This is a genomic window from Aquirufa aurantiipilula (assembly GCF_019923745.1).
Lineage (GTDB): Bacteria > Bacteroidota > Bacteroidia > Cytophagales > Spirosomataceae > Aquirufa > Aquirufa aurantiipilula.
Genome location: NZ_JAANOG010000007.1, coordinates 1 through 57,671, shown reverse-complemented (window position 1 = coordinate 57,671; position 57,671 = coordinate 1). Strand labels below are relative to the sequence as shown.

59 protein-coding genes and 1 tRNA gene (1 of these 60 running past the window's edge) are annotated in these 57,671 nt (G+C 36.8%); 26 read left to right on the top strand and 34 right to left on the bottom strand.

All coding sequences use genetic code 11. The annotated features are described in order from the left end of the window. The 3 genes in view from G9H60_RS09150 to G9H60_RS09140 are tightly spaced (at most 16 nt apart) and all read right to left on the bottom strand, a layout consistent with a single transcriptional unit that may run on beyond the window. Nucleotides 1–667 carry the 5' portion of a superoxide dismutase gene (locus G9H60_RS09150; protein WP_394369778.1) on the bottom strand. 41 nt of this gene lie to the left of the window's left edge, so the window shows 667 of its 708 coding nt (coding positions 1–667); it begins with the start codon at nucleotides 665–667; its stop codon lies off the left edge, out of view. Between the two features lie 16 nt (nucleotides 668–683). Next, the gene (gene recR, locus G9H60_RS09145) at nucleotides 684–1,289 is read right to left on the bottom strand and encodes a recombination mediator RecR (protein ID WP_223143755.1); all 606 of its coding nucleotides are present in this window, start codon (nucleotides 1,287–1,289) and stop codon (nucleotides 684–686) included. Between the two features lie 9 nt (nucleotides 1,290–1,298). Beyond that, nucleotides 1,299–1,631 (bottom strand): ATP-dependent Clp protease adaptor ClpS, encoded by a 333-nt coding sequence (locus G9H60_RS09140; RefSeq protein WP_223143754.1) that lies wholly within the window; start codon nucleotides 1,629–1,631, stop codon nucleotides 1,299–1,301. A gap of 64 nt (nucleotides 1,632–1,695) precedes the next feature. On the opposite strand from G9H60_RS09140, the gene G9H60_RS09135 reads away from it, so the two are divergent. Next, nucleotides 1,696–3,132, top strand: a complete 1,437-nt coding sequence (locus G9H60_RS09135; protein WP_223143753.1) for a sodium:solute symporter — start codon at nucleotides 1,696–1,698, stop codon at nucleotides 3,130–3,132. 55 nt (nucleotides 3,133–3,187) lie between these two features. Here the strand turns inward: G9H60_RS09135 and G9H60_RS09130 are convergent, their stop codons facing one another. Further along, the gene (locus tag G9H60_RS09130) at nucleotides 3,188–3,751 is read right to left on the bottom strand and encodes a YceI family protein (RefSeq protein WP_223143752.1); all 564 of its coding nucleotides are present in this window, start codon (nucleotides 3,749–3,751) and stop codon (nucleotides 3,188–3,190) included. 134 nt (nucleotides 3,752–3,885) lie between these two features. After that, a complete protein-coding gene (locus G9H60_RS09125; protein ID WP_223143751.1) occupies nucleotides 3,886–6,597 on the bottom strand; it encodes a bifunctional YncE family protein/alkaline phosphatase family protein in 2,712 nt (903 codons plus the stop codon). 659 nt (nucleotides 6,598–7,256) lie between these two features. Here G9H60_RS09125 and G9H60_RS09120 point away from each other — a divergent pair. Beyond that, entirely contained in the window at nucleotides 7,257–7,556 is a 300-nt protein-coding gene (locus G9H60_RS09120; RefSeq protein WP_223143750.1) for a type II toxin-antitoxin system RelE/ParE family toxin, read from the top strand. A gap of 3 nt (nucleotides 7,557–7,559) precedes the next feature. After that, entirely contained in the window at nucleotides 7,560–7,844 is a 285-nt protein-coding gene (locus tag G9H60_RS09115) for an addiction module antidote protein (RefSeq protein WP_223143749.1), read from the top strand. Nucleotides 7,845–7,944: 100 nt separating this feature from the next. On the opposite strand, the gene G9H60_RS09110 is transcribed toward G9H60_RS09115, so the two are convergent. Next, complete coding sequence (locus G9H60_RS09110; RefSeq protein WP_223143748.1) at nucleotides 7,945–9,318, bottom strand: alginate export family protein; 1,374 nt, start codon at nucleotides 9,316–9,318, stop codon at nucleotides 7,945–7,947. Between the two features lie 239 nt (nucleotides 9,319–9,557). Here G9H60_RS09110 and G9H60_RS09105 point away from each other — a divergent pair, with 239 nt between their 5' ends. Next, nucleotides 9,558–10,991 carry a Gfo/Idh/MocA family protein gene (locus G9H60_RS09105; RefSeq protein WP_223143747.1) on the top strand — a complete coding sequence of 478 codons (1,434 nt, stop codon included), beginning with the start codon at nucleotides 9,558–9,560 and terminating at the stop codon, nucleotides 10,989–10,991. Nucleotides 10,992–11,052: 61 nt separating this feature from the next. Here the strand turns inward: G9H60_RS09105 and G9H60_RS09100 are convergent, their stop codons facing one another. The 5 genes from G9H60_RS09100 to G9H60_RS09080 form a co-directional block, all read right to left on the bottom strand. Next, complete coding sequence (locus G9H60_RS09100) at nucleotides 11,053–11,433, bottom strand: PH domain-containing protein (protein ID WP_223143746.1); 381 nt, start codon at nucleotides 11,431–11,433, stop codon at nucleotides 11,053–11,055. Between the two features lie 24 nt (nucleotides 11,434–11,457). Further along, nucleotides 11,458–12,642 carry a helix-turn-helix transcriptional regulator gene (locus G9H60_RS09095; RefSeq protein ID WP_223143745.1) on the bottom strand — a complete coding sequence of 395 codons (1,185 nt, stop codon included), beginning with the start codon at nucleotides 12,640–12,642 and terminating at the stop codon, nucleotides 11,458–11,460. An 82-nt stretch (nucleotides 12,643–12,724) separates the two neighbouring features. Further along, nucleotides 12,725–13,921 (bottom strand): helix-turn-helix domain-containing protein, encoded by a 1,197-nt coding sequence (locus G9H60_RS09090; RefSeq protein ID WP_223143744.1) that lies wholly within the window; start codon nucleotides 13,919–13,921, stop codon nucleotides 12,725–12,727. 351 nt (nucleotides 13,922–14,272) lie between these two features. Further along, entirely contained in the window at nucleotides 14,273–15,925 is a 1,653-nt protein-coding gene (locus tag G9H60_RS09085; RefSeq protein ID WP_223143743.1) for a tetratricopeptide repeat protein, read from the bottom strand. Between the two features lie 621 nt (nucleotides 15,926–16,546). Continuing rightward, nucleotides 16,547–16,618, bottom strand: a tRNA-Glu gene (locus G9H60_RS09080). Between the two features lie 127 nt (nucleotides 16,619–16,745). On the opposite strand from G9H60_RS09080, the gene glgB reads away from it, so the two are divergent. Beyond that, on the top strand, nucleotides 16,746–18,644 hold the full coding sequence (gene glgB, locus G9H60_RS09075; RefSeq protein ID WP_223143742.1) for a 1,4-alpha-glucan branching protein GlgB: 1,899 nt from the start codon (nucleotides 16,746–16,748) through the stop codon (nucleotides 18,642–18,644). Nucleotides 18,645–18,844: 200 nt separating this feature from the next. Here glgB and G9H60_RS09070 read toward each other — a convergent pair whose 3' ends face one another. Together G9H60_RS09070 and pyrF are read right to left on the bottom strand one after the other, a co-directional pair. Next, nucleotides 18,845–19,252, bottom strand: coding sequence for a DUF2721 domain-containing protein (locus tag G9H60_RS09070; RefSeq protein WP_223143741.1), 408 nt, complete (start codon nucleotides 19,250–19,252; stop codon nucleotides 18,845–18,847). Between the two features lie 387 nt (nucleotides 19,253–19,639). Further along, nucleotides 19,640–20,464 (bottom strand): orotidine-5'-phosphate decarboxylase, encoded by an 825-nt coding sequence (gene pyrF / locus G9H60_RS09065; RefSeq protein WP_223143740.1) that lies wholly within the window; start codon nucleotides 20,462–20,464, stop codon nucleotides 19,640–19,642. 113 nt (nucleotides 20,465–20,577) lie between these two features. Between pyrF and rfbC the strand changes: the two genes are divergently transcribed. From rfbC to G9H60_RS09050, 3 genes are read left to right on the top strand one after another with little or no spacing between them, the layout of a single operon-like run. After that, nucleotides 20,578–21,117 (top strand): dTDP-4-dehydrorhamnose 3,5-epimerase, encoded by a 540-nt coding sequence (rfbC, locus tag G9H60_RS09060; protein WP_223143739.1) that lies wholly within the window; start codon nucleotides 20,578–20,580, stop codon nucleotides 21,115–21,117. Nucleotides 21,118–21,151: 34 nt separating this feature from the next. Continuing rightward, complete coding sequence (gene pyrR, locus G9H60_RS09055; protein ID WP_223143738.1) at nucleotides 21,152–21,691, top strand: bifunctional pyr operon transcriptional regulator/uracil phosphoribosyltransferase PyrR; 540 nt, start codon at nucleotides 21,152–21,154, stop codon at nucleotides 21,689–21,691. Nucleotides 21,692–21,701: 10 nt separating this feature from the next. Beyond that, the gene (locus tag G9H60_RS09050; RefSeq protein ID WP_223143737.1) at nucleotides 21,702–22,619 is read left to right on the top strand and encodes an aspartate carbamoyltransferase catalytic subunit; all 918 of its coding nucleotides are present in this window, start codon (nucleotides 21,702–21,704) and stop codon (nucleotides 22,617–22,619) included. Here the strand turns inward: G9H60_RS09050 and G9H60_RS09045 are convergent. Further along, a complete protein-coding gene (locus tag G9H60_RS09045) occupies nucleotides 22,602–23,621 on the bottom strand; it encodes a glycosyltransferase family 9 protein (RefSeq protein ID WP_223143736.1) in 1,020 nt (339 codons plus the stop codon). The two genes, G9H60_RS09050 and G9H60_RS09045, sit on opposite strands and share 18 nt — an antisense overlap. 65 nt (nucleotides 23,622–23,686) lie before the next feature. Here G9H60_RS09045 and G9H60_RS09040 point away from each other — a divergent pair, with 65 nt between their 5' ends. Genes G9H60_RS09040 through mtgA form a run of 3 tightly spaced genes read left to right on the top strand, consistent with a single transcriptional unit; the run spans nucleotide 23,687 to nucleotide 26,899 of the window. Then, complete coding sequence (locus G9H60_RS09040; protein WP_223143735.1) at nucleotides 23,687–24,916, top strand: M16 family metallopeptidase; 1,230 nt, start codon at nucleotides 23,687–23,689, stop codon at nucleotides 24,914–24,916. A gap of 8 nt (nucleotides 24,917–24,924) precedes the next feature. Beyond that, entirely contained in the window at nucleotides 24,925–26,049 is a 1,125-nt protein-coding gene (gene hemW / locus G9H60_RS09035) for a radical SAM family heme chaperone HemW (protein ID WP_223143734.1), read from the top strand. 55 nt (nucleotides 26,050–26,104) lie between these two features. Then, nucleotides 26,105–26,899 (top strand): monofunctional biosynthetic peptidoglycan transglycosylase, encoded by a 795-nt coding sequence (gene mtgA, locus G9H60_RS09030; protein WP_223143733.1) that lies wholly within the window; start codon nucleotides 26,105–26,107, stop codon nucleotides 26,897–26,899. Between the two features lie 20 nt (nucleotides 26,900–26,919). On the opposite strand, the gene G9H60_RS09025 is transcribed toward mtgA, so the two are convergent. Together G9H60_RS09025 and G9H60_RS09020 are read right to left on the bottom strand one after the other, a co-directional pair. Beyond that, a complete protein-coding gene (locus tag G9H60_RS09025; protein ID WP_223143732.1) occupies nucleotides 26,920–27,246 on the bottom strand; it encodes an MGMT family protein in 327 nt (108 codons plus the stop codon). Nucleotides 27,247–27,292: 46 nt separating this feature from the next. Continuing rightward, nucleotides 27,293–27,865 (bottom strand): DUF3109 family protein, encoded by a 573-nt coding sequence (locus G9H60_RS09020; protein ID WP_223143731.1) that lies wholly within the window; start codon nucleotides 27,863–27,865, stop codon nucleotides 27,293–27,295. 158 nt (nucleotides 27,866–28,023) lie between these two features. Here G9H60_RS09020 and G9H60_RS09015 point away from each other — a divergent pair, with 158 nt between their 5' ends. Continuing rightward, the gene (locus G9H60_RS09015) at nucleotides 28,024–29,625 is read left to right on the top strand and encodes a LysM peptidoglycan-binding domain-containing protein (RefSeq protein ID WP_223143730.1); all 1,602 of its coding nucleotides are present in this window, start codon (nucleotides 28,024–28,026) and stop codon (nucleotides 29,623–29,625) included. Here the strand turns inward: G9H60_RS09015 and G9H60_RS09010 are convergent. Both G9H60_RS09010 and G9H60_RS09005 read right to left on the bottom strand, forming a co-directional pair. After that, nucleotides 29,622–30,263, bottom strand: a complete 642-nt coding sequence (locus G9H60_RS09010; protein WP_223143729.1) for an O-methyltransferase — start codon at nucleotides 30,261–30,263, stop codon at nucleotides 29,622–29,624. The two genes, G9H60_RS09015 and G9H60_RS09010, sit on opposite strands and share 4 nt — an antisense overlap. 4 nt (nucleotides 30,264–30,267) lie before the next feature. Next, the gene (locus G9H60_RS09005) at nucleotides 30,268–31,038 is read right to left on the bottom strand and encodes a class I SAM-dependent methyltransferase (RefSeq protein WP_223143728.1); all 771 of its coding nucleotides are present in this window, start codon (nucleotides 31,036–31,038) and stop codon (nucleotides 30,268–30,270) included. Between the two features lie 111 nt (nucleotides 31,039–31,149). Here G9H60_RS09005 and G9H60_RS09000 point away from each other — a divergent pair, with 111 nt between their 5' ends. The 4 genes from G9H60_RS09000 (at nucleotide 31,150) to rlmB (ending at nucleotide 33,549) form a co-directional block, all read left to right on the top strand. Next, nucleotides 31,150–31,710, top strand: coding sequence for a hypothetical protein (locus G9H60_RS09000; protein WP_223143727.1), 561 nt, complete (start codon nucleotides 31,150–31,152; stop codon nucleotides 31,708–31,710). After that, on the top strand, nucleotides 31,703–32,002 hold the full coding sequence (locus G9H60_RS08995) for a winged helix-turn-helix domain-containing protein (RefSeq protein ID WP_223143726.1): 300 nt from the start codon (nucleotides 31,703–31,705) through the stop codon (nucleotides 32,000–32,002). Before G9H60_RS09000 ends, G9H60_RS08995 begins: the two co-directional genes overlap by 8 nt. Before the next feature lie 94 nt (nucleotides 32,003–32,096). Then, the gene (locus tag G9H60_RS08990; protein ID WP_223143725.1) at nucleotides 32,097–32,690 is read left to right on the top strand and encodes an alpha-ketoglutarate-dependent dioxygenase AlkB family protein; all 594 of its coding nucleotides are present in this window, start codon (nucleotides 32,097–32,099) and stop codon (nucleotides 32,688–32,690) included. A 70-nt stretch (nucleotides 32,691–32,760) separates the two neighbouring features. Continuing rightward, nucleotides 32,761–33,549, top strand: coding sequence for a 23S rRNA (guanosine(2251)-2'-O)-methyltransferase RlmB (gene rlmB, locus G9H60_RS08985; RefSeq protein ID WP_223143724.1), 789 nt, complete (start codon nucleotides 32,761–32,763; stop codon nucleotides 33,547–33,549). A gap of 5 nt (nucleotides 33,550–33,554) precedes the next feature. On the opposite strand, the gene G9H60_RS08980 is transcribed toward rlmB, so the two are convergent. Continuing rightward, nucleotides 33,555–34,304, bottom strand: coding sequence for an SDR family NAD(P)-dependent oxidoreductase (locus G9H60_RS08980; protein WP_223143856.1), 750 nt, complete (start codon nucleotides 34,302–34,304; stop codon nucleotides 33,555–33,557). A 76-nt stretch (nucleotides 34,305–34,380) separates the two neighbouring features. Here G9H60_RS08980 and pth point away from each other — a divergent pair, with 76 nt between their 5' ends. After that, complete coding sequence (pth, locus tag G9H60_RS08975; RefSeq protein WP_223143723.1) at nucleotides 34,381–34,941, top strand: aminoacyl-tRNA hydrolase; 561 nt, start codon at nucleotides 34,381–34,383, stop codon at nucleotides 34,939–34,941. Nucleotides 34,942–35,190: 249 nt separating this feature from the next. Further along, a complete protein-coding gene (locus tag G9H60_RS08970; RefSeq protein WP_223143722.1) occupies nucleotides 35,191–35,667 on the top strand; it encodes a hypothetical protein in 477 nt (158 codons plus the stop codon). 238 nt (nucleotides 35,668–35,905) lie between these two features. On the opposite strand, the gene metG is transcribed toward G9H60_RS08970, so the two are convergent. Then, nucleotides 35,906–37,936 carry a methionine--tRNA ligase gene (metG, locus tag G9H60_RS08965; RefSeq protein WP_223143721.1) on the bottom strand — a complete coding sequence of 677 codons (2,031 nt, stop codon included), beginning with the start codon at nucleotides 37,934–37,936 and terminating at the stop codon, nucleotides 35,906–35,908. A 141-nt stretch (nucleotides 37,937–38,077) separates the two neighbouring features. Here metG and rpsU point away from each other — a divergent pair, with 141 nt between their 5' ends. Both rpsU and G9H60_RS08955 read left to right on the top strand, forming a co-directional pair. After that, the gene (rpsU, locus tag G9H60_RS08960; RefSeq protein ID WP_109323208.1) at nucleotides 38,078–38,272 is read left to right on the top strand and encodes a 30S ribosomal protein S21; all 195 of its coding nucleotides are present in this window, start codon (nucleotides 38,078–38,080) and stop codon (nucleotides 38,270–38,272) included. Nucleotides 38,273–38,308: 36 nt separating this feature from the next. Next, nucleotides 38,309–39,187, top strand: a complete 879-nt coding sequence (locus tag G9H60_RS08955; RefSeq protein WP_223143720.1) for a tyrosine-type recombinase/integrase — start codon at nucleotides 38,309–38,311, stop codon at nucleotides 39,185–39,187. Here the strand turns inward: G9H60_RS08955 and G9H60_RS08950 are convergent. From G9H60_RS08950 to G9H60_RS08925, 6 genes are all read right to left on the bottom strand, one after another. Next, nucleotides 39,184–40,119: a homoserine kinase gene (locus G9H60_RS08950; RefSeq protein ID WP_223143719.1), complete on the bottom strand. Its 936-nt coding sequence runs from the start codon at nucleotides 40,117–40,119 to the stop codon at nucleotides 39,184–39,186. The genes G9H60_RS08955 and G9H60_RS08950 overlap by 4 nt on opposite strands. Before the next feature lies 1 nt (nucleotide 40,120). Then, complete coding sequence (thrA, locus tag G9H60_RS08945; protein ID WP_223143855.1) at nucleotides 40,121–42,583, bottom strand: bifunctional aspartate kinase/homoserine dehydrogenase I; 2,463 nt, start codon at nucleotides 42,581–42,583, stop codon at nucleotides 40,121–40,123. A 64-nt stretch (nucleotides 42,584–42,647) separates the two neighbouring features. Then, nucleotides 42,648–43,160, bottom strand: a complete 513-nt coding sequence (locus tag G9H60_RS08940) for a DUF421 domain-containing protein (RefSeq protein ID WP_223143718.1) — start codon at nucleotides 43,158–43,160, stop codon at nucleotides 42,648–42,650. Between the two features lies 1 nt (nucleotide 43,161). Continuing rightward, entirely contained in the window at nucleotides 43,162–43,563 is a 402-nt protein-coding gene (locus G9H60_RS08935) for an ExbD/TolR family protein (protein WP_223143717.1), read from the bottom strand. Between the two features lie 5 nt (nucleotides 43,564–43,568). Then, entirely contained in the window at nucleotides 43,569–44,315 is a 747-nt protein-coding gene (locus G9H60_RS08930) for a MotA/TolQ/ExbB proton channel family protein (protein ID WP_109323214.1), read from the bottom strand. 70 nt (nucleotides 44,316–44,385) lie between these two features. Beyond that, nucleotides 44,386–45,336 carry a Ppx/GppA phosphatase family protein gene (locus G9H60_RS08925; protein ID WP_223143716.1) on the bottom strand — a complete coding sequence of 317 codons (951 nt, stop codon included), beginning with the start codon at nucleotides 45,334–45,336 and terminating at the stop codon, nucleotides 44,386–44,388. A gap of 104 nt (nucleotides 45,337–45,440) precedes the next feature. On the opposite strand from G9H60_RS08925, the gene G9H60_RS08920 reads away from it, so the two are divergent. Beyond that, the gene (locus tag G9H60_RS08920) at nucleotides 45,441–46,844 is read left to right on the top strand and encodes a tetratricopeptide repeat protein (protein ID WP_223143715.1); all 1,404 of its coding nucleotides are present in this window, start codon (nucleotides 45,441–45,443) and stop codon (nucleotides 46,842–46,844) included. A gap of 99 nt (nucleotides 46,845–46,943) precedes the next feature. Further along, entirely contained in the window at nucleotides 46,944–49,799 is a 2,856-nt protein-coding gene (locus tag G9H60_RS08915) for a M16 family metallopeptidase (protein ID WP_223143714.1), read from the top strand. A gap of 244 nt (nucleotides 49,800–50,043) precedes the next feature. Here the strand turns inward: G9H60_RS08915 and G9H60_RS08910 are convergent, their stop codons facing one another. Genes G9H60_RS08910 through sufC form a run of 6 tightly spaced genes read right to left on the bottom strand, consistent with a single transcriptional unit; the run spans nucleotide 50,044 to nucleotide 54,515 of the window. Then, entirely contained in the window at nucleotides 50,044–50,457 is a 414-nt protein-coding gene (locus G9H60_RS08910) for a BrxA/BrxB family bacilliredoxin (protein WP_223143713.1), read from the bottom strand. 33 nt (nucleotides 50,458–50,490) lie between these two features. After that, nucleotides 50,491–50,829, bottom strand: a complete 339-nt coding sequence (locus G9H60_RS08905; protein WP_109323219.1) for an iron-sulfur cluster assembly protein — start codon at nucleotides 50,827–50,829, stop codon at nucleotides 50,491–50,493. Between the two features lie 3 nt (nucleotides 50,830–50,832). Then, complete coding sequence (locus G9H60_RS08900) at nucleotides 50,833–51,252, bottom strand: SufE family protein (protein ID WP_223143854.1); 420 nt, start codon at nucleotides 51,250–51,252, stop codon at nucleotides 50,833–50,835. A gap of 7 nt (nucleotides 51,253–51,259) precedes the next feature. Then, nucleotides 51,260–52,480: an aminotransferase class V-fold PLP-dependent enzyme gene (locus tag G9H60_RS08895; RefSeq protein ID WP_223143712.1), complete on the bottom strand. Its 1,221-nt coding sequence runs from the start codon at nucleotides 52,478–52,480 to the stop codon at nucleotides 51,260–51,262. 4 nt (nucleotides 52,481–52,484) lie between these two features. Beyond that, nucleotides 52,485–53,759 (bottom strand): Fe-S cluster assembly protein SufD, encoded by a 1,275-nt coding sequence (sufD, locus tag G9H60_RS08890; protein ID WP_223143711.1) that lies wholly within the window; start codon nucleotides 53,757–53,759, stop codon nucleotides 52,485–52,487. A gap of 3 nt (nucleotides 53,760–53,762) precedes the next feature. Continuing rightward, a complete protein-coding gene (gene sufC, locus G9H60_RS08885) occupies nucleotides 53,763–54,515 on the bottom strand; it encodes a Fe-S cluster assembly ATPase SufC (protein ID WP_223143710.1) in 753 nt (250 codons plus the stop codon). Nucleotides 54,516–54,660: 145 nt separating this feature from the next. On the opposite strand from sufC, the gene G9H60_RS08880 reads away from it, so the two are divergent. Continuing rightward, on the top strand, nucleotides 54,661–54,987 hold the full coding sequence (locus G9H60_RS08880; RefSeq protein WP_109323223.1) for a HesB/IscA family protein: 327 nt from the start codon (nucleotides 54,661–54,663) through the stop codon (nucleotides 54,985–54,987). A 7-nt stretch (nucleotides 54,988–54,994) separates the two neighbouring features. Here the strand turns inward: G9H60_RS08880 and G9H60_RS08875 are convergent, their stop codons facing one another. Beyond that, complete coding sequence (locus G9H60_RS08875; RefSeq protein WP_223143709.1) at nucleotides 54,995–55,606, bottom strand: Maf family protein; 612 nt, start codon at nucleotides 55,604–55,606, stop codon at nucleotides 54,995–54,997. Nucleotides 55,607–55,719: 113 nt separating this feature from the next. On the opposite strand from G9H60_RS08875, the gene G9H60_RS08870 reads away from it, so the two are divergent. The 3 genes from G9H60_RS08870 to G9H60_RS08860 all read left to right on the top strand — a co-directional run bounded on the left by G9H60_RS08870 (nucleotide 55,720) and on the right by G9H60_RS08860 (nucleotide 57,514). Beyond that, entirely contained in the window at nucleotides 55,720–56,169 is a 450-nt protein-coding gene (locus tag G9H60_RS08870; protein ID WP_223143708.1) for a MarR family winged helix-turn-helix transcriptional regulator, read from the top strand. Nucleotides 56,170–56,239: 70 nt separating this feature from the next. Then, the gene (locus tag G9H60_RS08865; RefSeq protein WP_223143707.1) at nucleotides 56,240–56,815 is read left to right on the top strand and encodes a YceI family protein; all 576 of its coding nucleotides are present in this window, start codon (nucleotides 56,240–56,242) and stop codon (nucleotides 56,813–56,815) included. A 66-nt stretch (nucleotides 56,816–56,881) separates the two neighbouring features. Further along, on the top strand, nucleotides 56,882–57,514 hold the full coding sequence (locus G9H60_RS08860; RefSeq protein WP_223143706.1) for an NAD(P)H-dependent oxidoreductase: 633 nt from the start codon (nucleotides 56,882–56,884) through the stop codon (nucleotides 57,512–57,514). A 61-nt stretch (nucleotides 57,515–57,575) separates the two neighbouring features. Here the strand turns inward: G9H60_RS08860 and G9H60_RS08855 are convergent. Beyond that, nucleotides 57,576–57,671 (bottom strand): IS3 family transposase (locus tag G9H60_RS08855; RefSeq protein ID WP_223143853.1); only part of this gene is annotated, 96 nt, incomplete at its 5' end.

Here is a 57,671-nt window from a genome sequence, read left to right as displayed (position 1 = left end):
AATTAACGACATTCCAAAATGCAGTGATGTAATCTGCTCGCTTATTTTGGTATTTCAAGTAATAAGCATGCTCCCAAACGTCTAAAGCTAAAATAGGTGTACCTTTTACCTCCGCTACATCCATTAATGGATTATCTTGATTGGGCGTTGAACTAATCACTAATTTTCCTTCCTTCCAAATCAACCAAGCCCAACCTGAACCAAAACGCCCCGTTGCCGCTTTCGCAAATTCAGTTTTAAAGGTATCTAATCCTCCTAAATCCTTTTGAATTTGTGCCAACAATTCGGTGCTTGGTTTAGAAGCAGTGGTAGGACCAATCAATTTCCAAAAGAAACTATGATTCCAATGTCCACCTCCATTATTGCGAATAGCTACTGGTAATTGACTCATTTGACCCATCATGGCTTCTAATGACAATGATGCAGCAGATGTACCCGTAACTGCTTTATTTAAATTATCTACATAGGCCTTATGATGACGGTCATGATGAATTTCCATCGTTAATTTATCAATATGAGGCTCTAAAGCATCAAATGAGTAATTCAGCGCAGGCAAAGTAAATAGTGCTGATTCCAAACGGTTTTTTGCTTCAGAAGCAAAAGAGGGCAAAACCATCGTCGCGCCTAAAAGGCCAACTGTTTTCTGCAAAAAATGTGATCTTTTCATGAGCGTAGATATAAGATTATTCATAGACTACTCGGCCGACTATACTTCGCCCAAGGGTAATTTCATCCGTATATTCCAAATCACCGCCAATAGGGATACCACGGGCAATGGTGGAAATTTTAATTGGAAATTCTTTTAATTTTTTGGTCAAATAAAAAGCCGTGGTATCTCCTTCCATGGTTGGGCTCAGTCCTAAAATCACTTCCGTAATTTTACCCGAACTTACCCTTTGAATCAGTGATTCTATTTGCAAATCACTGGGAGAAATACCCGCTAATGGGGAAATGATTCCACCTAAAACATGGTATAAACCTATAAACTGTCCTGTATTTTCAATCGCCAAGACATCTCGCATATCTTCCACGACACAAATCAGACTTTCTTCTCGCTTATGACTATTGCAAATACCACACAAACCTCCATCGGAGATCATGTGACATTGTGGACAAAATTGGGTTTCTGTTCGCAATTGAACTAAAGCATGTGCTAATTGCAAGGATTGTGATTCTGGTCGCTTCAATAAATGAAGCGCTAAGCGCAAAGCTGACTTTTTCCCTATACCCGGCAACTTCGATATTTCCTCTACCGCCTGTTCTATAATCCGAGAAGGGTAATTATTCATGGCCATACGCTATTGATAAGACTCTATTTCAGCAGAAATGCCACGACGACAAATTTCATTTCGCATGCTCACTAATTCATCAAAATCTCCAGATTTAACACCACATCTACCTCTAAAATGAATTTGTAAGGTACATTGTTCCGCTTGTTCTGGGCTATGCTCGCATACTTCCATCAAGGTTACAATGACATAATCAAAGGAATTAACCTCGTCATTGTATACGACCAACTGGTGGGAAGGAATGACTTCTTCATCAAAGGCCACCTCGACATCTTCTTGATGCTTTTCTTGGTTTTGAAAAGAAATACGAAAACGAGAAATGTTATCTTCCGAGAATTCCATATTTTTGATACGATTTATAAAAACGACCTCTTAGCAAATTTAAAAAAAATCCTTTGAAACACCTATGTCTGTAACTTTAGCCGGAGGAATTCTTGCCATCTATTTTGGCCTACTTTTAATCATTTCCTACATTACTTCTAAAGGTGCTGATACTCATGCATTCTTTACGGCCAATAGGCAATCTCCGTGGTGGTTAGTCGCCTTCGGGATGATAGGTACTTCCATTTCAGGATTAACGTTTATTTCCGTGCCTGGGGCAGTTGGAAAAACTTCTTTTACCTATTATCAATTAATCTTAGGGCATTCACTGGGTTATTTAACCATTGCTCTCGTATTAATGCCCTTGTATTATCGTTTGAACCTGATATCCATTTATGGCTACTTGGAAAGTAGATTTGGATTCTGGTCCTATAAAACGGGTTCAGCCTTTTTCTTATTATCCCGAACTATTGGTTCTGCAGCTCGTTTATATTTAGCTGTCAATGTCCTACAAATTGCCATTTTCGCCCCTATTGGTGTTCCTTTTGGCTTAACCGTATTCATTTCCATCTTATTGATTTGGCTATATACGCACCGAGGAGGTGTAAAAACCATCATCTGGACGGATACATTACAGACCTTATTCCTATTGATTGCCTTGTTTATTACCATTTTTTTGGTAGGTCAACAAATGAACATGGGATTCATGGATATGGTTCATACTATTTCTGATAGCAAATATTCGCACATGTTTGAGTGGGATTGGAAAAACACCCACTTCTTCGGTAAAGACTTCCTAGCAGGGGTATTTATCGCCATCGTGATGACAGGTCTTGACCAAGATTTGATGCAAAAAAACCTGACCTGCAAGTCCATTGGAGAAGCTCAGAAAAACATGTTTTGGTTTTATTGGGTGCTTCTATTAATCAACCTTTTATTCCTTTCTTTGGGAGCCTTATTATACATCTACGCACAAAGCAAAAACATAGCTATTCCTGCACAGACCGATAATTTATATCCCATGCTTGCCTTAAATGGGCACTTTGGCACCTTAGCTGCTGTTACCTTTTTATTAGGAATCATTGCAGCATCCTACGCTAGTTCAGATTCTGCCTTAACGGCTCTTACTACTTCTTTTTGTATTGATTTCTTACGTATTGAGAAGTTTCAAGAACAAAAAAGACATAAAATCAAACATTATGTCCACTTAGGCTTCTCCGCTTTATTCTTCGTGGTTATTGGTTTGTTTCATATTTTCAACAATCAGGAATTAATCTCTGCTGTATTTAACCTAGCTGGTTATACCTATGGCCCCTTGTTAGGTTTATTTTCCTTTGGATTATTCACCAAAACTCAGGTAAAAGACAAATGGGTTCCTATTATTTGCGTAGCCTCCCCTATCATTACCTTTTTATTGGAATGGCAGTCTCAAGCTTTATTTGGTGGATTTGGCTTCGCGAAATTGATTCTCAATGGGGCTATCTGTTTTGCGCTACTTTGGGCCATCCGCATAAAAAAATAATGACAATAAAAAAGGCGACCTAGGGTCGCCTTTCCATTAGAACGAGGAATAATAATTACTCTTGAATAAACTCGCCGCTAGCGCGTAATTCAATATCTTCTCCTACCATAGCTGCAGGCATAGTACCTACACCCCAAGCAGTACGATTAATAGCTCCTGATGCTTTAAAACCAGCTACCTTTTTACCTTGACGGTTTGTAGTAGTTCCGTTTAATACCAAATCCAAAGTAACTGGCTTAGTTACTCCGTGCATAGTTAAATCACCAGCCAATTTATATTTACGATCAGCTACTTTGCTGATTGACTTGCTAGCAAATGTCAATGTTGGGAATTTAGCCGCATCAAAGAAATCTGGGCTTTTTAAGTGTGTATCACGACGCTCATTGTCTGTGAAAACTGTATTTACGTCGGCAACAATATTAAATTTTGCATCTGTAAAATCATCTTTAGCTGAAGTCATAGTCGCTTCAGTAATTTTAAATGCGCCCTCTACATCTGAAATAGATAAGTGAACAACACTAAATCCTAATTTTGAGTGGGATTTGTCTACATTCCATTTCTGAGCTTGGGCAGATAATCCACATGACAATAAAGCAATAGCTAAAAGTAATTTTTTCATAATAATATTTTTTAATGGGTTAATTATAGAACCCGAAACTACCATTTAATAACACAAAAGCAATTAACAAATCAAAAAATCCTCAAGGAAGTGGAAATATTTGCGACAAAAATCCAAAATCCTGCGAAAAAAGTCTACTTATCTTCTAGGCTTTTATAATGTTCTTTGCGCATTTCCTCTACATTATCCATCTCTACACGCTTTTTAATTTTTTTCCAATCAATAGTCTTATTGTATTTTTTCATAGTTACCTCTGGTTGGAATATTCGACGATCAGGGAATACAAAATCCACTGGACTAAAGTCCGGTTTTTCTGTAAAGAAATCATCCAATAAGGTTGCTGTTTGGTCATAATGATTCACACTGGGCACTCCAAAATTGGTATAAATCAAACGCAATAAGGATCCAAAATTGGCATGTTTATGGGAAACATAATTTCGCTTCACATATGGTCCAGCCATCATTAACACACTTCTGTGAGCATCTACGTGGTCAACCCCACCTTGTGGGTCATCTTCGGTCACTATGACCAACATATTTTTCCAATATGGCGTCGTGGACAAGAAGTTAATCATTCTAGCTAATGCCAAATCATTATCTGCCATAAAGGAGTGATTGCTTACGTATCCATCTTCTGGTCTAGGATCAGAACCATGGTCATTGGGCAATTGAATGGTCACAACGGAAGGCATTTTTTTCTTGCCTTTTAACCACATCTTGGTAAATTCTGACTCAAACTGCTCCGCTCGGAACATGTCTGGAATATCCATGTTAAATCCTGCATAGTTATGGCTTGTATTCTTCCAAAGTGCTTTTTGCATAGGAACCATCACTACATGGCCAGCACCTGTTAACGTATCAAACCATTCTTCTCTTGTATGTGCTGTTTCATTAGCCTCTCCAAAATTGTAAAAGGAAATATTTTTGCGTTCTAAGGCCTCCCATAATCCTCCTACTTCTGCATAATCCTCAGGATCAATACTTCCTGTGGTACCCGGATGTCTCCTTCCTGGTGCTTTGGAGAAGATTTTGGCAGACTTACTGACACTTGAGTTAGCTTCTACCCATTCATTGGGAATTACTCCTACCATCCAGTGATGTCCATGTATTGAGGCATCACTATCACAATAAAAATTATCACTCATGGCAAATCGCTTAGCCAAAAGTGAGTGATTGGGCATCACATTAACGTTATGGAAAGTCGTTTTTAAGGAATCTGGTAAAACTACAGTTTGATTTAGACCATAACGAGCAATCGTTGAATCACCATTAGCTCCTTTAAATTGGCCGAAAATCTCATCGTAGGTACGGTTTTCCTTCGTGATGTAAACAATATGTTTAATCGGAGATTGGGCCTGCTTATTTTTGTCTAATGACAGGATTTTGTTCCCTCTCCCCTTACTTGAATACTCTTGGTAGGTATTGTTCTTTACTTCTTGCGTATAAGCAGCTAGTTGTGCCTCATTCGGCATATCAATTGTTTGGAATGTACCTAATTGAATATCACCTACATAAGAACCTTGTTCAGGCGCCTTAAAGTCTTTACCTCCATTGGGGCCAGCTCCATAACCACGACAAGTCGTAACATAGAGTGTTTTCTCGTCCGCAGATAGTCTAACGCGCGTTGGGCCCCAGCCTGTCGGTATAAAGCCTTTGGTTTTTTGACTTGGGATGTCAATTACTGCCACGGCATTTAGTCCTAATAAGGTTACATATAAGGTTTTTTCGTCTTTGCTCAGGCATAAACCAAACGGCAGATAGCCTCTTCTCTTATCTAAAACAGCATTTAGCTTAATCGGAATATGCGATTTGATTTGTCGAGTCGCGTAATCCAACACGGCAATATTATCGTTAGTAGCATTACTGACATAAGCAAATTTTGAACTGACAGCCAATGAGTTGGGACTAGATCCGCCCACTACTTCCATCTCCTCCACCATTTCGCCTAATAAAAAGCCTGGCTTATATTTTTTGGTGATTTGGTTCGTCGACAAATTAATCTGAAAAATGCTCATGGACTCATCCGAATTAGGATCCCCTACCCCTGGAATCTTTTTACCCATGATTTCGGTTCCTTCACGAGATTCTTTCGTGTCGTTGGCATAGGGATGCCAAGGAATGTGCTGTGATTGCAGATTGGCTAAGGTGGTACCTTCGATCAAAGGGTAAGAATACATCCCCACATTAGCTACAAAAGCAAATTGATGATCAGGACTTAATGAAATACCAAATGGTTGACGACCTGTTGGAACCACTCCTACAATTTCACCCGTCTCCGCTTTCATGCGAACCATCCTGAAATTGGCCCGATCCAAGACCAACAATTCATTTTTTTCTGGCAATAGAACTAGGTCAGAGGTAAAGCTATCATCAAAATCATAACCTTTAAAGCTTCCATTTAGGCTAAAGGTTTTTAGGACTTTCCCTGTGGATAATTCAACGACCAATACATTGCCTGAATCGCCCCCACTTAAGTAAATCCATTCACTATTGGGTGAAAATACAACGCCCAAATAGGTACTTTTTCCGTAGGGTGAAAGTTTAGAAGGTGTGCCGTAAGGAGGAAAACGTTTAGAGATTTGTTTTTCTAAATCAATGCGCGTAAAAGCCCCATTGTGCAAGGTTACGGCCCATTTTCCATCTGGACTAATGACCATACCAAATGGATCACTGTTGATGCGAAGCGTTTTACCAGCAGGTTTTACCAAGCGACCAGAAGGTAATACGGAATAACCATGGATGTCAATTTTGGCTGGTAAATCTCGCCCGGGTACTTCTAAAATGGTTTGTGCGCTAACTTGAAATACGCAAAATGAGAGGAAAATAGATTTTAATATAGTGTTCATAGGTTTAAATAATTTAACGAAGGTAAAACTCTTAGAGTTAAGCTTAAACAATTATGTATTAAAATATGATGAAATTGAATCGAAATAGTTTAGGCAAAAATTAGAGTTGGTTTCGAGAGCCTCAGCCAACTTTATCAACATGGATGTTCATTTGAAAGAAATATTTAATCTCATTTACCCCCCTTCCGCTGTTCGACATTTACCGAAGGGTCATGTCGAACGACAGATGAAAGAAATTTTTAATCTCAGACATATCCCCTTACATCATAAATAATCCATTAAACTGATTTCGTTCCAGCGTTATCAGTTTACAGATTACTATTGTTCATTTGCTGGTTTATTTTTGGAGACAAAAACTTTCAATTTGATCTATAAGCATGACTTATGCATATTCCATTCAAGAACCCCAAGGACAATATTATATAATTCTGACGTTCGACATAACCCCTCAGTTTACACTGAAACGTAGAGAGGTGAACTTGTCGAACAGCTTTGTGTTGGCAAAAGCACTCGAAGTTAGTTGGCTGAGGTTCTCGAAGCCAACGTTTAAAACTGAGGCCCTCGCATTTGGCAAAGGCTCTCAAAGCCAACGTTTAAAAAGAATTTGTTAGTTAACTTATTAATCATAATTTTGTATCCAACTGGATACATTTGAAAGAATGTACTGTATTGAAAAAACAACGGAATTTGATAAGTGGTTTAAGAAACTAAATGACATTAGAGCAAAAGCAAAAATTTTGTTCCGAATTCAAAAAATAGAAATAGACGAACACTTTGGAGATTGCGAATCCGTTGGAGATGGAATTCAAGAACTGAAAATAAACTACGCAAAAGGTTACAGAGTTTATTTCAAAGAAATTGATCAGAAAATTATTATTCTACTTATGGGAGGTGATAAATCGACTCAACAACAAGACATTGAAAAGGCAAAAGAAATTTGGAAAAAATTAAAAAAATAGAAAATGGAAACGTCAAAATTTGACATTGCAGATTATTTGGACAACAACGAATTGATTGCTGAATACCTAAATACCGTTTTGGAAAAAGGCAATGAGGCTGATATTGTTACTGCAATTGGACATATTGCAAAAGCAATTGGTATGACCAAAATTGCAGAAGAAACAGGGATGAGCAGACCAAGTTTGTACAAAGCACTATCTGAAGGATCCAAACCTCAATTTTCAACAATAATGAAAGTTTTGAAAGCAGTTGGTGGACAAATACAAATAAATCCATTAACCACATAAAAATCGAACGTACAACAGCCAGTTGGCAAAGGCACTCAAAGTTAGTTCGCTGAGGTTCTTGAAGTTAGTTGGCTGAGACACTCGAAGCCAACTTTCAATTTTAAAACTTATACGCCGCCCGAGTGGCAAAATAATGAACATCTTTGCCTGGTCCCGTTTCCTTCAAATAATTTCCTGCCTTACAATAGCCTAATTCAAATTGAAATGTCAAATGTTTGTTGGCAAAATAATTGGCATCTAAAGCAAAAATATCCGCCACTCCGCTTGCATTACTTTCTATCTGACGCCCCAATACTGGTAATAATGCCGACATATTAGGAGTAAAAATACCATCGCGCAGACTGGCTCTTTGAACCAAAGATGCCCGCAAAGTCGTCATCCATTTGTGGTTATCGCTAAATCGAATGTAAGGGCTGATATTCAAGGTATTCGTAATATTTAAGGAAACTGTTTGTCCAAATGGAGGTCTAGAATACAATGTATTGAACGTATTCAACTGTTGATCATGGTTTGACACATCACCAGGAACCCAGTTGCCACTGAATCCTAAGAAAAAATGCCGCTTCATTTGATAGTTAAAATCATAGACAAACAAAAATGCTTGAATGCTCAGATCATTGAAATGCCCCCACTGACCAGCCACTTCCAAATCATAATTAAATGTCTTCTTCTCACTATACCAGCGAGTTCCCAAGGTATTTCTAGCTTCTAATCCTTTCTTTAAGTAATATTCCCTCAAAGAACTTTCCATAAAAAAATAATAGACATCAAAAAAGTCCCTCTTTTTAGAAAAAGTGTGATTCCAAATGGTTCCTGCCACCACTTCTGAAGAGCGAACATCATCGAATACCCCTGTATTCTGCTTGATTGGGTTTGCAATAAAAGCGTCTATTTTTTGATTTCCATCATACCATTTGACGGTAGCGCCGTAATAAGGTTGTCGGGTATTAGGTCCTTCCTTTAGCGCCATCAAGCGTTCTAGCCCCCAAGTATATTCCTGCCTTCCTAGACGTATTGACAGATTTGGATGTATATTCCACTCTAAAAATGCCTGATGCAAGGATAAGGCATTTTGATCTAATGTCGAGGTGATTGGATTATCATTTAAAAAACGAAGCGTATTATTCAATTGAGCAAATACTCTAAATTTTGGACTCCATTCCCAATTGGCATGCAACATGACGCGGTGCATGATTTGATGCGGATTTTCTGAGGTAAAATTATCAGGCACATCGCCAAAATTCACATGGGTATAAGATTGGTATTGCTCCCTCCATTCCCCACCAAAGCTGATCGTGCTACCTTTTACAAATGGTAGGTATTTCAATGATTCGTCCCAAGTCTTGAATCGATTGGTGTCTAATTTCAAATAGGAGAAATTATCGTCTTGGCGCATTCTAGCAATATTTTGTGCCAAAACTTTGGGTAAAAATAGACCAAGCAAGAAAAGAAAAATGAATAAACTCTTTTTCACTAAACGAAAAAATAAAGCGGGAATAAATCCAGATTATATGAAGGTGCAAATTAGGTAAATTAAATGGGCTAGCTATCCTGAACCATGGAAATTGGGTGTTTGACCTATTTTCCAACCTTGCTTTCCGTATTTTAATCCAAATACAGATAGAAATTATGCAATTTTAAACTATATTGGCTTACATTAATCCATCGGAATTACATGTTACGTTCATCTAAATCCATTTAAATACATAGAAAATGAGCATTTCAAGAAGAAGTTTTTTAGGTAAGGGCGCAATGGCAGCAGGTAGCTTTTACATCGTTCCTCGCCATGTCCTTGGAAAGGGTTATCAAGCACCTAGTGATAAATTAAACATTGCAGGGGTTGGTATCAATGGTAAAGGCCTATCGGACGTGAACAACGCCTTTAATGAAGGGGTCAACAACATTGTGGCTCTTTGTGATGTTGATTTAACTAGAGCAAAGCCATTATTTGAGAAATACGCTAAAGCTGGTCAATACCAAGATTGGCGTGTTATGTTGGAAAAAGACAAAAGCATCGACGCGGTGACCATTTCTACTCCTGACCATAATCATGCTGCCATAGCCATGGCCGCCATGCAATTGGGAAAGCACGTATATGTGCAGAAACCCATGTCCCACAATATTTTTGAGGCTCGTACGATGACTGAGGCAGCTAGAAAATACCAAGTTGTTTCTCAAATGGGAAATCAAGGAGCATCTAGCCCCGGCACTCAACAAATTGTTAAATGGATAGATCAAGGTTTAATTGGAAAAGTTCATACAGTAAACATTTGGACCAATCGTCCAATTTGGCCGCAAGGAATACCTGTTCCAACGGGTCAGCATGCTAAACCAGCCGACATCGATTGGGATGTTTGGTTAGGACCAGCTTCTTTGATTGACTATAACCCAGCATATCATCCATTTAAATGGAGAGGTTGGTGGAATTTTGGAACAGGTGCTTTGGGAGATATGGGATGCCATTTAATTGATGGACCATTTAGAGCGCTTGGACTAGGTTATCCTACAGAGGTAGAGGCTAGTATTGGATCTGTGTTTATCAGTGGTAACCAACCAGAATACATTCCTGAGGGTTGTCCACCATCCGCTTCTATCCAATTGAAATTCCCTGCTTCCAAAAAGAATAAATCAGCCGTAACCATGAACTGGACAGATGGAGGTTTGCGTGGTTTCCATCCTGACTTGATTCCAGCAAATGATCCTATTGGTACAGCAGACAATAGCAATGGTGTTGTCATGATCGGTAGCAAAGGTGTTTTAACGCATGCTACTTATGGCTTGGAGCCGCGTATCTATTTAAACAATGGGGATAAAATTGAAATGCCTAAACAAGAACCCAACAACTTAAAAGAATATGGTCATCAGGCCATGTGGGCAGAAGCTTGTAAGGCAGGCTTTAATTCCAAAGAACATAAAGAATTAAGTTCTTCATTTGATTATGCTGGTCCATTATCTGAAACGGTATTGATGGGTAATTTGGCTATTCGTAGTTATACCCTGCGCACCCCTATCCAAGGTCAAGCAAACCGTTTCAACTATCCTGGACGCAAGAAATTAATTTGGGATGGTCAAAACATGAAAATCACCAATTTCGAAGATGCGAACCAATTCGTGAAGCGCGAATACCGTGCTGGCTGGAAATTGTAATCTCTTTTGAAGTATAATAGAAAGCATGGCCCATAAAGCCATGCTTTTTTTATGTAAGATTTTATTTCAAAACGTGAAAAGCTAACACTTTTTGGACCTCATACACATCAACTGATTTATTGAATTGCTTGATAATGCTAGGATTGGCTTCTCCTGAAATCCAAATTTTCAATTCAGCATCTAACTCAAAAGTCCCAGCGGTTTCCACACTAAATCTGGAAATGGATTTATAATTGATGGATTTATATTCCGTTTTTGACCCAGTAATTCCTTGCTTATCTATCAAAATCAAGCGTTTATTCGTGAAAATAAAGGTATCACGTAATAATTTAAAACCTATTTCTATGGCTTCGCCATCAATCAAGATTTTAGCAAAATCCTTTTGCAATTGCTCCGGCGAAACCGTACCTGCATTACCTAAAATGGCAGAAAATAAACCCATAAAACGTTATTTAAATGATGAAAACTAATATAAAAATTCAGAAAAATATTGCCCAGGAGATACACCTTTAATTTTCTTCACGGCTGAATTAAAACTTTGTCGAGTTCCGAAACCAGATTCTAAGGCTACCACTTCCAATTTATAATTTTTCCATCGGGGATTTTCTCGACATTGCTCTTCTGCATATTGAATCCTCCAAGTATTGACATAATCCGAAAATGAAATATCCATTTCAGATTGTAAGGCTAAACGAATCAATCGAGGTTTCACTTTGAGTTTTCTAGCTACTTCTATTAGAGTTAAAGTAGGTTTCAAAAAAATCCTCTCCGTTTCAAAATACCGGTTAAGCGTATCCAATAAAGCTCTTTCTCGTTCATTTCCAGAGACAATTTTAACTGAGATATCCTTATTATTGCCAACTTCCTCAAGTCCATCCAATCTACCTAAAGCTTGTTGCCAAATTAAGCCCTTCAAAGTGGGGCCATACAATAATTTTGGATTAAACAGCATGAATAACATCATCAATACATATTCTACTAAATAGAAAAAATCTTTCCAGGGTAAACTGATTTGTTTTTTATCTGGGTAAATCAAATTATATATGATAAGACCCATCACAATGAATTTCATACCCATATTAAAGAACAACCAATAAACAATTAACAAATTGTTCTTTATGAATGATTTGGAGGCTGATTGATAGTATTTAAGTAAATCGACAAAGCCCCAAGTAACATAGATTAAAAAAGAAGAGAATCGAATATATAAATGATTTCTCATGGTTATCCATCCATATTTTGAATGAATGGTATAAATGGTATTTTCAGAAATCATTTCCTTTATTTCTAAAATTTTCACCTCAGTGGGTAAAATATAAAAAGGAATGTATTCAATTACATGCAAAGCAAATGGCAAAAAATGCAATAGTAATACGGGCTTAAATTTCCTTTCTGGATATAGTAAAAATTGTTGAAATAGGTAATAGAGTGGCCCTATGGTCAACATCAATGGAGATACGGTTCTAAAAAAATGGGGATATATTAAAAGATATTCAGGGCGGATGTAATAATTCAAAAATGTTTGAAGCCCAAGAACAATGAAAAGTAAACCTAGAAATTTAGTAGCAACGATTCCTTTTTTAAAGAAGAATGATCCTCCAAAAGCAAAAAAAACAAAACACAGATAATACAAATAATCTATGGGTGACATGTTTGGCTATATCTTAAATGGCTTATTCAATTTCACCTTTGAATATATTGGAATTTGACTGATAATTCCACCGATTGCCTTTTTATTTATTCGAAGGTTGAAGAATATCTTCAAAATACTTACCAGGCGAAACGCCTTTGATTTTTTTAACGGCTGAATTAAAGCTTTGTCGGGTTCCGAAACCTGACTCCATGGCAATAACCTCCAATTTATAATTTTTCCATTTAGGATTTTCCTTGCATTGCTCCTCAGCATATTGAATTCGCCAAGTATTGACATAATCTGAAAAGGACAATTCCAATTCCATTTGAAGAGCCATTCGTATAATTCTTGGTTTAATTTTCAAATATCTACTTACTTCAGCTAGGGTAATATCTGGACGAAGAAACAATTGTTCCGTTTCAAAATATCGGTTTAAAGTAAATAATACGGACTTATCGCGAGAAGCTTTTTGATGGGCTTTTTCTTGTCTACTGGACTCAATCAATTCTTTTTCATTAAAACCAGCGGAATGCTGAAATACTAATCCTTTCAGACTTGGCCCTTTCAGTAGTTTAGGATTCAACAACATAAATACCATCATGGTTATATACTCAAGAACGAATATGTAATCCATGTAGGTGAGTTCTAAATGCTTTTTTTTCGCAAAAATCAAGTTAAAACAATGTAAAATAATCACAATAAATTTCATAATCATGTCACCTGTTAACCAATAGACAATCAGCGAATTCTTTTTCAGGAAAGAGCGAGATGTAGTTTTGTAAAAATTATATAATTCGTAGGTAGTCCAAATGATATAGGCTAGGTAATAAATGGTTTTAATGAATAGGTGATCACGCATAGAAATCCAGCCATAAGACGACAAGGGATTAAAGAAGGTATTTTGTTGAAATACGTACCTTACCTCTTGTAATTTTAACTCTGCTGGGAGAATATAAAAGGGAATATATTCAACTACATGTAATATAAAAGGCAAAAAATGCAGTAGATGAACCAAACGGAATTTCCTTTCGGGGTAAAGTAAATAATGTTGAAATAAATACGCTAAAGGCCCTAAAAGATAGAAAAATGGAGATACCGTTCTAAAAAAATGGGGATAATCATTTATATGACTAGGTTGAATAAAATAGCCTGCAAAAAGTTGATAGGCTAAACCCAAAAACTGTATCCCTAGAAATTTTGTTGCTATTAGCCCTTTTTTATAGAATAGAGAAATTCCAAAGGCAAAGAAAACAAAGCTCAAATAAAACAAATAATCTACCGGTGACCAAGAATTCATTCTTACCAATATTATTTATGAGGTTATAAATAGTATGATGTAATGACACGGAGATACGTAAACTTATTAAATTAAATCATTAAAAGTAAATTCAAAGGAAACTGATTGGTCAATTATTTATTTAACGTAACGAAAATGGAGAAAAATCGTATTGCTCGGTAAAAATTCATTAAGCTCTAAAACCATAAAAAAGCTCAGCCTAAAATTAGGCTGAGCTTTCAACAATCTCTGTGTTCTATTCCTTTAATATGTTCTATCATTAAAGATGTTACAAATAAAGGATGAAGATAAGGCAGCACCAAAAAAAGCACTGTCACATGATTGTCTCAAAAAGAAAATAAATACAACGTGCTAAAAATCAGATAGATACTGAAATATTGTTGTATCAGAATTGGTTAAATTTAATTTCTTTCTCAAACGAATTCGTGCCAATTCCACCGCCCTCAACGATTGTCCAGTCAAATTTGTAATTTCTTTTGTACTCATATCTAGCTTTAAAAAGGCACAAAGTCGGCGTTCATTATAACTCAAATTGGGATGCACTTCCAATAGTTTAGGAAAAAAATGGGAATGTATTTCAATGAATCTAATTTCAAATTCCTCCCAATTTTTAGTAGAATTAACCTTTTCAATATCTTTAGAAATACTTTTTAACAAATGAACAGAATCTGAATTCTCAGATTTCGTCGATTTAATTCGATTCACAATCTGATTAAGTGATTGTTCCTTTTGAATGGCATGCAAAGCACTTGAAGCCATTTGCTTATTTACTACAGCCAAGTCTTCATATAATTTTGAATTTTCTTCCTGACTTTTATCTATTTTTTCTTGATTCCTTTGTTGAATGGCCTTTAACTCTCGATTAGATTTCCAATATTTTCTAAAATAATGAATGAAAATCATTGAAATGAAAAACAAAAATAAACCTAATACGATTTTAGTTTTTTTCTCTTTCAATTTCTCAGCTTCCTCGTTTTTAATAATATTTCGAGCAAAAGACTTTCGGAATAATGATTCCTTGGCTTGCTCAGATTTCATTTTGGCTTTAGCATCCAAATTCATCTTCAAATACTTAAGCGCCAGACTTGGATTTCCTTGCTTTTGAAAAATTTCATATAGCCTATCAGATATACTACTAATTAATTCTACTGATTCAGATTTTTGAGCAAGTGCTAAACCTTTTTGATAATAAATTAACGACTCCCCTTCTAAATTGAACTTATCGGAAAATTCCCCTAAACTCATATAACACGAAGAAATCATGGAATGATTATTCAACAACTTTTGTTGGCTCAAAGCTAAGTCTAGGTACGCCTTAGCTTTTTCTTTTTGATTCTGCTGAGTATATAAAATACCTAAGGATTGAGCTAACTGAGCAGAGACTAATTGGAATTCCATTTTATTTCTCGACAAACTGAGGCCTTTTAAATAGAATTTTTCAGCCTTATCAATCTGCTTTTTCCCCAAATAAATATGTCCTAAGTCTAAAAAAGTATTTATTTGATCCTCCAAAGAAACTTCTTCATGGTGTTCCTTAGCGTAATGTTGTACCAAGGTTAATCCCTTATTGAATAAGCTATCTGCTTGATTCAAATCACCTAAAAACATATGCAAAAGCCCTAAATTAGCTGTAGCACGACCAATCATCTTTTCATTATTTTCAAGTTCTGCCAAATCCAAATACTTGTTCATATACAAGGCTCCTACATCATAAAGACCCGCAAACATAGCTCCTCGAATAACTTCAGTGTAAGATTGATATTGAAGCTCAGGTATGCCTAATTTTTCAGCCATTTTTGAAGCTTCAATGGCCTTTGAGATACTTAAACTATAATTTTTCAGGAGATTTTTCTTGGATAGATTCAGTTGCCTAACGATAAGTAAAGAATCATGAGTTTTGACATGGCTAGAATGTAAACCTACTTCCATGGTCTTATGCTCATTACACGCCAAAATAAATGAGATTAATAAAGTACAAATAATTGTGCCAAAGAAAACTTTCATAGGATTTAGATAGATTAACTAACATATAATTTAGAACATCATAAAATGAACCATTTCATGAATCAATTTATCTTTGAACACAGGATAGGGAAAACATATTCAATTTAACAATAAGGCTAATTTTAGACAAAATATGTACTGTCACAACAATGTCTCATTTCTGTAATTTAACAATCTACCACCTAAGCATTAATAATATTTCAATCCACAAAAACCGTACTTTAGGTTTCCTTTATGACCTATATAAAAATAATATTTTTAAAGGCATTTCAACGAAATTGAACTGATTTTTTGAAAGGAATTCAGGACAGACTTTGATTCAAACGACCATGGTCATCGATTCCAATTCACCACCCCTGAATGGAAATAAAATGAATGAAAATTGAATCAATTGTTAAAATTATTTTTTGATTAACAAGGGAAAATGCAAAAACACGGAAAATGATTCACAATTGATTTAGGATTAAATCCACATATTTAACCATTTATACATTTCATTTTTTAAATAAAATTCCGAGTTAAATTTTCGTGAATCAACTAAATAAGAATGGGATTGGGAGATGCTTTAAAACAAAAAACCCTGTAAATTATTCATTTACAGGGTCAAATTGTCTACCGAAGTAGTCCGTACGGGAATCGAACCCGTGTTTCATCCGTGAAAGGGACGTGTCCTAACCCCTAGACGAACGGACCAATTATTAATTTGGTGGCACAAAGGTAGAGCTTTCCTTTAAAAATTCAAATACTGCACGAAAAAAAAAGCGAGTTTTAATCAATTTAATTTTATTATTTTAGCCTTTACATTGAAACCCACCCTCTTATGGCTATAGTTAAACCACATTCTTTTTTTAGCGATTTTGATATTGCCCTCTTTTTAAATGGTAAACACACCCGTTTATATGAAAAATTAGGTGCTTTTGAAATCGAGTTAGAAGGGGAAATAGGTACTTATTTCTCTGTTTGGGCTCCAAACGCCGAATCTGTATTTGTGGTAGGTAATTTCAATTTCTGGGATTCTAGTGCTCACGGGCTATATCCTCGTTGGGATTCATCTGGAATCTGGGAAGGTTTTATCCCTCATGTTAAAACCGGAGAAACTTATAAGTATTGGATTAAAAGCAAGACAGGTGAAATTCTGGAAAAATTAGATCCAATGGGTCTTTTTTGCGAAACACCTCCTAAAACAGCCAGTATTGTTTGGAATACCTACAAAGAATGGAAAGATCAAACATGGATGCAAGAAAGAAGTCAAAAGAATTCTTTAAATGCACCCATGTCCATATACGAAGTACATTTGGGTTCATGGCAAAAAACATTGGAAAACGAATACCTTAGCTATGCTGACCTAAGTGATAAATTAGTACAATATGTCAAGGACATGGGCTTTACTCATGTGGAGTTCATGCCAATCATGGAACATCCCTATGCTCCTTCTTGGGGGTATCAAATTACGGGCTACTTTGCGCCATCCTCTCGATTTGGGGACCCTCAAGGTTTTATGACTTTGGTAGAACGTTTTCATCAAGAAGGTATTGGTGTAATTTTGGATTGGGTTCCCTCCCATTTCCCAGGTGATGACCATGGTTTACGTAACTTTGATGGTGGCTGTCTATATGAGCATCCAGATCCTAAGCGAGGCTTCCATCCAGATTGGCAATCCTATATTTTTGATTACGGGAAAAATGAAGTTCGAAGCTTTTTAATGTCCAATGCCGCTTTTTGGTTGGATCGATACCACATAGACGGTTTACGGGTAGATGCGGTGGCCTCCATGCTTTACTTGGATTATTCCAGAAATGATGGAGAATGGGAAGCGAATGTGTATGGAGGAAATCATAATTTAGAAGCCATTTCTTTCTTACAAGAACTCAATATTCACATGTATGGTGAATTCCCTGATATTCAAATGATTGCAGAGGAATCAACCAGTTTTCCCGGAGTAACCAAACCTGTTTTTCAAGGTGGTTTAGGATTCGGGCAAAAGTGGATGATGGGTTGGATGAATGATACCTTAAATTTCTTTCATAAGGATCCTATTCACAGGAAATACCATTTGAATGATTTAACCTTTTCTCTCATTTATGCCTTTACAGAAAATTTCTGCCTACCATTATCCCATGATGAAGTAGTATATGGAAAGAATTCTTTATTGAATAAAATGCCAGGAGATGAATGGCAAAAATTTGCCAACCTCCGTGTTTTATTAAGTGAGCAGTTTACCCATCCTGGAAGTAAACTATTATTTATGGGTGGGGAATTCGGCCAAAAAGAAGAATGGAACCATAATCAATCACTGGATTGGCATGAACTAGAAAACCACTACCACAAAGGCATACAATCGACTGTCAAGGCCTTAAATCAATTATACCGAGAAGAAGCTGCCCTATACAGCAAACAATTCTCTCATGAAGGTTTTGAGTGGATAGAATCCAATGATCAAGGCAATTCTGTCATTACCTATATTCGTAAAGGTGAAATTGCGAAGCAACAGGTGATAGTTATCTTAAACTTAACTCCAGCTCCAAGAGAAAATTACCGCATTGGTGTCCCTCTACCAGGAGTGTGGAAGGTACTTTTCAATTCAGATAAAAGTGAGTTTGGAGGTAGCGACTACCCTATTTCGGGCGCCGTAATGACAGAAGCAATCAATTGGCAGGGAAAAGCTTTTTCCATTTCATTAAACTTACCTCCGATGGCAGCCATCATACTGAAGGCCTAAAAACAATAAAGACTCAGAAAAATTCCGAGCCTTTATTCAATCCGCCTAAGTAGTATTTTTAATGTTTGATTCTGTTTCAATACAATTTCGTCTTATTTTTCATTGAAATTGTACACAAAAATAGTATTAATATTCAATACTTAAAATAGCATTAAAAAATATTTTTAATTATTCGAATAAAAAATAAAAATAAACTTGGATTACTTTCGTTTGGCGATGATATCCTCCATATCAGAGAGTTCCACTTCCAACGCTTTGGTCGAAATGGTTATTTCCCAAGCACTTAAACTCAGTGCGATACTCATTCCAATGAGTCCTATTCCGAAAAACCATCGCGCAATCATTTCTTCATTCATGAATAAGAGAAACATGCAAATGACACTCAACAATAAACTGAAAATTGCGATGATTTGCATGGATTGAATCAGTTTCATGCGTAATCGTAAATTCTCTATTTGCTTAAAAATAGCGTCCTCTGGATTCTTTTGAAACTTTAAATGTAGATCTCTAATCAATGAAGCCATCGACATAAATCGATTGGTGAATGCAATCATCAATAATGATACAGTAGAAAATAATAATGCGGGTGTTGAGATGCTAAGCTCCATGAGGAAATTGTAAATTATAAATTATGAATTATAAATGGGAGAAAGTAGATGGTGAATTGTAAATGGTGAATTGTAAATGGTAAATAGTGAATAGTGAATTATGGATTATGGATTATAAATTATGGAATTGGGTTTTAATATTTCCGTTTATTTCGGGCTTAAAAAAGGATAATTTTGAATATTAAATTGGTGTTTCAATTAATATGAATGTTCAATTATTGGAATATAGATATTTTTTAAAATAATGAAAAGAAACGAATAAATACCTGAAAATCATGGCATTAAAAAACCAAAATACCCCATGAATAAAAGATGATCTACCATTCACAATTCTTCATTCACAATTCACCATTTATAATCTATAAATCATAATTTACAATTTAAAATTTATCTTCGGTATTCATCCAAATACCGATCCATTTCCTCTTGTATTTTTTTGGCTTCCCGAGCAGCGGAAACGAAAGTGTCTTCTCCAGCATAAATGATCCCTCGGGAAGAATTAACTAATAAGCCAACTTGGGAATTCATGGCATATTTGGCTACATCTTCCAAGCTTCCTCCTTGGGCTCCTACTCCAGGAACTAAAAAGAAATTATCCGGGGCAATTTCCCGCACTTTTTGTAAAAAATCGGAACGAGTAGCTCCAATCACAAACATCAAGTGTTCTGGAGAGCCCCATGTCATCGCTGTTTTCATTACGCGTTCATACAAGGGCATATAATCTTCCGATTTCGTCATTTGAAAATCATGACTCCCCACATTGGAAGTCAAAGCCAACAAAATCACCCATTTATCTCGGTAAGTCAAAAATGGCTCCACAGAATCTCGGCCCATATAGGGTGCTACGGTTAGCGAATCAAAATTTAAACCACTACTTGCTGGATCAAAAAATGTTTGGGCATATTTTAATGCCGTATTTCCGATATCCCCTCTCTTTGCATCAGCAATCGTAAATATATCTTTGGGAATATATTCCATTGTTTTCTGCAAACTCTCCCAACCTCGAGGGCCCATAGCTTCATAAAAAGCAATATTGGGCTTATAGGCTACTGCAAACTGATGCGTGGCATCAATGACGGCTTGATTAAATGCAAAAATGGGATCTTTTTCTGTTCGAAACTTACTAGGAATCAGATTTATATCCGAATCCAAACCAACGCATAAAAATGACCGTTTTTGTTCAATTTGCTTAACTAATTCTGATGAATTCATAGAGATTGGGAAAGGACATTGTTTAAATGCCGAAATATGAATAATTTTGGCGCAAATTAAGTTCTTTCCAAGCAATATCAAAAAAAGAGGAAAGCAATCACGATCTCGAATTTATGCAATTTATCAAACACCAGCTCCCAGGAGTAATTGAATGTATCCCAACGAAGTTTTTTGATGCTAGAGGCCATTTTTATGAGTCTTATAACCAAAAATTATTTGCAGCAAATGGCATTGCAGAAGATTTTGTTCAAGATAATTATTCCTTCTCTACCCCAGGTGTTTTAAGAGGTTTGCACTTTCAAAAAAATCCACATGGTCAAGGGAAATTAGTTCGTTGCATGACTGGAAAGGTAATGGACGTGATTGTTGATTTAAGACATGATTCACCCACTTTTGGTCAACATGAAAAATTCATTTTAGATGCTGACAAGGGAAACATGCTCTATGTTCCCGTTGGTTTTGCCCATGGATTTGTTGCCTTAGAAGAAACCATATTTGTCTATAAATGCACAGATTTCTGGAATAAAGAAGCAGAGTCTGGAATTCGTTGGAATGACCCTACATTAGCCATTGATTGGGGTGTAGCTGAACCCATCGTTTCAGATAAAGATCAAATTTTACCAGATTTTAGTGCTGATGAGCGAATCTTCTAAAAGAGATTAGCTGAAAAACATTACCTTTGTGCCAATGACTCATAAGCTGATTTTATCAAGCCCATTATTGGAAATAACCATATCCAGGTTATGCCAAGAGCTCATTGAAAATCAAATTCAAGGTATTGAAACTGTCATTCTAGGCCTTCAGCCAAGAGGAATTTACTTTGCCGAAAGAATTGCTAAAGAATTAAGTAAGCACCTTCCTGAAGCTCCACAAATAGGTCAATTGGACGCAACGTTTTACCGCGACGATTTCCGAAGAAGAGATACCGTAGCTCCCAATAGCACCAATATCCCCTTTATCATTGAAAATAAACGAGTTATCTTAGTTGATGACGTTTTAGCCACTGGTAGAATGGTCCGTGCAGCCTTAGATGCAATGACAGCATTTGGCAGACCTGCTAAAGTAGAACTTTGCGTGTTAATCGACCGAATTTACAACCGAGATTTACCGATTAATGCTGATTATATCGGAAAAAGTGTCAATACACTTTCAACCGAAAAAGTACTGGTAGAGTGGACCGAACAGGGCCATGAAGCAGATAAAATTTGGTTAATCACTCATCCATGATGAAATAAATATGTTGAAATCGCCACATTTATTAGGAATAAAAGACCTGGATGCAGAATCCATTGACCTGATAGTAAAAACGGCCAAAGAATTTAAAGAGGTTCTAAACCGACCTATTAAAAAAGTGCCTTCTTTACGCGATGTGACCATTGCCAATGTATTTTTTGAAAACTCTACTCGTACTCGCTTATCTTTTGAATTAGCCGAAAAAAGACTTTCTGCTGATACCATCAATTTTTCAGCATCAGGAAGTTCGGTCAAAAAAGGAGAAACGTTATTAGACACCGTCAACAACATTCTAGCCATGAAAGTGGATATGATTGTTATGCGACATGCTAGCCCAGGTGCCCCTCACTATTTATCCAAACACATCAAAGCAAATATCATCAATGCAGGAGATGGTACGCATGAGCACCCCACTCAAGCACTTTTGGATACCTTTTCTCTTCGAGAAAAATTAGGGGATTTAGCTGGCAAAAAAATAGCCATCATTGGAGATATTTTACACTCGAGAGTAGCCCTTTCCAATATTTATGCTTTGAAAAAACAAGGAGCACAAGTTCGCCTATGCGGCCCAAGCACCTTGATTCCCAAGCACATACAAAGCTTAGGTGTTGAAGTGTCTCATGATGTAAAAGAAACGCTAGCCTGGTGCGACGCTGCCAATGTTTTGAGAATTCAACTAGAACGCCAGCAAATCAAATATTTCCCATCCTTACGAGAATATGCCCAATTCTTTGGAATCACTAGAAAAATGCTGGATGAATTACCTAAAGAAATTGTCTTGATGCACCCAGGCCCAATCAATCGAGGAGTAGAATTAAGTTCGGATGCTGCTGATTCCCCCCATTCCATCATCTTAGATCAAGTTGAGAATGGAGTGGCTATTCGCATGGCCGTTTTATACTTATTAGCATCCCGAGCTTAGGTAATCTTGATAAGCCTGCAATAAGGATTTTGCCTCTATTCCTTCTCCACAAGCATAATGTCCCAAAGGACAATTCTTTTTTCCATGGTCTCCACATGGTCTACAATCTAGTACATGCTTAGTTTCAACGATTCGATTCCAATCAGCTAATGGTCCAAATCCAAAGGATGGGATTGTAGAACAATAGACTGCTACCGTAGGTACATTTTCAGCTGAACATATATGCATTGGCCCAGAATCATTCACAAAGCTCATTTTACTTTGCTGAAATATGTAGGCAGAAGCCAATAAAGGATGCTTACCCGTTTCATTCAATACTACTCTATTACTTCCATGGAAGGCAGCCGCAATTTGATCGGATAATTCAATTTCACCTGGAGAACCCATCAAGACAACTACCTGATTTTCAGGTAACAATTTTATGAATTCTATCCAAATTCTAATAGGCAGTCGCTTTGTTTCCCAAACACTTCCCGGAGAAATACAGATATATTCTTTTTTCTGCATTTCTGTAGCTAAGTCGATATTGGGGGCTCGTAAACAGGGTTTAAATACCTTCTCTCCTAACCAAGATTTAACCAATGCTGTATTTCTTTCTACCTCATGAATACCTGTACCCCACTCATGTCTCACTTTTTCCGTAAAAAATAAAGACATAGGATTTTTGTCAAAACCAACCACCCGCTTTGCTCCTACACATAGACTCAAAAGTCCCATACCCAAAAACCGTTGAATCACATAAACAGCATCAAAATGCTCTTTAGAAAGATCGCGCCTGAGCTCCAACCAAGAAGACCATTTTCTAGATTTATCGTATGACCAGACTGTTTTTAGGTTGGGATAAGGATAGGCTTTGAACAGACTTTCATTCCCTTTTCTTACCAAAATATGAATTTCTGTATCGGGAGATTCCATGCGAATCTTCTCCAACAAAGCAGTAGCTAAAACAGCATCCCCTAAAAAAGCAGTTTGAATTAAAAGAACTTTGGAATGCTTAAGCATATAAAAAAATGAATGAAATGGCCATAAATTTAGTTAAATTTGGGACATTTTTATCCAATTAAAACATGAATTCGATTCAAACCCGAACGCTTACAAATGGCATTATCCTTGTCCACCGACAAGTTGTACATACCGAAATTTCGCATGTAGGCATTATGTTGGACATAGGCAGTCGGGATGAAAATGACTCTGAGCAAGGCCTGGCTCACTTTTGGGAGCACATGGCTTTCAAAGGCACTCAAAAGAAGAATAATATTCAGATTATCAATCGTTTGGAAATTATTGGAGGTGAATTGAATGCATATACGACCAAAGAGAAAATTTGCTTTCATGCTTCTGTTTTAAGTCCCTATTACGAAAGAGCTTTGGAACTTTTAGCGGATATCACGTTTCATTCTACCTTCCCTCAAAAAGAATTAGAAAAAGAACGAAGTGTGATTTTGGAGGAAATGTCCATGTATTATGATTCTCCAGAAGATGCGATTCAAGATGATTTTGATGAATTACTATTTCCTAATCATTCCTTAGGGATGAATATTTTGGGAACTAATGAAACTGTTCAAGGATTTCAGCAATCCGATTTGATTCAGTTCATCGAAAGAAATATGGATACCTCCCGCATCGTATTTTCTTCTATCGGAAAATTACCTCATGATAAAGTTTTTGCCTGGGCTGAAAAACATTTGGGTCAAATTAAGGCTAAAAAGCAACAATTAAAACGAATGCAACCCAACTTGATGCTTCCTGAAAAAAAGATTGTCAAAAGGGGGGTAACTCAATCACACGTAGCATTGGGAAGGCAATCTTATGCATTAGCTAATCCCAATCGAATGGCCTTTTTTACCTTAATTAATTTACTAGGTGGACCAGGAATGAATTCTTTATTGAACGTTTCCATCCGAGAAAGACATGGATTAGTTTATTCCATTGAAGCTTGCTTTACCTCTTATATTGACTCCGGTTTTTGGGCTATTTACTTTGGTACAGAACCAAATCAAGTAAACAAATCCATTAAACTGATTATGAGGGAGTTCGACAAACTTCAGCAAAAAGCATTGTCAGGACCCGCTTTACAGAAAATCAAATCGCAACTCAAAGGTCAATTGGCCATGGCAGAAGAAGGGAATTTGAACTTCATGCTCATGATGGCTAAGAACTTATTGGACCGAGAAAAAATTGAAAGTTTGGATGAATTATTCCTACAAATAGATGCAATCACTTCGGATAAGTTGCAAACCTTAGCACAAGAAATGTTTGTGCCTGATCAGCTAAGTTACCTAATCTTTGAACCTTAAGGAATCCCTTGCATCTCTACCTTCACATTCCATTTTGTCGACAAGCCTGTCATTACTGTGACTTCCACTTTTCGACGGTGCTTTCTCAAAGAGAGGTGATGGTAAATGCTATGCTTAAAGAATTAGAGATTCAGAAAGAATATTTATCCAATAAGCATATTGATACGATTTACTTGGGTGGAGGAACTCCTTCCCTATTATCTGAATATCAACTAAATCAGCTTTTTGATAAAATTAAGCACACCTATACAATCAACAAAGGTGCTGAAATCACCTTAGAAGCAAATCCAGAAGATTTAACCAAGGAGTATATTCAAACCTTACAAAAAATAGGGATTAACCGTTTAAGCGTAGGAATACAAACATTTCATGATGAAAGTCTACGTCAATTACATCGCAATCATAGCAGCCAACAATCCATTGAAGCTATAAAGAATGCTCAAGATGTAGGTTTAGAAAATATCAGTGTTGACATTATTTACGGACTAAAAGACCATCATTTGTCGAATACGGAGTTTGACATACAACAAGCTGTTTCACTGAATGTGAACCATATTTCTGCCTACAGTTTGACCATTGAACCTAGAACCGTTTTTGGAAAGCAAAAAGAAAAAGGTTTGCTCAAAGAAACACCTGATAATCAAATGGCTGCCCATTTTGAATTAGTTCATCAACTATTACAATCGGCAGGATTTGAGGCTTATGAAGTATCCAATTTTGCCAAAAACGGATGCTATTCCCGACACAATTCCAGTTATTGGAACCAAGAAGAATACCTAGGAATCGGGCCATCTGCACATAGTTTTAATTATCAAAGCCGTCAATGGAATATTGCCAATAATAAGGCCTACTTATTGGCTTTAGAACAAGGTAAATCACATTTTGAACTAGAATATTTAAGTCCAGAAAATCGGATCAATGAATACATCATGACCCGACTAAGAACTATGTGGGGCTTGGATATTAACTTCTTAAAACAGGCATTTGATCAAATTAACCAACACTTTCCTACGGAAGAATTTAAGGAATGGAAAGAGAAACAATGGGCGATAGAGAAAGAAGGATTTTTAATCTTAACCGATTCGGGAAAATTAATTGCCGATAAATTGAGTAGCGATATTTTTCTAATTTAACCCGGCATTTCAATTAAGATTGTATTTTTGCAATCTATTATACCTCAACATCTCAATGGCAAAAAGAATTGACTTAACGAAAGAAACGCGACTTAGCAGCAAATCGTCTAAATTCGGAAAAGTCAATACCAGTACTAGTCAAAAATCTTCCAGTACTTTCAAAAAATATGTCATCAAGTTCGCTTGGTTAGTATTTTATGCTTGGATTGCCTCCTTGGTGATGATTGTATTATTCAAATTTCTTCCCATTTACTTCACTCCCACCATGGCTAGTCGTAAAATCGATGCAATCATGGAAGGAAAACCAAGTAAAATATATTCAAACTGGACTTCGTATGCTGAAATAGACAAAAACTGTGCCTTAGCAGTGATTGCCTCTGAAGACCAACTTTTCCCTGAACACAATGGGTTTGACTTTGAAGCCATGTGGGGTGCTATGCGCCACAATATGAAAGGAAAACGAATCAAAGGAGCTAGTACTATTTCTCAACAGGTGGCCAAAAATGTATTTTTGTGGCAAGGAAGAAGCTATTTAAGAAAAGGATTGGAAGCCTATTTCACCTTCATGATAGAGTTAATTTGGGGAAAACAAAGGATATTGGAAGTCTATCTCAATGTAGCTGAAACAGGCAAAATGACCTTTGGAGTAGAGGCTGCTTGTCGTAAATTTTATGGTCATTCAGCGTCCGAAGTTAGTCGAGCCGAAGCTGCAAGAATTGCTGCAGTTTTACCCAATCCCATTCGTTTCTCCATTCAAAATCCTTCTAATTACGTACAGCGAAGAACCAATACGATACAGCGACAAATGCGCATGTTAGGTGGTAAGAAATTTGTAAGCCAGATCGATTAAAAGGTGTAAGGCCATTCATCCTATAATTCAGAATTGGGATCCCAAAAATGTAGGTGAAAATTTAGAATTTTATCATCTTTTACTTCGATACCTTCTGATTCTAATAGCTCTTGCATTCGATTTCCTCCAAAGAAATTCTTACCGGTCAACAATCCATTTCGATTAACTACCCGATGAGCAGGTACATTTTCTAAGGTATGTGAGGCATTCATTGCCCACCCCACCATTCTTGCTCCTCCCTTCATACCTAAATAGGCAGCAATAGCTCCATAAGAAGTCACTTTTCCTGTGGGAATCAGTTGTACAACTTGATAAATCGCATCAAAGGAATTGAGACTGGCAGCCATTTTAATACTAAAAGCTAAAACTTATGACCTATAACGTATAATTTATTTACTCTTCTTTTCTCTCTTCAATTTCCTTCTCTAATTCTTGATACCATTTCTCTCCAAATTTACGGATTAAGGGTTCCTTTAAGAATTTATAAATAGGTACTCCTAATTGTTTACCATGAGAACAAGCATCGGAGCAAATACTCCAACGATCATAGTTTAATGCCTGATATTCAGCCAATTTAGCAATTCGAATGGGATATAAATGACAAGAAATAGGTTTTCTAAAGTCGATTTTACCATCAAAATAAGCTTGCTCAATCCCACACTTCAAATATTTTTTATCATCGTATATAGCATAGACACATTCCCTGCCTTCTATTACAGGAGTGGAAAAATCCCCATCTTCATCCTTAACCCAAGTACCGACTTGTTTAATGACAGCTTTACCTTCCTCGGATAAATAAGGAGCAATTTGATCCTGAATATTTTCAATAATCGCTAGTTCATCTTCTTCCAAAGGTGCCCCTAAATCACCCTCCACACAACATGCGCCCTTGCATTTACTTAAATCACAAACAAAGAACTCATCGGCTACATCTTCACTAATTACCGTATCATCAATTAAAATCATTCTATCCTATTTTTCACAAAGGTAAAGATATTCCCAAGCTCTTAAAACAAATGGTCAATTAGCAATAATCCTATTTTAAAACCGTTAAATGAGAATATTTGGTAATTTTACAATAAATAGGCTTCAACAGCTTTCATTGCTTTATTAATCCATCATCTATGAATCAAAAAAAGCTACTATTTCTTTTTTTGTTTTTGGTAAGTTGTTCATCCATTACCGTTCGCGCCAGCAATCGCCCAGATACCTTAAGTTTGGGGAATTTACGTGTTGCGATTCATCCATCTGCTAGACCCATTTTAGAGAAGGAATGGGCTATGTTAGGAGCCAACAAAAAATTTGTGGGTATGATGAAGGACAAAATGCGGCTTTTTTTCCCATTAATTGAGCCAATTTTAAAAGATGGAAATATCCCAGATGATTTCAAATACCTATGTGTCCAAGAAAGCTCATTGAACCCGAATGCAGTTTCCACATCAAATGCGGTGGGATATTGGCAGTTTAAATTAGAAACAGCCAAGGATGTCGGTTTGAAGGTAAACAAAGAGGTCGACGAAAGACGTCATATCATGGAAGCCACCAAAGGGGCAGTCAATTATTTAAGTCGGAATAATACGGTTTTAGATAATTGGTTAAGCACATTACTATCCTATCGTTTAGGTTTAGGAACCCTAAAGAAAATGCCATTAGCAACGGATTGGCTAGGAAAATCCATTATTGAAGTTGATTCTAGTACAGACTGGTATGTCTTACGTTTCTTAGCTTATAAACATTTTTGGGAAACGGAATTACAATTAAATGCCGCGGAAAGTGTTTCAGCGGAAATACCAAGTATGATTACCTACAAGCAAGTCAAAGGTAAAAACCTGATGGAATTATCCGATGAATGGAAGGTAAGTTATGATGATTTAAAAAAATACAATTCCTGGGTGTTGAAAGATTGGGTACCTGACGATAAAGAATATACACTGTATCACCCTTCCAATGTGTCCATTTTTGAATCTAAAAGCAATGTAAGTCTGGCAGCTCAAAGCATGGCATTAACAGCTTCCAATGATACCAATAAATTGTATGTCGAGGCTGAAGTCCCTCAAGAGGCACTTTACCCTAAGAAAAAGCATAAACCTATTTTAAGCGACAAAGTGGAAACCCGCTTTCACACGGTTGAATCTGGAGAAAGCCTAAGTTCAATTGCGCGAAAATATGAGATGAAACTTCCCGATTTACTGAAGTTAAACGACTTAGAAATGAGCTCAATGATTAGCTTGGGTCAAAAAATCAAGGTATCGAGAAAAATACCCATGCTGGAATTAATAGCAGAACAATTGGATGAAAAAGCAAAAAAATCACCCAATAGCGCACGTGTCAATGAGGCAATAGAAAAGCAAGAAGAAAAGATTGCCGAAGAACCTAAGGTAAACATTAAAAGTACAGGGAATTCTGTTTACATCGACCCTGCTGTTGGTCGTGAGATTACCATTCGCTCAGATAACCCAGAAAAAGATAAAAAATCAGAAATTAAAGTGGTGGAAGAAACACCAAAAACGCCCGTTGAAAAAACTCCTGTAATGAATGAATCAAAATCCGTCGCTAAAATAAATAATGTACAAGCGAATAATTCATTTCACCAAGTTAAAGCTGGAGAAACGCTATTTAGAATAGCTTCTCAATATGGCATCAGTGTTCAGAAATTAGCTGAATGGAATAAACTTGGAAAAAACCCCAAAATACAGGTTGGGCAAAAGTTGAAAATTCAGCCTTAATCTTTCTTTTTAAGAATCAAAAGTCCATCGCGCAAGGGTAAAAGCAAATTTTCAACCCGCACATCATCTAGACACTTTTGATTAAAATCCCTTAGGGCTTGGGTGGATTTATCTTTAGCAGATTCTTCGACCACTTTTCCACTCCAAAGGACATTATCTACAATGATTAAACCCCCTTTTCTTACTTTATCCACTACTAAATCAAAATAGAGCGCATAATTTCGCTTATCCGCATCGATAAAAACCAAATCAATTTCTTCCTGAATCAATGGAATTTCTTCTTTAGCATCCACAATACGGTAATCAATTTGTGGACCCAGGGGAGATTGATCAAAAAAAGAGCGAGTAAATCGTTCTAATTCCTCATTGACATCTAAGGTAATGATCTTCCCAGTAGGTACTAATCCCTCTGCCAAACAAAGAGCCGAATAACCGGTATAAGTCCCTATTTCAAGAATTAATTTTGGTTGGATTAGAGAAGAAATCAAAGCTAAAAACCGACCTTGCAAATGTCCAGATAGCATCCTAGGTTGCAATATTTGAGCATGCGTCTCCCGATCTAGACGTTTCAATAAATCACTTTCTGGCTCAGTAAATGCACGAGAATAAGCATCAATGGCTGGATCTATGAATTCCATGGTATTATTTGATACCGGTATAAAAGAAATCGAAAGAAGAATCTGGTGTTTGATTTAGTGAATAATCATCCACTTGAATGGAATCCACTAATTGATTGTTGGCTTTGGAAACAATCAATCGACTCATACGATTGGCAATATCATAAGGAACTTGTAACCAAGTTCTTGGTAATCTGTATTGAAGGTTTAGGATATCAAATCGAGTGATTTTTTGAACGGATTTTTTATTCTCTTCATAATAATCCATCACTTTGGCATTTCCATGAATTCCTTCTGTAATAACCGTAGTAAAATGCTTCTCCATCAAGTTCTTCAGTCCTTGGGCATCATATTCACGCACATGCCATGGATTACGGGTTAAAGAAAATTTCTTATTCACAGTGGTCAAATACAATTTACCCCCTGGTTTTAATACTCTAGCAGCTTCTTGAAGGAAAAAATCATCATTTTCAATATGCTCTATTACCTGAAAGGTTACCACAAAATCATAGTGATTCGAAGGTAAATCTTTCAAAGGTGGTAAAAACATGTCAATGAAGTTAAATGAAGGATAGTTTTTACTTAATTCCTGCATCAATTCCGTATTCTTATCCACTCCTGTATAATGACTGACTTGCGGGGCTAATACGCCTACTCCCCTTCCTGTACCACATCCAATTTCCAATACATCTCCCGATACTAAGTGGCTTACATGCAAATAAGGGAATAAAAGACGTTGGTGAATCGGATTATCCGAAGCAATCTCAGAGGAAGCAATTTCAGTTGTTTTATACATATTCAAGAATTTAATTACAAAGGTAGGAATATTCAAATAAATATTTTTTTCTAAATAATTTGGTTTGCATTACAAACTACATTAATATTGCAAACACTAAACCACTAAAACATGTCTGAATCGGTACTGAATCCCAATGAGAGCCTAGCTATAATCCAAAAAGTAGTGAACTCCACACGCCAAGATTATCATATTCAACGAAAATTTTATATCCTTTGGGGTATGCTTATAGCAGTAGCTAGCTTTTCTCAGTATGCTATTTTAAACCAAATTTTATCCTTGCCTTGGTTTTCGCCTTGGATCTTATTTCCAGGAATTGGACTTATTTTGAGTGTTTTTTGGGGTTCCTCGAGCAAAAACTCTTCCTTAAGCTATTACAATCATTTTGTATTAACCATGTGGTTTACCTTGTATATAGCCATGGGTTTATCTTTATTCATTTCCTTATTTAATCAAATTAGCCCCTTCCCTTTTTTACTTATCTGTGTGGGAATTGGAACAAGTATATCAGGTTTCCTGATGAAAAATAGGCTATTTGTTCTATGTGGTATAATTTTTGGATTGGGTGCCATATATTGTGTATACCTCCCCATTCAACAGCAATTACTTCTTAATGGCGCTTGTATGATTATAGGCAATGTCATGCCCAACCTAATTTCACATCATGTTTAATGAGTTAGATCCTTTATTAAATTCTCCTATTCGACTAGCCGTTATGTCTATTTTACTCACGGTAAAACATGCACACTTCAACGACTTATTGAAAGAAACACAAACTACTCAAGGAAATTTAAGTCATCAATTAAAAAAGCTGCATGAAGCAGGCTATGTTCAAATAGAAAAAACATTTAAAAACAATTACCCCTTAACCATCATCAATATCTCTGAAAAAGGAAAGAGTGCTTTTGAAGTGTATGTAGAAAACATCAAAAAATACCTCCATTTAAATGAAAACAATACCTAACCATCCTATAAGCCGCATCAATTGATTCAACTGGGCAAAATTGTATTTCCTGGCTCTTTTTAGGAGTCAGGATTTTTTATAAGTTTGGAACATCATGAAAACAAGTCAATCCGTAGAAAATCTATTACCATTTGATGGAGAATTATATTCCTACGGAATAATCTTTTCAGAAGAACAATCAAAATTCATGCTAAATACTTTATTACAAAGTATTGTTTGGGAACATGACCAAGTACGACTTTTTGGAAAGACCCATATTACTGCGCGAAAAGTAGCTTGGTATGGAGACGAAAGAAGAAGTTATCGATATTCAGGAAGTGAAAAACAAGCCCATGCATGGACTCCATTGCTTTGGGAAATCAAATCAAAAGTTCAAGAAATTTGTCAAGCCGAATACAATGCTTGCCTTCTCAACTTATACCATGATGGCAATGAGGGCATGGGATGGCATGCTGATAACGAAAAATCCATTGTTCCTAAATCTAGTATAGCCTCTTTGAGCTTAGGGAGCCAAAGAAGATTTGATCTAAAGCATCTCTCAACTGGCGAAAAAAGAAGTCTAATGTTAGAAAATGGTCATTTAATCAATATGGAAGGAGTAATACAAGATTATTGGAAACATGCTTTACCTAAATCCAAAAAGGTTAATGGTCTACGAATCAACCTAACCTTTCGACGTATGATTTAGCCATAATGAATGATTTTAAAGAAAAATGAAAAAAAATCACGACCTTTGCGGGACATTATAGCTATTCAACGTGTCATTCGATCAAGATCCCAAGCCATTTAAAAAGCCATTTAGGCATTTTACTACTCCGAAAACAGATAACAAAGAATTTGTATTTGGAATACAATCCGTTTTGGAGACGCTTCGTGCTGGAAAGGAAATTGACCGCCTGTTAGTACAAAGGGAATTGGGAAGTATTGAAATATTAGAATTAGCCAAAGAAAAAGGCATTCAGGTTCAAAAGGTGCCCATTGAAAAGCTTAATCGCATTACCCGCAAAAACCATCAAGGTGCCATAGCCTTTGTTTCAGCGATTCATTATGCCAAAATTGACAATGTCATTGCCGATACTTTTGAGAAAGGCCAAACACCTTTAATTCTCATTTTAGATCGCATTACCGATGTTAGAAATTTCGGTGCCATAGCCCGTACCGCTGAATGCGCTGGCGTTCATGCCATTGTTATTCCTTCTCGTGGAGCTGCTCAAATTAACGCAGATGCCATGAAAACATCTTCTGGAGCTTTGAATTTCTTACCGGTTTGCCGTGAAGAAAACTTGATTAGCACTATAGAATTTCTGCAAAATTCAGGTCTTAAGGTTGTTGCTTGTACAGAAAAAACAAAAGACTCTGTTTATGCCAAAGACTTTACAGAACCAACTGCCATCGTTCTAGGTTCAGAAGAAGATGGTATCTCAGATGAGATCATTCGAAAGGCTGATGAATTAGCTGCAATTCCGCAAAGCGGTCAAGTAGGTTCATTAAACGTTTCGGTTGCCGCAGGTGTCATCATCTACGAAGCTCTGCGTCAAAGACTTTAAAAAATTTACAACACCTTTTTGATTTGAGTAGCTGAAGCCTGCGCGCTAGGTAAAATAGTCACGTCCGCCAAATTCACATGGGCAGGGCAAGAAACCATATAAGCAATTAAACTAGCAATATCCGCTGCTTCTAATGGCGCGAAGCCTTGATAAACAGATTCAGCTCTCTGTAAGTCCCCTTTAAATCGAACAGCTGAAAACTCTGTATTAACTGCTCCAGGTGCAATATTTGAAACCTTAATGTTGAATGGATTTAAGTCAATTCTCATACCCTGAGAAAGCGCTTCTACTGCTGCTTTAGATGCACAATACACATTTCCATTCGCATAAGTTTGTTTTCCCGCTATAGAAGATATATTAATGATGTGTCCTTGCTCACGACGTATCATTTCAGGTATCACCATTTTAGATACATACAAAAGACCATTGACATTCCCATGAATCATGGTATCCCAATCTTCCAAGGTACCATCTTGAATTGGTGCAAGGCCATGTGCATTACCCGCATTATTGATTAATACATCGATATTTTTCCAAGCAAGGGGTAAACTTTGAAAGGCTTGTTCTACTTCTTTCCAATTTCGAACATCAAAAGTTAAGATATAACTAGGTACTTGTACAGAATGCTGCAATTCTTCCAAACGATCACGACGTCGACCACAAAGAATCAAATGATAACCTAAATCCGCCAAAGCTTTTGATGTGGCAAAGCCAATACCCGAACTGGCACCTGTTATACAAGCAATTTTATTCATATCAAATTTTTCCACTAAGTTAAGGTCAAAGCTGTCTTCTAAAAAATTTGCTTGTACTTTTGTCAAAAATTGAATTATGAATTATCTCATAGTAGGATTGGGCAATATTGGACCTGAATATTTATTTACCCGTCACAACATTGGATTTATGGCTTTGGATTATTTAGCCAAGATAAAAGAATTAAAATTCGCTCCAGATAGATATGCCAGTCAATGCTCCTACAAGCTAAAAGGTCATCAAATACACCTGATTAAGCCAAACACTTACATGAATCTTAGTGGGAAGGCTGTTAATTATTGGATGCAACACCTCAAAGTGCCCAAAGAAAACCTATTAATCCTAGTAGATGACTTAGCACTACCCTTTGAAACACTTCGTTTAAAGCCAAAAGGATCTAGCGGTGGGCATAATGGGTTAAAAAGCATTGAGGCAAGCTTACAAAGTAGTGAATACCCAAGACTAAGAATGGGTATTGGCGACAATTTTCCCAAGGGTCGACAAGCGGATTATGTACTAAGTAACTTTTCCGAAGAAGAATTAGGACTAATTCCAGAGGTCTTAGAAAGATCCCTCCCCTTCATTGAAACATTTTGCTTGGAAGGCATCCAACAAACAATGAATAAATACAATCAGTAATTGTACTTTTTAAAGAACTTTTGAATTATTCCTAAATAATTAAATTAGAATTATCAAAATGTATCGAGATGTATTGCCAAATAATATTCTGATTATAAACAATAAACCTTTAATAAATTCTGAATTTAAATCCAAATAACAAATTTTTAGAATTTTTGTATTACAAATTGTCTAAATTCAAGTTTTGCTATATCGAAAAAATACAATAATTTTGTATTGTTGATTTAGGAAATAAATATAACAAAACTTATGAAAAAGAATTTATTAGTGATTAGCTGTTTAGTTGGACTAAGCCTAATCGGAGCGGAAACAAAAGCAAGCGGTACAAATCGTAACAACGAAACGTCGACAAGTAATTTGTCTATCAAGAAAGAAACTTTATCTGAAGTAATTCAGAATTTTATAAAGAAAGATCACAACGCAACTAAGCCATCTGCGGCAAGCCTAACAATCTCTATATTAGAAGATTACCAAAATGGAAAAGCAGAGTACTTAAGTGTAAGCAAACAAGATAAAATCACTTTTAACCAGACTATTCAGTCGATTTCACGTCAGGCACAAAATTTCTCTGATGAAAAATCGTTAAACTGGATGAAAGAGATTAACAAATCAGCGAAAGCCATCAACACTATCTGGGCAATTTTAGGTCAGGAACCGGTAATCGAATCAAAATTAGATTTTGAATTCGAACAAAATCCAGAATTGATTGTTGTATTCAAAAATTAGATTGTAAGTAGTTTTCATAGTTAAATAGGTTTAGAGGTAATAAAAAAAGGTGTTGTTCATAACGACACCTTTTTTATTTAATCTAAATGATACAATAATTTTTTTTGCATTAATCTTATATTATTCTAAGAAAACATATATATTTGTATAAATTTTCATAGTTAAATAGGTTTAGAGGTTAAATAAATAAGGCCAGAAGCATCTTCTGACCTTATTTTTATGCCCTAAAAGCCCCTTTTTAACTTACAGAAGCACCATTCCAAATTCCAGAATCAGGTTGAATAAAGGACAATTTGCCATCCTGTCCTTCTGCCATTAAGATCATTCCTTCACTTTCTAATCCCATCATTTTACGAGGAGCTAAGTTAGCCAAGAAGGTAACTTTTCTTCCAATAACTTCTTCTACCTGAAAATGCTCGGCAATTCCACTCAAAATAGTACGTTGACGTAAACCATCATCAACAGTCAACTTCAACAACTTCTTACTTTTCTCCATTTTTTCAGCCGCAATCACCTGACCAATACGAATATCCATCTTGGCGAAGCTATCAAAATCGATAGTTTCCTTGATTGGATTAGGCTGTTTCGACTGCAATAACATCTGTTGCTTGGTTTGATTCAATTTCTCTACCTGCAATTGAATGACATCATCCTCTAATTTCTCAAATAATAAACCTGGGTTATTCAAGGTTGTTCCAACAGGTATACTATCAAAATCACCCAAAAGAGACCATTCTGCTTTCTGAATTCCCAATGCATTTCTCAATTTTTGGGTAGTAAATGGTAAAAATGGTTCTAATGCAATACTTAGATGTGAAACCAATTGAATAGCATAATTGAGTACATGCCCTGCCTTTTCAGGATTTTCCTTCATCATCTTCCAAGGTTCTGCTTCCGCTAAATACTTATTTCCTAGTCGAGCTACTTCCATAGCATACACTAAAGCATCCCTAAATTTATAAGCTTCCAGGGCCGCAGCTAATTTATCTGGAATTTCAGCAAGCGCTTTCTTTAGTTCAATTTCAAGTTGCGTATCTTCCAATTTAGGTGGCACTTTTGACTCAAAGTTTTTATCTAAAAGCACAAATGCACGATTGACAAAATTGCCTAAAATTGCTACTAATTCAGAATTATTCTTTGTCTGAAAATCTGACCAGGTGAAATCAGCATCTTTAGTCTCAGGACTGGAAGCCGTTAAGGCATAGCGTAATACATCTTGTTTACCTGGGAACTCTTTCAAATATTCATGCAACCATACCGCCCAATTCCTAGATGTGGAAATTTTGTCTCCCTCTAGATTCATGAATTCGTTAGCAGGAACCTGATCAGCTAATTGATATTCCCCATGAGCCATACACATCGCTGGGAAAATCAAACAATGGAATACGATATTATCCTTTCCGATAAAATGAACAATGCGCGTATCTTTTTCTTTCCAGTATTTCTCCCAATCAGGTCTTAATTGACTTGTCATAGAAATGTAACCTATGGGAGCATCAAACCAAACATACAATACTTTCCCATCATTCCCCTCAATTGGCACAGGCACACCCCAAGACAAATCCCTGGTCATGGCACGTGGCTTTAATCCATCATTTAACCAAGATTTCACTTGACCTGATACGTTTGGTTTCCATTCTGGATGCGAGGCCACATATTTTTCCAATTCTGGCTGCCATTGATCGAGAGGCAAAAACCAGTTTTTGGTTGGTCGTAATGATGGAGCTGATCCACTTAAAGTAGACTTGGGATTAATCAATTCATTGGGCGACAAAGTGGTACCACATTTCTCACATTGATCTCCATAAGCACCAGGCTGGTGACAACTAGGACATTCCCCTGTGATGTATCGATCCGCTAAAAATTGACCAGCTTCTTCGTCGTAAAACTGCTCTGTCACTTCTTCAATGAATTTACCCTCTTGATATAGCTTCAAAAAGAAATCCTGAGAAAGCTTGTGATGAACAGGATCTGATGTTCGACCATATATATCAAAGGAAATACCAAAATCTTCAAATGATTGCTTAATTTCTTTATAGTAGTAATCCACTACTTCTTGTGGAGTTTTTCCTTCTTTTTGAGCTTTAATGGTGATTGGAACACCATGTTCATCGGTTCCAGAAACAAAAATTACATCCTTATTTTGTAGACGTAAAAAACGAACATAAATATCTGCAGGTAAATAACATCCGGCCAAATGACCAATATGAATAGGCCCATTGGCATAAATTAATGCTGCAGTAACAGTAGTTCGTTTAAATTCTGACATATCTATAAGTAAAATGAAATACAAATTTAGCTAAAAAACAGCATTTTGAACTCGAATAAATCTCTTAAAATCTTGAATTAAGGTTTGCATGTAAAAAAACAAAGAGTTATATTTGCGGACATTTTAAAAATCATTACGTACATGTTAATAATTTCAATCAAAGAAAACGAGTCAATAGACAAAGCATTAAAGCGATTCAAAAAGAAATTCGAGAAGACGGGTGTAGTTAAAGAATTGCGTAGAAGATCTGCTTTCGAAAAACCATCTATCGCTCGCCGTACTGAATTGATTCGTGCGTCTTACAAGCAAAAAACTTACGGGAATATCAATAACTAATTCCCCTAATTTCTAATAATTGACTACTTTCGAGTGATGAATTCGGACGTAGTCAATTTTTTTTTAGAACACCTATCGGTGGAGCGGCGATGCAGTCCGCACACGATTACCTCCTATGCGACTGATTTAAACCAGTTTAGCCTCTTTCTAAAAGAGCAGCATGGCTCTCCCCCCTTAAGTCAAGTATCATCCAGTCAAATTCGACTTTGGTTGGTTCATTTATCAGAGAACTCCCTTGAAAACCGTAGCATTAATAGAAAATTAGCTAGTCTACGTACCTTTTATAAATTTCTATTACAAAAAGGCATTATTCAGGAAAATCCCCTTTTAGCCATTCGAACCATCAAAACGAGAAAAAAGCTTCCTCAGTTTTTACGGGAAAGTGAAATGGCCGGGATTCCAAAAATGGATGATACAAATCAAGATTTTTCTAGTATCAGAGACCAACTGATTTTATACTTACTTTACGGAACAGGCATGCGTTTGGCAGAGCTTATTTCCTTGCAAAAAAGCCACATAAATCTGCCTCAAGCAACATTACGGGTATTGGGGAAAAGAAATAAAGAAAGGATTATTCCCATCCCTACTTTTTTGTTGCATCTGATTCAAACATATTTGACAATTTGCCCCTTTGAAAATGCGCATTTAATTGTCGACAACAAAGGAAAACCTGTGTATCCTATGTACGTACAAAGACTAGTCAAAAAGCAATTAGGCGAGATAAGCACTTTAGAGAAACTTTCTCCCCATGTACTACGACATACCTATGCAACACATTTATTGAACAATGGGGCTGATTTAAACGCCATTAAAGAGCTATTGGGACATGCTAACCTAGCTGCCACACAAGTGTACACTCACAATTCGATGGAAAAAATCAAGGAAATTTATGCTCAAGCTCACCCAAAAGCCTAATTCGGCAAGATCATAGGGCCTTGTTGGTTAATCGGAGAAACGAAGATATCCGATCCAATTCCCACGAAAGCAAATTGATTTCTCATGGCTTCAGCTACTTGATTAGCCGTTTCTTCTCCTTTAGATAATGCAAACAATGAAGGACCAGAACCAGAAATAGAACAACCCAAAGCTCCAGCTTGCAAAGCAGCTGCTTTAACCTCAGCAAATTGAGGAATTAAAATGGCTCTAGAAGGTTCTATGATGACATCAACCAAAGATCGACCTATCAAATCATAATCAGGCAACATTAATCCTGCGACCAAACCTGCTACGTTTCCCATCTGAGTGATGGTCGTAGATAAGGAAATTTCTTTATCCAAAATACCTCGAGCGTCTTTGGTATTTACTTCAATGTGTGGATGCACAATACTTGCATATAAATCAAGCGGTGTAGCAATTTGAATAATGTCCAAGGGTTGATAACTTCGAATAATGATGAATCCCCCCAATAAACTAGGTCCTACATTATCGGCATGAGCTGATCCACAGGCTACTCGTTCACCTTCCATGGCAAAAGGAAGTAATTCCTTCTGAGTCAATGGCTTACCCATTAATTCATTGGCAGCAAAAACTCCAGCTACCGCTGAAGCTGCTGAAGAGCCTAATCCAGAACCTAAAGGCATGTCTTTATGCAAAGACAAATTAAATCCTTGATCTTCCCGACCAATATGTGCTAAGTATTTTTGAATGGCTATTCCTGCCGTATTTTTAGCTACTTCCAATGGCAAGCGGCCCTCATCACCTGTAATTTCAATGATGCTAATTCCTGGTTCAGCACGTTTTTCTAAGACAATTTCGTCTCCAGGTCGATTCACCGCAAAACCAAAAATATCAAATCCACAAGCTACATTGGCTACCGTTGCAGGGGCATAAACACGTATCTTTTCCATATTATGCTAAATAGCTACCCATTGAAACAATATCAGCAAATACTCCTGAGGCAGTCACCTCGGCACCTGCTCCTGGTCCTTTAATCACCAAGGGTCTGTCGTGATATCGCTTGGTCGTAAATGCAATAACATTATCGGCTCCATCCATTTGATAAAAAGGATGTTGTGCATCAATTTCACGCAAACCAATATTGATTTTTTGATTTTCTAATGCGGCAATGTAACGTAAAACATGGCCTCTTTCCGCAGCCGAAGCTACCATTTTTTCAAAATAATCGTTGGCTTTCTCTAATTCCAAAAAGAAATCATCTACAGTAGCTGCTTGCTCACAGGCAGGTGGAATGATTTTTTCAATAGTGATATCGGAGAACTCAAGTTTTAAACCAATTTCACGACTTAAAATTAAGATTTTACGAGCCACATCCATTCCACTTAAATCTTCTCTAGGATCAGGTTCTGTATAACCTTTGGCTTTAGCTTCTCTCAATACTTCCGCAAATGAACGACCTGGTTTAAATTGATTGAATATAAAGGATAATGTACCAGACAATATACCTTCAATCTTCTCAAATCGATCTCCTGAAGCAATTAAACCTTGTAAAGTATTAATAACGGGCAATCCTGCACCAACATTGGTTTCGTACAAGAATTTAACCCCCTTTTCTAAAGCAGTTTGGTGTAATTCAGCATACAATGGATATGGGCCCGAATTGGCTACTTTATTAGGAGTTACTACAGATATATTCGATTTGAATAAACCTAAATAATGCGAATAAATTTGTTTATCAGCCGTACAATCCGCAAAGATTGAATTAGGCAAATTGAGTGCTTTTATTTTTTCAATAAATGCCGGCAAATCTTGAGATTTACCATGCTGAGCCAATTGATCCAAAGCTGTTTTGACATCAATTCCTTTTTCTTGAATTAGTTGTTGTCTAGAATTAGCAATACCAACCAATTTCACTTTTAGTCCGCGATATTTGGCTAAATAGCGCTCTTGACCTGCTAATTGATCCAATAATGTTTTTCCAATTAATCCAGTACCCACTAAAAACAAATGCAATGTTTTTAACTTCGAGAAGAAGAAGGTTTCATGGATAACATTCAACGCTTTGGATAAATCTTTCTGCTCAATTACAACAGATATATTCAATTCGGAAGACCCTTGGGCAGTTGCCACAATGTTAATTCCGTTTTTACCTAAGACAGAAAATAGTTTACCGCTGACACCTGTGTGCTTACGCATCCCTTCTCCCACGACAGCAATAACCGACAAATTGGATTGAATATCAATCCCTTCAATATCACCCATTAACATCTCCTGAGCGAATTCTGCTTCCAAAATTTCTCTAACTCGGTCAGCATTTTGAGGCTCAATAGCAAAACAAATCGAATGCTCAGATGAAGCCTGGGAAATTAAAATAACTGATATTTTTTCACGAGCTAAAACGGTAAATAGTTTAGCAGAAACACCAGCTACACCGATCATTCCAGACCCTTGTAAATTGACTAGGGCCAAAGAATCGATGGAACTGATTCCCGTAATAATGTAAGGATTAGGCTTTTGGTCTTTACTTACAACGGTTCCTTTAAAGTTCAGATTAAACGTATTCAAAACCCGAATAGGTATATTCTTTGCGAAAGCCGGTTGTAAGGAAGGAGGATAAATCACTTTGGCCCCAAAGTGAGTCAATTCCATAGCTTCCGCATAACTTATGGAAGGAATGGTAAAGGCATTTGTCACTTTACGAGGATCGGCAGTCATCATGCCATCCACATCCGTCCAAATTTCTATTTCTTTTACATCCAAAGCCGCACCAATAACCGAAGCCGTATAATCAGAACCTCCACGACCTAATGTGGTTGTTTCACCATGAGCATTGGACCCAATAAATCCAGTTATCAAACAGATTTCGTTGCTGTGCTGCTCAAAAAATGCCTGAATTAAGGTATTGGTTTGATTGAAATCAACCTCTGATTTACCAAAGGTATCATTGGTTTTTATGAACTGACGGGCATCAACAAAAAGAACAGGCAAGCCTTTTTCTTTTAAAATAGCCGTAATCAAAGAGGTAGATAATCTCTCACCAAAACTAACCAGTAGGTCGGAGGTTTTGGGAGAATTTTCTTTGACTAAGGCTATACCCTTTAAAACGTCCCTTAATTCATTGACTAAGGTTCGGATATGAGCTATAACTTGGGATTGTCCTTTAAGAGGAATGAAGTGCTTGATGACCTCAAAATGCCTCGTTTCGATGGATTCAATCAATGGCAAATAAGGTTCTTTACCTTGTGATGCCCATTTACCTGCCTCTAACAACGAGTTGGTAACTCCGCTCATTGCGGAAAATACCACGGCAAACTGTTTTGATGATTTCCAATTGGATTCAATGACAGATAAGACGGATTGGATACTCTCTACGCTTCCACAACTGGTCCCTCCGAATTTTAAAATTTTTTCCATTAATAAAGAAGAGAAAATGATACTTGCCTCTACAAACAGGCAAGAATTCGACAAATATACGAGATTAGGCTGTATTATTCCCTATAATTCGATGGCCGCCTCGTCTCCTTTTGGATATTTTTCGATAGTTTTCTGAAAGAACGGATATATTTCCATCGACTTCAAAAACGGCTAGATTGACATCTTCCATTTTTTCGACGCCATGCTCACGAATAGCGGCTTCCAATTCTTCAATAGTTAAACTTGCTTCTTTCAAACCATCAGGTTTTAAAACACCTTGATAAATCAACATAATGGGTTCTCCATCGATGGCCTTAGACCATGATTTATTGGAAGTAATAATTTTCTTGAAAAGAAAATTCATCAAAAAAAGTGCCATGGCAGCCACCAAGCCACCCATTAAGCTAGCATCTTCTCCCACCATGGCTGTTTGTACAGAATTGGAAATCAGTAAGATGAAGACCACATCTACCACCGATAATTGAGCAAACTCACGCTTCCCAAAAAGACGAATAGCCGCCACGATGAACACGTAGACGGCTATTGATTTAAGGGCAATAAGGATATAGCCCTCCATGTTATTTTTTCTTTTCTGCTGCCATCACCATAGATAGGTTCAATTTAGCGGCTAAATCATATACATTCGTCAATTCCTGAACCGTTTGATTCCGATCCATTCTTACAATTAAAGTCGCTGCTTTTTTAGCAGAAACAGCTTGCGTCAATTCCGACTCTAAATTGGAAAAATCAACAGGATTATCATCAATAAAGTAATTCCGATTTTCATCCACTGTCAAGCGAACCACTTCATTGGCTGGAGTTGGCGCAGGTTTTGCTGTTTCTGGAAGCAATAACTTAATGGCATCTGGTGAAGCTAAGGTAGAAATCATTAAGAAGAACATCAGCAAGAAAAATAAAATATCTGCCAATGCACCTGTTTCAACTTCCGAGGCTTCTCTATTTCGTTTTCTAAAATTCATACCTCTTAAACTTTATTAGCTGGTTTATGAAGGATATCTAAGAAATCAATCGCAGTAATTTCCATTTTATTGATCGTACGATCGATCATGGTCATTAATAAGGTATATAAAACATAGGCAATGATACCTACAATTAAGCCCGAAGCCGAGGTCACCATTTTCTCATAAATACCTCCTGCAATGGTAGAAATATCAATTTTATTGGAAATGGAGATATTGTGGAACGTACGAATCATACCCGTAACAGTTCCTAAGAATCCAAACATAGGAGCGATACGTGCAATAGCACTTAAGATTCCTAAATTCTTTTCCATGTTATAAATCTCCACTTTAGCCTTATTTTCAATAGCCGTTTCAATATCACGAATAGGAGAACCTAAGCGACTTAAACCTTTCTCTAATAATTTGGCGATGGGATATTGTGAAGTTTTACAATATGTAATGGCACCTTGAACATTCCCATTGACCAACATATCATTTATCGTATGCAAGAAATTCTCATCCAACTTGGCTGTTTTGCGTATGTACAAATAGCGCTCAATGAATAGGAATACCGCTCCAGCAAATAAGAATCCGATTGGATACATCACATATCCTCCTTTTCCTAAAAGATCAAGCACAGAAAACTCTTCAACCACCTTGGTAGCTTGTTGAACGGGCTGAGCATTGACAATGGAATCGGAAACGGCAGCGGACACTGAATCGAGAGTCGAACCTGCTTGAAGTAGAATGGAAGCTAGCGATAAAGCCATAAAAGATTAGTCTTAAATAAGGTTTACAATTGTTTACAAGTTTACGATTTTTTTTTCAAAATCTCTAGTCCTATTTATCGGCCTGAGATTGCAAATAAAACCAATATCCCTCTTTTAGGCTAAACGTTGAAATCCACATTTCAGGTATGTTATATCTTTGTAAAACTTGAGAAATTAGGGTATTTGCATAAGGTAAGATGCTGGCTCTAAACTTTTTCATGCCTGGCATTTTGACTCTTTCATCATACGAAATTTGCTCAATATGAACCTTATTTGCATAAAATTGAGGAATTGACAAGGGATAGGCGCTCATTGAGGACAACTTCTCCGTACCTGCTTGAGCCAATTGTAGGTCAAGCAATGTTTCGAATGCTCCAGCAGCTCCAATTAAAACTTGAGGCTTATTATGTTGACACAAGTGATCTAAAGGCCCCAGAGCTTGTTGGATGTATGCCACTAAAGGTCCTGACAGACGCTCATGAAATTCTCCTTGATCGTGAAATAAAGATTGTAATTGAAGGCCACCTATTTCTAGACTTATTTTTCCTAGTACTTGACTCCCTTGAAATAAGATAAATTCCACACTTCCGCCGCCTATATCCATCACTAAACTAGTGGCTTTCCAAGGATCAGGTAAGGAAGAGCAAATACCTTGATAAATTAATTCAGCCTCCCATATTCCCGAGATGACCTCCACTTGAATCCCTACTTCCTCTTGAATTTTATCCAAGAATTCAGGTGTATTTTTAGCTCGTCTAATGATGCTGGTACCTAGCGCATTAATTTGATTATCTGGACATTGATACGCATTGGCAATTTGCTTAAACTCCTTCAAGGTAAGTATCGCTCTTTCTATGGCATCTTCTTGTAATATATCCGATCCCATGGCACCTTTCCCTAAAGAAACAGGTCTTTGTTCATGTGCCAAAACGTTCATTCTTCCGTCAGATTCGCTCTTTTGTGCAATTAATAATTGGAACGTATTCGTACCTAAGTCTATTATCGCTCGAGGCTTCATCATTATTTCTATTTTGGAACAAAATTAATCCCAATTGAGGTTAAAGTCCTGAATTATTTTCTTTATTTTAGAGGAAACGTTCGCTTCCTCCATCTCAACAAAAATTTATGCTGGATCCAAACTATGATGAAAACAAGGAAGACTTACAATCTTCCGTTCAGCGTTTCGAAAAAATGATTTATCAGCATGAAAATTCATTTTTTGATGTCGAGACCTTAGAACAAATTGCCGAGCACTATTTTGTTCATGCCAAATTCGAAGAAGCATTAAAGGCTTGCGATTTAGGCTTGACTCATTTCCCATATACTTTGGAGTTAATTTCATTGAAAGCACAGATTCTTGGGGACATGCAAAAGCCCGAGGAAGGAATGGAATTAATTGAAAACGCCATTTTATTATTCCCAACTGATTTAGAAATCATGTTGGTAAAAGGCTCTTTACTGAGTCAAATGCAACAGCATGAAGCGGCCGTAGAAGTGTTTTTGGTTGCCTTGGAAATAGCTGAAGAAAAAGATGAAGTCTATTTTCGACTAGGACTAACCTATCATGCATGGTCCAAACCGAGAGAGGCGGTGGATATGTTCAAAAAAGCCCTGGAAATCAATCCTGAAAATGAAAATGCCCTCGTGGAATTGGCTAATTCTTTGGATGATATTGGCAAGATTGAGGAAAGTATCCCTTTTTATAAGCAATTTATCGATGAGGACCCTTTTTCCTATACCGCTTGGTATAATTTAGGTATTGCGTATTCAAAACTTAAGCAATACGAAAAAGCGATAGATTCCTACGAGTATTCATTGGCCATTGAGCCGACTTTTGGTTCATCCTTATTCAATCTTGGTAATACGCACATGAACCTTCAGGATTATGTGCAAGCGGAAGAAAATTACCGACAATGCCTAAAATATGATGAGCCCAATCCGGAATTGTATTGCTGCTTAGGAGCAAGTTTAGAACGACAAAAGAAATTTAACGAGGCTATTGAGTTCTACAAAGAAGCCATTAAAATCGACCCACTATGGGATGAAGGTTATTATGGTTTGGCTGTGTGCTTAACGGAATTAGACAAATGGTTTGAAGCACTTCATTTTCTAAAGAAATCACTGAAACTGAATGAGACTAATCCACTTTATTGGACAGGATTAGCGGATGTAGAAGCCTACTTAGGCAATACACTTTCAGCAGATGAAGCCTATCAAAAATCCATTGAATTAGATTCATTCTTTGCTCCAACCTGGATTAAATGGGCTCAATTGCATTTTGAATTAGAAGATTATGAAAAATCGGCAGACATCATGTTATCTGCCATAGATGAATTACCCGAAGAAGCAGAATTATATTATCGATCTGCTGTTTATTTAATCAAAGCTGGTCAATTCAAAGATGCATTTCATTTTCTTGAATCTGGACTTCTTTTGGATTATGATAAACATGAAGTCATTTTTGAATTTTTCCCCAATTTAGAGACTCAAAAGGCTATTTTTAAACTAATACAGCAGTATAAGAAATAACCTTACATGTAGTTTTAAAACCATTGGTAATTAATTGCTAGAATATTCCTCCATATTTTGGCATTTTCCATACTTATTTAATTCCCAACCCTAATTTTTATGAAAAGAACATTTCTCATTGCACTCTTGTATGTAATTGGTATTCAAGGCATACAGGCTCAACAAAAATCAAAAACAATAAGCTCTGCACCTAAAACATCCAATGTTGCAGCGAAAACAAGTTCATTAACAATTCCTGAAAAAATCACTTCTGCGGAAGGAATCACGGAATACCGCTTAGGCAATGGTTTGAAAGTTTTATTGTTTCCAGACCCTTCCAAGCAAACCATTACTGTAAATATTACTTATTTAGTCGGTTCACGCCATGAAGGATATGGTGAAACAGGTATGTCACACTTATTGGAACATATGGTATTTAAGGGTACCAAAGAGAAACATAAAGATGTGGCAAAAGAAATCACGGATCACGGAGCTCAGTTTAATGGGACAACTTGGTTAGATCGTACTAATTACTTTGAAACATTTGCTGCCACGGATGAAAATCTAGATTGGGCATTGGATATGGAAGCAGATCGAATGATTAATTCTAGAATTGCCAAAAGTGAGTTAGAAACTGAAATGACAGTGGTAAGGAATGAGTTTGAAATGGGAGAAAATGATCCTGGTTCTGTGTTAAGTGACCGAATCGTTTCTACAGCTTTCTTATGGCACAACTATGGTAATTCTACCATTGGTGCTCGTTCTGATATTGAAAAAGTGCCTATCGAGAACTTACAAGCATATTATAAGAAATATTACCAACCAGACAATGCCGTTTTATTGGTTGCTGGCAAATTTGATCCAGTGAAAACCTTGAGTTTAATTAATCAAAAATTCGGAGTTATACCTAAACCTGAACGTGTATTAACGAAGACCTTTACTGCAGAACCAACTCAAGATGGAGAGCGTCAAGTTACACTTCGTCGTGTAGGAGATGTTCAAGCTGTAGGTGCTGCTTACCACATTCCATCCGGTTTGCATCCAGACTACATTGCTTGTGATGTATTTGTAGATTTGTTGACCGATGCCCCATCAGGAAGACTTTACAAAGCTTTGATTGATACGAAAAAGGCAGCTTCTCAATTTGGATATAGTTTCCAATTAAAAGAGCCAGGTTTGGTGTATTTTGGTGCCGAAGTACCAAAAGATAAATCAGCTGATTCCGTGAGAACCATCATGTTGGAGACCATTGAGCAATTTGCTAAGACCCCTCCTACTCAAGCTGATGTTGATCGTATTAAACTAAAAAACATCAAAAACATAGAGTTATTGTTAAACAATGCTCAACGTGTTGGCGTAGGTTTATCAGAATACATTGCTCAAGGAGATTGGCGTTTACTTTTTCATACGAGAAATATCGTTGAGAAAATTACAGCAGAAGATGTGCAACGCGTAGCACAAAAGTATTTCAAAGCTTCCAACCGAACTTCAGGTATTTTCTACCCAACAGAAAAACCCGATCGTGCTGAAATTCCAGATGCTAAAGACGCAGAAGATATTTTAAAAGATTTCAAAGGAAGAGCAGCCGTAGCTGAGGGTGAAGCATTTGATCCATCTCCAAGCAACATTGATGCCAGAACTAAAAAAGAAACCATTGGTTCGGTTAAAGTTGCTTTATTACCTAAGAAAACAAGAGGTAATTCTGTGTATGCTCGTATGACCTTGAGATTTGGCGATGAAAAATCCTTATTGGGAACAGCAACAGCAGCTGATTTAGCCGCAGATATGTTAACCAAAGGAACTTCAAAACATACCCGTCAACAATTCCAAGATGAATTAGATAAGTTAAAAGCACGTGTTTCCATTACAGGAGGAGCTACTCAGGCTAATGTATCTATAGAAACGACTCGTGATAATTTGGTTCCTGCCTTGAAATTAGTTGCAGAGGCGCTAAAAACACCTGTTTTTCCAGCTGATGAATTTGAAAAATTAAAACAAGAAAATTTAACGCAAATTGATGCTCAAAAAAGTGACCCACAAGCGAAAGCTATAGAGGCATTAAACCAAGTTAGAACAGGACATTATGCTAAAAATGATGTACGTTATAATCCTACTTTGGCTGAGCAAACTGCGCTTTACAGTGCAGCTAAATTAGAAGAAGCGGTTTCATTCTACAAGAATTTTTATGGTGCAAGTTCAGCTACTTTCTCAGCGGTTGGAGATTTTGATGAGAATGAAGTAAAAGAATTAATTAAAACGGAATTTTCAACTTGGAAATCACCAAAGCCATATACTAGAATTCCAGAAATAGTGGCTGATGTTAAACCAGTTATTAAATCCATTGAAACTCCTGATAAAGCAAATGCCTTTTTTGTTGCATATCAACCATTGAAAATATCTGATACTGACCCGGATTATGCAGCAATGGAAATTAGTAATTACATTTTAGGAGGAAGTCCTGGTCTTGCTAACCGTTTAATGGGAAGAATTCGTCAAAAAGAAGGTTTATCGTATGGAGTTGGATCTCAATTTAGCGCCCACCCAATTGATAAATCAGGTAGCTTCTTAACTTATGCTATCTATGCACCTGAGAATTTAGCCAAATTGGAAGCTGCTTTCAAGGAGGAGGTAGAAAAGGTTTTAAAAGATGGTTATACAGAAAAAGAAATCGAAGAAGCTAAGAAATCATGGTTACAAGCTAGACAGGTGGCTCGTTCTCAGGATAATTCTTTAAGCAATTCATTGAATAACAATTTATTCTTGAATCGTAGTTTAAAATTCTCTGAAGAATTAGACAAAAAAGTAAATTCATTAACTTCTGATCAAATCTTGCAAGCAACACGCAAGACCTTGGACTTATTAAAAATGTCTTTGATCAAAGCAGGAGATTATGAAGGTGCTGCTAAGAAAAAAGCAGCTAAAGCCGAAACTGCACCAAGTAATACAGGTGCTGTAGGCGGTGCTCCTAAGCCCTAGTATAAAGCCCTAGCACCGCTAGGGCTCAATTAGAACCAAAAGCTCAAAAGTACTAGGGCTCAATCAGAACAAAAAGCCCTAGCAATGCTAGGGCTCAATCAGAACTAAAAACCCAAAAGAGCTAGGTCTCAATCAGAACCAAAAGCCCTAGCAGTTCTAGGGCTCAATCAAAACCAAAAGACCTAGAAGTGCTTGGGCTCATATAAAATAAAAAGCCGAAGCATTAAGCTTCGGCTTTTTTATACTAACAAAATTCCTCAAAAACGCCTTCCAAATGAGCTGAGATTAATTCAGCAGATCGGCCTTCTATATGATGACGCTCAACAAAGTGAACTAACTCTCCATCTTTAAATAAAGCGATGGATGGAGATGATGGAGGATAAGGCAAAGTATATTCTCTCGCCTTTTGCGTAGCTTCTTGATCTACACCAGCAAAAACAGTGACCAAGGTGTCAGGTTTTTTGATTGATGCTGCTACAGCTTCTTTCACACCTGGACGAGCCGTACGTGCCGAACAACCACAAACTGAATTGATAAACAACAAAGTTGTACCTGGTTTAGCTAAAACTTCTTCAACTTCAGAGGCTTGTTTCAATTCTTGAAATCCCCCTTCTACGATATCCATCCTCATAGGATGTACTAAATGTTCTGGATACATATTAATCTATTTAAATTTGAATGTGATAATCATTTACATAAAGCCAAGTTCTAATTTGGCCACTTCCGACATCATATCTTGAGAATATGGTGGATCAAAAGTCAATTCTACGGAAACCTCAGCTACTCCTTCAATCTCTCGAATTGCCTTTTCAATATCCACTGGGATACTTTCTGCCGAAGGACATGATGGAGAAGTTAAGGTCATCAAAACGTAAACATTATTGACTGGAAATATCTTGATTTCATATATCAGACCCAATTCGTATACATCTACAGGAATCTCTGGATCGTATACTGTTTTGATGGCCTGAACAACCTTTTCCTTTAAATCTGCCTCAGTTAGCACTGAACTTGGTGTGGTATTTTCCATATCTTAAGCTTGTGAAGAATAGGCAAGTGCATAATTTTTCATTTGTTTTACCATGGACAACAAACCATTGGATCTAGTTTGAGCCAAATGTTGACTCATTCCTATCCGATCAATGAAGTATAAATCGGCTTTCATGATATCAGCTGGACTGTGCCCAGATAAAACTCGAATCAACATACTAATCAATCCTTTTACAATAACAGCTTCCGAATCTGCTTGAAAAATCAATTTTCCATCTTGCATGAAAGCATGAAGCCAAACGCGACTTTGGCAACCTTTAATGACATTTTCTTCGGTCTTAAATTCATCTGACAAACCAGGTAATTTTTTACCTAAATCAATCAAGTATTCATACTTATCAGCCCAATCGTCAAAAAGACCAAACTCTTCAATCAATTCTTCCTGTGTATCGTTTATACTCAAAGCCATATTACAATAACATCGTTACTACTCGTTTCAAACAAGCAACAAATCGGTCAATTTCCTCTTTGGTATTGTAGAACGAGAATGAAGCTCTACAAGTTCCAGGTATATCAAATCGCTGCATCAAAGGCTGAGCACAATGGTGCCCTGTTCTTATCGCAATTCCAAATTTGTCCAACAATACACCTATGTCTTGAGGATGAGTTCCTTCAATCAGGAAACTTATAACCGCAATTTTATTAGGTGCTGTTCCAATTATTTTTAAACCCTCAATTTGACTTAATTGTTCTGTTGCATAGCTTAATAATGCATTTTCTTGCTCTTCTACCCATCCCTTTTCCAAAGAATTCAGGTAATCAAAAGAGGCCGAAAAGGCAATTACATCCGCTATATTTGGCGTACCAGCTTCAAATTTATAAGGTAATTCGTTGTAGGTTGTTCCAGTAAAACTCACCTCTTTAATCATCTCTCCTCCTCCTTGATATGGAGGCATAGATTCCAATAAGTCTCGTTTACCATACAGAACACCTACGCCTGTTGGGCCAAATAATTTATGGGCTGAGAAGGCAAAAAAGTCCATATCAAAGCGTTGCACATCCATTTCCATATGAGCTACGGATTGAGCCCCATCTATTAAAATCTTAGCACCATGGGCATGAGCTAAAGCAATCATCTCTTGAATGGGATTGATTGTTCCGATGGCATTGGAAACGTGGTTTACTGCAACAAGCTTAACCGTATTTTCTTGCAATAATTTTTGGTATGCATCTAAATCCAATACTCCTGAATCCAGCACAGGAATAACCAAAACCTCTGCACCTTTTTCTAATGCAATCATTTGCCAAGGTACAATGTTGGAATGATGCTCTAAATTAGAAACAAGAATTTTATCTCCAGCCTCAAAATTAGCTCTACCAAAAGTTTGAGCTACCAAATTGATACTAGCCGTAGTTCCTGAGGTAAATATGATTTGATCACTAGATGCTGCATGTAAAAATAATTGAATCTTTTTACGTGTCAATTCAAACGCCGCAGTAGCTCTTTCTGCCAAAGCATGTATACCTCTATGAATATTGGCATTATCTTCCGAATAATACTTATTCAACGCATCTAGAACAAGCTTAGGTTTTTGTGTGGTGGCAGCATTATCAAAATAAATCAAAGGCGAACCATTGACTTGTTGGTCTAAAACAGGGAAATCTTTACGTATTTGTTCAATGCTGGCCATGGTACTAATTTGACAAATCAACAGACTGTTGAATTTTAGCTACTATTTTTTCGGTTAGAGACTCTCTCAAAACAGGATGTTCTACCTTGTTGATTACTTCCTGAACAAATGCAAGCAATAATAAAGTTCTGGCAGCTGGTAAAGAAATACCTCTAGAACGCATGTAAAACAAGGCCTCTTCGTTCAATTGGCCTGTGGTAGTACCATGTGAACATTTCACATCGTCTGCCCAAATTTCCAATTGTGGTTTGGTGTTCATAGTAGCTCGAGTAGAGGCTAATACATTTCGGCACGATTGAAAAGCGTTGGTTTTTTGTGCGTCTTGACGAACGAAAATCTTTCCATTGAACACGCCTGTGGCATTTCCCATCAATACTCCTTTGTATAATTCATTGGATTCTGCATGGGGCATACGGTGATCTACTACTGTATGTGAATCCATCAATTGATTTTCTCCAGGAACGTATAAACCGTTCAAATTGGATACTACTTGCGAACCATCAATATAAAAATGTAAATTATTGCGAATCAACGATGCATTCAAGGAAAAAGTAAAGGTATCAACCTGGCTACCTTCTGCTTGATAAATAAACGTATGATCTATGTGACTAACTCCTTGTTGAAAATCTTGATCCTTCAAATAGGTAAATTGAGCACCTTTGGAAACAAAAATCTCTTGAACGAAATTCGATAGAATATCTGCCGAACCAGTGGAAGTTTGTTGCTCAATAAAGCTAGCTTTCGCTCCTTCTTCTACATAAATTAATAGTCGCGATTGTACAGAAGTAGCTTTATCGCTGGAATTCACTTGATATTGATGTAGAATTGCTTGTGTTATTTCAACATCTTTCTTAATCCAAATAACAATATGCTCTGGGCAAAGAGCCACATTTAAATCATATAAAGAATTTTGATCTAAAATGGGATTCTTGTTGGCCCAAATTTCCTGAAATTCAGGGCATTTTTGAATAAAATCATCAAAACTTAAGACCTCAATTCCATCATTTGAACTAGCCTTATCTATGCTCCAATGAGCATCCGAAGACCGAATGATTAATTCTGCCCAATCGGCTGAAACAGGCATATTTGACTTTCCTTTGGGAAACCAATTCCTGTCAATTCCATTAAAATCTTTCAATGAAGTATATTTCCACTCTTCCCATTTAGATGTAGGAAAACCTTTGGCCAAAAATTGACTTAGAGCTTTACCTTGTTCTGACTCTAAACCAAGGGTTTGGGCAATATCTTGTAATGTGGTACTTAATTCAGCTGATAACATATCTTATTGATCTACTTCAGATTTAATCCAATCATAACCTCTCTCTTCTAATTCCAAAGCCAGTTCTTTGGTTCCCGACTTCACGATACGCCCTTTATAAAGTACATGGACATAATCTGGAACGATATAATCCAATAAACGTTGGTAGTGGGTTACAACAATAGTTGCATTGTTAGGGCTTTTCAATTTATTCACACCTTCAGCCACAATGCGCAAAGCGTCAATATCTAATCCAGAATCAGTCTCATCTAAAATGGCTAATTTAGGGTCTAAAACAGCCATTTGGAAGATTTCGTTACGCTTCTTCTCCCCTCCTGAAAAACCTTCATTTAAGGCTCTACTTAATAGAGATTGGTCGATATTCACATAAGCCATTTTTTCTTTGAACATCTTCAAAAACTGAACAGCATCCATCGGATCTTCTCCTCGGTATTTTCGAATTTCATTTACAGCGGACTTCAAGAAATTGGTAGTAGATACGCCTGGAATTTCAACAGGATACTGAAAGGCTAAGAAAATACCTTCTGCGGCTCTAGCTTCAGGAGCTAAATCCAACAAGTCTTTACCTAAAAACTGTACCGAACCTTCAGTCACTTCATAATCTTCACGACCCGCCAAAACGGACGCTAAAGTAGATTTACCCGAACCATTAGGTCCCATGATGGCATGTACTTCACCAGCTTTTACTTCTAAATCAATTCCACGTAATATTTCTTTTTCTCCAATAGAAGCATGTAAATTTTTAATTGACAGCATAATGTTTGTATTTGATTCTTGCTTTGAATCACAAAATTATAACCTATACCTTGGAAAAACCATAGCTTATTTAGATTCACTCTAAACAATAGCAATTATTCTCCATTTTTTTTCTAAATTTGTATCCAATTCAAAATTCATCACCATGATAACGATATCTGATTTAGCAGCCGACCGTATTAAAGAGTTAAGATCTAAAGAAGGTTTAACGGAAGAATACAATATCCGTGTAGCGGTAGAGGGAGGTGGATGTTCGGGTTTAATGTATCAACTGGATTTTGCGGCTGAACCACAAAGCTCTGATATGATTTTCGAAGATAAAGGAGTTAAAGTGATGGTCGATAAAAAATCTATACTTTATCTAGCTGGCACTGAATTGGATTTTTCTGATGGCTTAAATGGCAAAGGATTTCAATTCAAAAACCCGAATGCGTCACGTACTTGTGGTTGCGGAGAAAGTTTCTCTATTTAAAATTTCATTAAAAAGCTAGAATTGACTGACGGCCTTCTAAGATATAAGGTTGCATCATGTGGTATACTCGATGTATAGGTAGCCCCATAACGGTGTAGAATGATCCTTCGAGTCGACTAATACCTACCATACCTATAAAATCTTGGACACCATAGGCTCCAGCTTTATCCAAGGATGAACCTCCTTTGACATACCAATCAATCTCCCAATCTAATAGTTTTCTAAAAGAAACTATGGCCCGATCCACCTGAGTATCAATTCCTCCTGGTCCTATCAAAGATATCCCTGTATAAACCTCATGGTCTTTACCTGATAATTGCAACAACATGTCTCTTGCTTCCTGCTTGTCGACCGGCTTATTTAGTATTTGGCCTTCAACCACTACTATCGTATCAGCCGCCAGAATTAATTGATTGGGGCAAGATTCAGCTAAGACCTTTGCCTTTTTTTCTGCCAATATCCCTGGCACCTCGTTAATCTGCCAAGAGGCATCAATGGATTCATCGATGTCCGCAGGTAAAATCGAAAAATCAAAACCTGCTTGCGTTAATATTTCCTTTCGACGAGGAGAATTGGACGCTAAAATCAGGGGATATTGTAAAGAAAGTGAACTTGACATGATTCAAAAATACATGATTTTGCTTCATTCAGGCCTATTTTGAAAAAAAATATTTAAAAACATTTGTATTTAATGTAATTACATTTAATTTTGCAACATCAATTTATACTGATATGGGAATTGAAAGCGAATTGCAACAAAGCAACTTTGTCTCAGAAGAGGCCAAAGCGATTGTCAATGTGATTTTTACAGGAAACTGGATGGCTTACCAGCAACAGGAATTATTGAAACCCTACGACCTTTCGATGCAACAGTACAATGTACTTCGCATTCTAAGAGGTCAAAATGGGAAACCTATGACGGTATTGGCTATCATTGAACGCATGATGGATCGTACCTCCAACGCCTCTCGATTAGTCGACAAATTGGTAGAAAAAAAATGGGTATTACGCAGGGAGTGCCCTAATGACCGCAGAGCAGTGGACGTACTGATACTTCCAGAAGGATTAGCTCTACTCGAACAATTGGATGAAGTTCAAAATCAATGGGTTAATCGTTTTAGCCATATGAGCCAAGATGATTTAGTCAAGTTAAATGAACTTTTAGACCATTTTAGAAATTAAACACGTATTACTTTCATCAACAATATATTTCTTTAACAATTAATTACAACCCTTTTAAAATTTAACAACAATGAAAAAAGTAAGCTTTATTCTTTCCGCCTTAGCCTTCATGGCATTTACTAATCAAACAATTGCTGCACCTAGTACAAGTCCAGTTTCCACAAAAGCGAGTAGCATTGTTTGGAATGCTAAAAAAGTAACTGGAGAACACACAGGAACAATTGGTATTTCAGCAGGTAAATTAGTAGTAAACAAAAATCAAATCACGGGTGGTAATTTCACCATTGATATGAAATCGATTGTATGTAAGGACATTACTGATCCAGAATACAACAAGAAATTTGTAGGTCATATTTCTTCAGGTGACTTTTTTGAAATTGAAAAATTCCCAACAGCTCAGTTTGTTATCACCAAAGTAGTGGGTAACCAAATTTCTGGCAATTTGACCATCAAAGGAATTACAAAAGCAATCTCTTTCCCTGCTCAGATAGCTGTAAACAAGGGCAAAGTGAGCGCAAAAGCGAATATCACCATTGACCGTACGGATTATGACATCAAATTTGGTTCTAAGAAATTCTTTGAATCAATCGGTGACAAGGCCATCTTTGACGATTTCACTTTAGCTGTGAATTTGGTTTCTGAATAAAACAATTTTTAAGCTTAGCCTGTTAGAAGGGCTAAGCTTTGTTCCACATTATATACCCTAAAAAACATGTCCTTAGTAGATGCTTTGCAATGGCGCTATGCTGCCAAAAGAATGAACGGAAAAAAAGTAGACTCATCTAAAATTGATTCGCTTTTATCTGCTATTCAATTATCTGCGTCTGGATTTGGTTTACAACCATACCAAATCTTAGTGATCGAAAATGAAGATTTAAAAGCAAAGATTCAACCTGCTGCCTTTAATCAACCTCAGATTGTTGAATCTTCCCATTTATTAGTATTTGCTGCTTGGAATGAAGTAACTGCAGAAAAAATTGATGCATTCATTCAATTGGTATCAGAAACTAGAAATGTTGACATCGCTGACTTAAAAGCATATAAAGATGCCATTGCTGGCTCTTTACTTAGCAGACCTGTAGAAGACCAAGTTAAGTGGATGGATAAACAAGTTTATTTAGCCATGGGTACAGCTTTAGCTGCAGCAGCTAAACTTGAGATAGATAGTACTCCAATGGAAGGTTTCAAACCTGCTGAAGTAGATGTTATTTTAAATCTGAAAGAAAAAGGTTTACATGCTGTTTTAATGTTGGCAGTGGGTGAGCGCGATGAAGTATCTGACTTTATGGTCAATGCCAAAAAGGTTCGCTGGCCTAAAGAAGAACTATTTATGCACATTGTTTAATTGGCATAAACCATAAAAAAAGGTCTCCGAAAGTGAACTGCACCCAATTGTTTGGACAAAATTAAACAATTGATTTTAGATAATGAGCTCGGTATTGTACCGGGCTCATTGCATTTAAGTTCATTTTTATTCTTTCATGGTTATAATAGTTAATGTA

Coding starts and splice junctions, on each gene's coding strand:
- recR (WP_223143755.1), bottom strand. CDS start 1,289: ATGAATAATTACCCTTCTCGGATTATAGAACAGGCGGTAGAGGAAATA.
- G9H60_RS09140 (WP_223143754.1), bottom strand. CDS start 1,631: ATGGAATTCTCGGAAGATAACATTTCTCGTTTTCGTATTTCTTTTCAA.
- G9H60_RS09135 (WP_223143753.1), top strand. CDS start 1,696: ATGTCTGTAACTTTAGCCGGAGGAATTCTTGCCATCTATTTTGGCCTA.
- G9H60_RS09130 (WP_223143752.1), bottom strand. CDS start 3,751: ATGAAAAAATTACTTTTAGCTATTGCTTTATTGTCATGTGGATTATCT.
- G9H60_RS09125 (WP_223143751.1), bottom strand. CDS start 6,597: ATGAACACTATATTAAAATCTATTTTCCTCTCATTTTGCGTATTTCAA.
- G9H60_RS09120 (WP_223143750.1), top strand. CDS start 7,257: ATGTACTGTATTGAAAAAACAACGGAATTTGATAAGTGGTTTAAGAAA.
- G9H60_RS09115 (WP_223143749.1), top strand. CDS start 7,560: ATGGAAACGTCAAAATTTGACATTGCAGATTATTTGGACAACAACGAA.
- G9H60_RS09105 (WP_223143747.1), top strand. CDS start 9,558: ATGAGCATTTCAAGAAGAAGTTTTTTAGGTAAGGGCGCAATGGCAGCA.
- G9H60_RS09100 (WP_223143746.1), bottom strand. CDS start 11,433: ATGGGTTTATTTTCTGCCATTTTAGGTAATGCAGGTACGGTTTCGCCG.
- G9H60_RS09095 (WP_223143745.1), bottom strand. CDS start 12,642: ATGTCACCCATAGATTATTTGTATTATCTGTGTTTTGTTTTTTTTGCT.
- G9H60_RS09090 (WP_223143744.1), bottom strand. CDS start 13,921: ATGAATTCTTGGTCACCGGTAGATTATTTGTTTTATTTGAGCTTTGTT.
- G9H60_RS09085 (WP_223143743.1), bottom strand. CDS start 15,925: ATGAAAGTTTTCTTTGGCACAATTATTTGTACTTTATTAATCTCATTT.
- glgB (WP_223143742.1), top strand. CDS start 16,746: ATGGCTATAGTTAAACCACATTCTTTTTTTAGCGATTTTGATATTGCC.
- G9H60_RS09070 (WP_223143741.1), bottom strand. CDS start 19,252: ATGGAGCTTAGCATCTCAACACCCGCATTATTATTTTCTACTGTATCA.
- pyrF (WP_223143740.1), bottom strand. CDS start 20,464: ATGAATTCATCAGAATTAGTTAAGCAAATTGAACAAAAACGGTCATTT.
- rfbC (WP_223143739.1), top strand. CDS start 20,578: ATGCAATTTATCAAACACCAGCTCCCAGGAGTAATTGAATGTATCCCA.
- pyrR (WP_223143738.1), top strand. CDS start 21,152: ATGACTCATAAGCTGATTTTATCAAGCCCATTATTGGAAATAACCATA.
- G9H60_RS09050 (WP_223143737.1), top strand. CDS start 21,702: ATGTTGAAATCGCCACATTTATTAGGAATAAAAGACCTGGATGCAGAA.
- G9H60_RS09045 (WP_223143736.1), bottom strand. CDS start 23,621: ATGCTTAAGCATTCCAAAGTTCTTTTAATTCAAACTGCTTTTTTAGGG.
- G9H60_RS09040 (WP_223143735.1), top strand. CDS start 23,687: ATGAATTCGATTCAAACCCGAACGCTTACAAATGGCATTATCCTTGTC.
- mtgA (WP_223143733.1), top strand. CDS start 26,105: ATGGCAAAAAGAATTGACTTAACGAAAGAAACGCGACTTAGCAGCAAA.
- G9H60_RS09025 (WP_223143732.1), bottom strand. CDS start 27,246: ATGGCTGCCAGTCTCAATTCCTTTGATGCGATTTATCAAGTTGTACAA.
- G9H60_RS09020 (WP_223143731.1), bottom strand. CDS start 27,865: ATGATTTTAATTGATGATACGGTAATTAGTGAAGATGTAGCCGATGAG.
- G9H60_RS09015 (WP_223143730.1), top strand. CDS start 28,024: ATGAATCAAAAAAAGCTACTATTTCTTTTTTTGTTTTTGGTAAGTTGT.
- G9H60_RS09010 (WP_223143729.1), bottom strand. CDS start 30,263: ATGGAATTCATAGATCCAGCCATTGATGCTTATTCTCGTGCATTTACT.
- G9H60_RS09005 (WP_223143728.1), bottom strand. CDS start 31,038: ATGTATAAAACAACTGAAATTGCTTCCTCTGAGATTGCTTCGGATAAT.
- G9H60_RS09000 (WP_223143727.1), top strand. CDS start 31,150: ATGTCTGAATCGGTACTGAATCCCAATGAGAGCCTAGCTATAATCCAA.
- G9H60_RS08995 (WP_223143726.1), top strand. CDS start 31,703: ATGTTTAATGAGTTAGATCCTTTATTAAATTCTCCTATTCGACTAGCC.
- G9H60_RS08990 (WP_223143725.1), top strand. CDS start 32,097: ATGAAAACAAGTCAATCCGTAGAAAATCTATTACCATTTGATGGAGAA.
- G9H60_RS08980 (WP_223143856.1), bottom strand. CDS start 34,304: ATGAATAAAATTGCTTGTATAACAGGTGCCAGTTCGGGTATTGGCTTT.
- pth (WP_223143723.1), top strand. CDS start 34,381: ATGAATTATCTCATAGTAGGATTGGGCAATATTGGACCTGAATATTTA.
- G9H60_RS08970 (WP_223143722.1), top strand. CDS start 35,191: ATGAAAAAGAATTTATTAGTGATTAGCTGTTTAGTTGGACTAAGCCTA.
- metG (WP_223143721.1), bottom strand. CDS start 37,936: ATGTCAGAATTTAAACGAACTACTGTTACTGCAGCATTAATTTATGCC.
- rpsU (WP_109323208.1), top strand. CDS start 38,078: ATGTTAATAATTTCAATCAAAGAAAACGAGTCAATAGACAAAGCATTA.
- G9H60_RS08955 (WP_223143720.1), top strand. CDS start 38,309: ATGAATTCGGACGTAGTCAATTTTTTTTTAGAACACCTATCGGTGGAG.
- G9H60_RS08950 (WP_223143719.1), bottom strand. CDS start 40,119: ATGGAAAAGATACGTGTTTATGCCCCTGCAACGGTAGCCAATGTAGCT.
- thrA (WP_223143855.1), bottom strand. CDS start 42,583: ATGGAAAAAATTTTAAAATTCGGAGGGACCAGTTGTGGAAGCGTAGAG.
- G9H60_RS08940 (WP_223143718.1), bottom strand. CDS start 43,160: ATGGAGGGCTATATCCTTATTGCCCTTAAATCAATAGCCGTCTACGTG.
- G9H60_RS08935 (WP_223143717.1), bottom strand. CDS start 43,563: ATGAATTTTAGAAAACGAAATAGAGAAGCCTCGGAAGTTGAAACAGGT.
- G9H60_RS08930 (WP_109323214.1), bottom strand. CDS start 44,315: ATGGCTTTATCGCTAGCTTCCATTCTACTTCAAGCAGGTTCGACTCTC.
- G9H60_RS08925 (WP_223143716.1), bottom strand. CDS start 45,336: ATGATGAAGCCTCGAGCGATAATAGACTTAGGTACGAATACGTTCCAA.
- G9H60_RS08920 (WP_223143715.1), top strand. CDS start 45,441: ATGCTGGATCCAAACTATGATGAAAACAAGGAAGACTTACAATCTTCC.
- G9H60_RS08915 (WP_223143714.1), top strand. CDS start 46,944: ATGAAAAGAACATTTCTCATTGCACTCTTGTATGTAATTGGTATTCAA.
- G9H60_RS08910 (WP_223143713.1), bottom strand. CDS start 50,457: ATGTATCCAGAACATTTAGTACATCCTATGAGGATGGATATCGTAGAA.
- G9H60_RS08905 (WP_109323219.1), bottom strand. CDS start 50,829: ATGGAAAATACCACACCAAGTTCAGTGCTAACTGAGGCAGATTTAAAG.
- G9H60_RS08895 (WP_223143712.1), bottom strand. CDS start 52,480: ATGGCCAGCATTGAACAAATACGTAAAGATTTCCCTGTTTTAGACCAA.
- sufD (WP_223143711.1), bottom strand. CDS start 53,759: ATGTTATCAGCTGAATTAAGTACCACATTACAAGATATTGCCCAAACC.
- sufC (WP_223143710.1), bottom strand. CDS start 54,515: ATGCTGTCAATTAAAAATTTACATGCTTCTATTGGAGAAAAAGAAATA.
- G9H60_RS08880 (WP_109323223.1), top strand. CDS start 54,661: ATGATAACGATATCTGATTTAGCAGCCGACCGTATTAAAGAGTTAAGA.
- G9H60_RS08875 (WP_223143709.1), bottom strand. CDS start 55,606: ATGTCAAGTTCACTTTCTTTACAATATCCCCTGATTTTAGCGTCCAAT.
- G9H60_RS08870 (WP_223143708.1), top strand. CDS start 55,720: ATGGGAATTGAAAGCGAATTGCAACAAAGCAACTTTGTCTCAGAAGAG.
- G9H60_RS08865 (WP_223143707.1), top strand. CDS start 56,240: ATGAAAAAAGTAAGCTTTATTCTTTCCGCCTTAGCCTTCATGGCATTT.
- G9H60_RS08860 (WP_223143706.1), top strand. CDS start 56,882: ATGTCCTTAGTAGATGCTTTGCAATGGCGCTATGCTGCCAAAAGAATG.